Source organism: Streptomyces sp. NPDC006476, assembly GCF_040612015.1.
Lineage (GTDB): Bacteria > Actinomycetota > Actinomycetes > Streptomycetales > Streptomycetaceae > Streptomyces > Streptomyces griseorubiginosus_B.
This window is the reverse complement of sequence record NZ_JBEXPK010000016.1, coordinates 110,035-165,357: the sequence shown is the minus strand read 5'-3', so window position 1 is coordinate 165,357 and position 55,323 is coordinate 110,035. Positions and strand designations below refer to the sequence as shown.

The 55,323-nt window shown below is 72.3% G+C and carries 56 protein-coding genes, 1 tRNA gene, 2 pseudogenes and 1 riboswitch (1 of these 60 only partly in view); of the genes and pseudogenes, 38 read left to right on the top strand and 21 right to left on the bottom strand.

What is annotated here, in order from left to right; translation table 11 throughout:
* The first annotated feature begins 116 nt into the window (after nt 1-116).
* The 3 genes from ABZZ74_RS20140 (at nt 117) to ABZZ74_RS20130 (ending at nt 4,657) form a co-directional block, all read left to right on the top strand.
* On the top strand, nt 117-2,189 hold the full coding sequence (locus ABZZ74_RS20140; protein WP_356766674.1) for an alpha-galactosidase: 2,073 nt from the start codon (nt 117-119) through the stop codon (nt 2,187-2,189).
* A 305-nt stretch (nt 2,190-2,494) separates the two neighbouring features.
* Nucleotides 2,495-2,653, top strand: a riboswitch (cyclic di-AMP (ydaO/yuaA leader).
* 4 nt (nt 2,654-2,657) lie between these two features.
* Nucleotides 2,658-3,602 (top strand): LysM peptidoglycan-binding domain-containing M23 family metallopeptidase, encoded by a 945-nt coding sequence (locus tag ABZZ74_RS20135; protein ID WP_356766672.1) that lies wholly within the window; start codon nt 2,658-2,660, stop codon nt 3,600-3,602.
* Between the two features lie 269 nt (nt 3,603-3,871).
* On the top strand, nt 3,872-4,657 hold the full coding sequence (locus ABZZ74_RS20130; RefSeq protein ID WP_356766733.1) for an SGNH/GDSL hydrolase family protein: 786 nt from the start codon (nt 3,872-3,874) through the stop codon (nt 4,655-4,657).
* Between the two features lie 19 nt (nt 4,658-4,676).
* On the opposite strand, the gene ABZZ74_RS20125 is transcribed toward ABZZ74_RS20130, so the two are convergent.
* The 8 genes and pseudogenes from ABZZ74_RS20125 to ABZZ74_RS20090 all read right to left on the bottom strand — a co-directional run bounded on the left by ABZZ74_RS20125 (nt 4,677) and on the right by ABZZ74_RS20090 (nt 9,051).
* Nucleotides 4,677-5,297, bottom strand: coding sequence for a TetR family transcriptional regulator C-terminal domain-containing protein (locus ABZZ74_RS20125; protein ID WP_356766670.1), 621 nt, complete (start codon nt 5,295-5,297; stop codon nt 4,677-4,679).
* A 9-nt stretch (nt 5,298-5,306) separates the two neighbouring features.
* Nucleotides 5,307-5,633 (bottom strand): DUF1330 domain-containing protein, encoded by a 327-nt coding sequence (locus ABZZ74_RS20120; RefSeq protein ID WP_356766668.1) that lies wholly within the window; start codon nt 5,631-5,633, stop codon nt 5,307-5,309.
* Nucleotides 5,584-5,892 (bottom strand): annotated as a pseudogene (locus tag ABZZ74_RS20115) (acetate--CoA ligase family protein); the annotation flags it as partial. The gene ABZZ74_RS20120 and the pseudogene ABZZ74_RS20115, both read right to left, overlap by 50 nt.
* A complete protein-coding gene (locus tag ABZZ74_RS20110) occupies nt 5,820-6,011 on the bottom strand; it encodes a hypothetical protein (protein ID WP_356766731.1) in 192 nt (63 codons plus the stop codon). The pseudogene ABZZ74_RS20115 and the gene ABZZ74_RS20110, both read right to left, overlap by 73 nt.
* Nucleotides 5,981-6,364 (bottom strand): CoA-binding protein, encoded by a 384-nt coding sequence (locus tag ABZZ74_RS20105; RefSeq protein ID WP_356766666.1) that lies wholly within the window; start codon nt 6,362-6,364, stop codon nt 5,981-5,983. The genes ABZZ74_RS20110 and ABZZ74_RS20105 overlap by 31 nt, the downstream gene beginning before the upstream one ends.
* Nucleotides 6,295-6,591 carry a hypothetical protein gene (locus tag ABZZ74_RS20100; protein WP_356766664.1) on the bottom strand — a complete coding sequence of 99 codons (297 nt, stop codon included), beginning with the start codon at nt 6,589-6,591 and terminating at the stop codon, nt 6,295-6,297. The genes ABZZ74_RS20105 and ABZZ74_RS20100 overlap by 70 nt, the downstream gene beginning before the upstream one ends.
* Nucleotides 6,588-7,766, bottom strand: coding sequence for a Glu/Leu/Phe/Val dehydrogenase dimerization domain-containing protein (locus ABZZ74_RS20095; protein ID WP_356766662.1), 1,179 nt, complete (start codon nt 7,764-7,766; stop codon nt 6,588-6,590). The genes ABZZ74_RS20100 and ABZZ74_RS20095 overlap by 4 nt, the downstream gene beginning before the upstream one ends.
* Before the next feature lie 142 nt (nt 7,767-7,908).
* Nucleotides 7,909-9,051, bottom strand: coding sequence for an acyl-CoA dehydrogenase family protein (locus ABZZ74_RS20090; RefSeq protein WP_356766660.1), 1,143 nt, complete (start codon nt 9,049-9,051; stop codon nt 7,909-7,911).
* 222 nt (nt 9,052-9,273) lie between these two features.
* Here ABZZ74_RS20090 and ABZZ74_RS20085 point away from each other — a divergent pair, with 222 nt between their 5' ends.
* The 9 genes from ABZZ74_RS20085 to ABZZ74_RS20045 all read left to right on the top strand — a co-directional run bounded on the left by ABZZ74_RS20085 (nt 9,274) and on the right by ABZZ74_RS20045 (nt 17,091).
* The gene (locus ABZZ74_RS20085; RefSeq protein WP_356766658.1) at nt 9,274-10,521 is read left to right on the top strand and encodes an MBL fold metallo-hydrolase; all 1,248 of its coding nucleotides are present in this window, start codon (nt 9,274-9,276) and stop codon (nt 10,519-10,521) included.
* A gap of 138 nt (nt 10,522-10,659) precedes the next feature.
* Nucleotides 10,660-11,454: a DUF429 domain-containing protein gene (locus ABZZ74_RS20080; RefSeq protein ID WP_356766656.1), complete on the top strand. Its 795-nt coding sequence runs from the start codon at nt 10,660-10,662 to the stop codon at nt 11,452-11,454.
* Between the two features lie 7 nt (nt 11,455-11,461).
* Nucleotides 11,462-11,854 (top strand): AraC family transcriptional regulator, encoded by a 393-nt coding sequence (locus tag ABZZ74_RS20075; protein ID WP_356766654.1) that lies wholly within the window; start codon nt 11,462-11,464, stop codon nt 11,852-11,854.
* A gap of 92 nt (nt 11,855-11,946) precedes the next feature.
* Entirely contained in the window at nt 11,947-12,357 is a 411-nt protein-coding gene (locus tag ABZZ74_RS20070; protein WP_133042104.1) for a VOC family protein, read from the top strand.
* Between the two features lie 407 nt (nt 12,358-12,764).
* Nucleotides 12,765-15,038, top strand: a complete 2,274-nt coding sequence (locus tag ABZZ74_RS20065) for an ATP-binding protein (RefSeq protein ID WP_356766651.1) — start codon at nt 12,765-12,767, stop codon at nt 15,036-15,038.
* Between the two features lie 74 nt (nt 15,039-15,112).
* Nucleotides 15,113-15,547 carry a roadblock/LC7 domain-containing protein gene (locus ABZZ74_RS20060; RefSeq protein WP_356766649.1) on the top strand — a complete coding sequence of 145 codons (435 nt, stop codon included), beginning with the start codon at nt 15,113-15,115 and terminating at the stop codon, nt 15,545-15,547.
* A gap of 2 nt (nt 15,548-15,549) precedes the next feature.
* Nucleotides 15,550-15,921, top strand: a complete 372-nt coding sequence (locus ABZZ74_RS20055) for a DUF742 domain-containing protein (RefSeq protein ID WP_133042168.1) — start codon at nt 15,550-15,552, stop codon at nt 15,919-15,921.
* Nucleotides 15,899-16,513 carry an ATP/GTP-binding protein gene (locus tag ABZZ74_RS20050; protein ID WP_356766647.1) on the top strand — a complete coding sequence of 205 codons (615 nt, stop codon included), beginning with the start codon at nt 15,899-15,901 and terminating at the stop codon, nt 16,511-16,513. Before ABZZ74_RS20055 ends, ABZZ74_RS20050 begins: the two co-directional genes overlap by 23 nt.
* Nucleotides 16,510-17,091 (top strand): GAF domain-containing protein, encoded by a 582-nt coding sequence (locus tag ABZZ74_RS20045; RefSeq protein WP_356766645.1) that lies wholly within the window; start codon nt 16,510-16,512, stop codon nt 17,089-17,091. Before ABZZ74_RS20050 ends, ABZZ74_RS20045 begins: the two co-directional genes overlap by 4 nt.
* A gap of 129 nt (nt 17,092-17,220) precedes the next feature.
* On the opposite strand, the gene ABZZ74_RS20040 is transcribed toward ABZZ74_RS20045, so the two are convergent.
* Nucleotides 17,221-17,826, bottom strand: a complete 606-nt coding sequence (locus tag ABZZ74_RS20040; RefSeq protein WP_356766643.1) for a GPP34 family phosphoprotein — start codon at nt 17,824-17,826, stop codon at nt 17,221-17,223.
* Nucleotides 17,827-18,155: 329 nt separating this feature from the next.
* Here ABZZ74_RS20040 and tdh point away from each other — a divergent pair, with 329 nt between their 5' ends.
* The 8 genes from tdh to ABZZ74_RS20000 all read left to right on the top strand — a co-directional run bounded on the left by tdh (nt 18,156) and on the right by ABZZ74_RS20000 (nt 24,447).
* Entirely contained in the window at nt 18,156-19,184 is a 1,029-nt protein-coding gene (gene tdh, locus ABZZ74_RS20035; RefSeq protein WP_356766641.1) for an L-threonine 3-dehydrogenase, read from the top strand.
* Nucleotides 19,185-19,253: 69 nt separating this feature from the next.
* Nucleotides 19,254-20,447, top strand: a complete 1,194-nt coding sequence (locus tag ABZZ74_RS20030; RefSeq protein WP_356766729.1) for a glycine C-acetyltransferase — start codon at nt 19,254-19,256, stop codon at nt 20,445-20,447.
* 41 nt (nt 20,448-20,488) lie between these two features.
* Nucleotides 20,489-21,418, top strand: a complete 930-nt coding sequence (locus ABZZ74_RS20025; RefSeq protein WP_356766639.1) for a LysR family transcriptional regulator — start codon at nt 20,489-20,491, stop codon at nt 21,416-21,418.
* Between the two features lie 46 nt (nt 21,419-21,464).
* Nucleotides 21,465-22,046, top strand: coding sequence for an XRE family transcriptional regulator (locus ABZZ74_RS20020; protein WP_356766637.1), 582 nt, complete (start codon nt 21,465-21,467; stop codon nt 22,044-22,046).
* Nucleotides 22,043-22,579, top strand: a complete 537-nt coding sequence (locus ABZZ74_RS20015) for a GNAT family N-acetyltransferase (RefSeq protein WP_356766635.1) — start codon at nt 22,043-22,045, stop codon at nt 22,577-22,579. Before ABZZ74_RS20020 ends, ABZZ74_RS20015 begins: the two co-directional genes overlap by 4 nt.
* Before the next feature lie 46 nt (nt 22,580-22,625).
* The gene (locus tag ABZZ74_RS20010; RefSeq protein ID WP_356766633.1) at nt 22,626-22,985 is read left to right on the top strand and encodes an MmcQ/YjbR family DNA-binding protein; all 360 of its coding nucleotides are present in this window, start codon (nt 22,626-22,628) and stop codon (nt 22,983-22,985) included.
* A gap of 87 nt (nt 22,986-23,072) precedes the next feature.
* Nucleotides 23,073-23,146 (top strand) — tRNA-Pro (locus ABZZ74_RS20005).
* 149 nt (nt 23,147-23,295) lie between these two features.
* Nucleotides 23,296-24,447 carry an acyl-CoA dehydrogenase family protein gene (locus ABZZ74_RS20000; protein ID WP_356766631.1) on the top strand — a complete coding sequence of 384 codons (1,152 nt, stop codon included), beginning with the start codon at nt 23,296-23,298 and terminating at the stop codon, nt 24,445-24,447.
* Here the strand turns inward: ABZZ74_RS20000 and ABZZ74_RS19995 are convergent.
* Genes ABZZ74_RS19995 through ABZZ74_RS19980 form a run of 4 tightly spaced genes read right to left on the bottom strand, consistent with a single transcriptional unit; the run spans nt 24,441 to nt 29,472 of the window.
* The gene (locus tag ABZZ74_RS19995) at nt 24,441-24,956 is read right to left on the bottom strand and encodes a PaaI family thioesterase (protein WP_356766629.1); all 516 of its coding nucleotides are present in this window, start codon (nt 24,954-24,956) and stop codon (nt 24,441-24,443) included. The genes ABZZ74_RS20000 and ABZZ74_RS19995 overlap by 7 nt on opposite strands.
* A gap of 12 nt (nt 24,957-24,968) precedes the next feature.
* The gene (locus ABZZ74_RS19990) at nt 24,969-25,943 is read right to left on the bottom strand and encodes an LLM class flavin-dependent oxidoreductase (RefSeq protein ID WP_356766627.1); all 975 of its coding nucleotides are present in this window, start codon (nt 25,941-25,943) and stop codon (nt 24,969-24,971) included.
* Nucleotides 25,940-28,369 (bottom strand): GNAT family N-acetyltransferase, encoded by a 2,430-nt coding sequence (locus tag ABZZ74_RS19985; protein ID WP_356766625.1) that lies wholly within the window; start codon nt 28,367-28,369, stop codon nt 25,940-25,942. Before ABZZ74_RS19985 ends, ABZZ74_RS19990 begins: the two co-directional genes overlap by 4 nt.
* A gap of 23 nt (nt 28,370-28,392) precedes the next feature.
* The gene (locus ABZZ74_RS19980) at nt 28,393-29,472 is read right to left on the bottom strand and encodes an amidohydrolase family protein (protein WP_356766623.1); all 1,080 of its coding nucleotides are present in this window, start codon (nt 29,470-29,472) and stop codon (nt 28,393-28,395) included.
* Nucleotides 29,473-29,630: 158 nt separating this feature from the next.
* On the opposite strand from ABZZ74_RS19980, the gene ABZZ74_RS19975 reads away from it, so the two are divergent.
* From ABZZ74_RS19975 to ABZZ74_RS19940, 8 genes are all read left to right on the top strand, one after another.
* Nucleotides 29,631-30,953, top strand: coding sequence for a phenylacetate--CoA ligase family protein (locus ABZZ74_RS19975; RefSeq protein ID WP_356766621.1), 1,323 nt, complete (start codon nt 29,631-29,633; stop codon nt 30,951-30,953).
* Nucleotides 30,953-31,672 (top strand): hypothetical protein, encoded by a 720-nt coding sequence (locus ABZZ74_RS19970; protein ID WP_356766619.1) that lies wholly within the window; start codon nt 30,953-30,955, stop codon nt 31,670-31,672. Before ABZZ74_RS19975 ends, ABZZ74_RS19970 begins: the two co-directional genes overlap by 1 nt.
* Nucleotides 31,673-31,686: 14 nt before the next feature.
* The gene (locus ABZZ74_RS19965; RefSeq protein WP_356766617.1) at nt 31,687-32,598 is read left to right on the top strand and encodes an SDR family oxidoreductase; all 912 of its coding nucleotides are present in this window, start codon (nt 31,687-31,689) and stop codon (nt 32,596-32,598) included.
* 1 nt (nt 32,599) lies between these two features.
* A complete protein-coding gene (locus ABZZ74_RS19960; protein WP_356766615.1) occupies nt 32,600-33,043 on the top strand; it encodes an OB-fold domain-containing protein in 444 nt (147 codons plus the stop codon).
* Nucleotides 33,040-34,188, top strand: coding sequence for a thiolase family protein (locus tag ABZZ74_RS19955; protein ID WP_356766613.1), 1,149 nt, complete (start codon nt 33,040-33,042; stop codon nt 34,186-34,188). The genes ABZZ74_RS19960 and ABZZ74_RS19955 overlap by 4 nt, the downstream gene beginning before the upstream one ends.
* Before the next feature lie 16 nt (nt 34,189-34,204).
* Complete coding sequence (locus ABZZ74_RS19950) at nt 34,205-35,428, top strand: acyl-CoA dehydrogenase family protein (protein ID WP_356766611.1); 1,224 nt, start codon at nt 34,205-34,207, stop codon at nt 35,426-35,428.
* On the top strand, nt 35,425-36,540 hold the full coding sequence (locus ABZZ74_RS19945) for an acyl-CoA dehydrogenase family protein (protein ID WP_356766609.1): 1,116 nt from the start codon (nt 35,425-35,427) through the stop codon (nt 36,538-36,540). Before ABZZ74_RS19950 ends, ABZZ74_RS19945 begins: the two co-directional genes overlap by 4 nt.
* Before the next feature lie 102 nt (nt 36,541-36,642).
* A complete protein-coding gene (locus ABZZ74_RS19940; RefSeq protein ID WP_356766607.1) occupies nt 36,643-37,080 on the top strand; it encodes a glutaredoxin domain-containing protein in 438 nt (145 codons plus the stop codon).
* A gap of 608 nt (nt 37,081-37,688) precedes the next feature.
* Here ABZZ74_RS19940 and ABZZ74_RS19935 read toward each other — a convergent pair.
* From ABZZ74_RS19935 to ABZZ74_RS19910, 6 genes and pseudogenes are all read right to left on the bottom strand, one after another.
* On the bottom strand, nt 37,689-38,846 hold the full coding sequence (locus tag ABZZ74_RS19935) for an acyl-CoA dehydrogenase family protein (RefSeq protein WP_356766605.1): 1,158 nt from the start codon (nt 38,844-38,846) through the stop codon (nt 37,689-37,691).
* Between the two features lie 14 nt (nt 38,847-38,860).
* A pseudogene (locus ABZZ74_RS19930) lies at nt 38,861-39,346 on the bottom strand (DoxX family protein); the annotation flags it as partial.
* 29 nt (nt 39,347-39,375) lie between these two features.
* Nucleotides 39,376-40,287 (bottom strand): SDR family NAD(P)-dependent oxidoreductase, encoded by a 912-nt coding sequence (locus ABZZ74_RS19925; protein WP_356766603.1) that lies wholly within the window; start codon nt 40,285-40,287, stop codon nt 39,376-39,378.
* A gap of 34 nt (nt 40,288-40,321) precedes the next feature.
* Entirely contained in the window at nt 40,322-41,476 is a 1,155-nt protein-coding gene (locus ABZZ74_RS19920) for a CoA transferase (protein ID WP_356766601.1), read from the bottom strand.
* A 27-nt stretch (nt 41,477-41,503) separates the two neighbouring features.
* Nucleotides 41,504-42,283: an enoyl-CoA hydratase/isomerase family protein gene (locus ABZZ74_RS19915; RefSeq protein WP_356766599.1), complete on the bottom strand. Its 780-nt coding sequence runs from the start codon at nt 42,281-42,283 to the stop codon at nt 41,504-41,506.
* A 1-nt stretch (nt 42,284) separates the two neighbouring features.
* On the bottom strand, nt 42,285-43,040 hold the full coding sequence (locus ABZZ74_RS19910; protein WP_356766597.1) for a 3-oxoacyl-ACP reductase family protein: 756 nt from the start codon (nt 43,038-43,040) through the stop codon (nt 42,285-42,287).
* Between the two features lie 100 nt (nt 43,041-43,140).
* Here ABZZ74_RS19910 and ABZZ74_RS19905 point away from each other — a divergent pair, with 100 nt between their 5' ends.
* The 10 genes from ABZZ74_RS19905 (at nt 43,141) to ABZZ74_RS19860 (ending at nt 53,939) form a co-directional block, all read left to right on the top strand.
* Nucleotides 43,141-44,283 carry an acyl-CoA dehydrogenase family protein gene (locus ABZZ74_RS19905; protein ID WP_356766595.1) on the top strand — a complete coding sequence of 381 codons (1,143 nt, stop codon included), beginning with the start codon at nt 43,141-43,143 and terminating at the stop codon, nt 44,281-44,283.
* Nucleotides 44,284-44,358: 75 nt separating this feature from the next.
* Nucleotides 44,359-45,849, top strand: coding sequence for an aldehyde dehydrogenase family protein (locus ABZZ74_RS19900; protein ID WP_356766593.1), 1,491 nt, complete (start codon nt 44,359-44,361; stop codon nt 45,847-45,849).
* 25 nt (nt 45,850-45,874) lie between these two features.
* Complete coding sequence (locus tag ABZZ74_RS19895; RefSeq protein WP_356766591.1) at nt 45,875-47,449, top strand: AMP-binding protein; 1,575 nt, start codon at nt 45,875-45,877, stop codon at nt 47,447-47,449.
* Nucleotides 47,446-48,606, top strand: coding sequence for a thiolase family protein (locus tag ABZZ74_RS19890; RefSeq protein ID WP_356766589.1), 1,161 nt, complete (start codon nt 47,446-47,448; stop codon nt 48,604-48,606). The genes ABZZ74_RS19895 and ABZZ74_RS19890 overlap by 4 nt, the downstream gene beginning before the upstream one ends.
* Nucleotides 48,603-49,022 carry an OB-fold domain-containing protein gene (locus ABZZ74_RS19885; RefSeq protein ID WP_356766587.1) on the top strand — a complete coding sequence of 140 codons (420 nt, stop codon included), beginning with the start codon at nt 48,603-48,605 and terminating at the stop codon, nt 49,020-49,022. The genes ABZZ74_RS19890 and ABZZ74_RS19885 overlap by 4 nt, the downstream gene beginning before the upstream one ends.
* Nucleotides 49,023-49,156: 134 nt before the next feature.
* Entirely contained in the window at nt 49,157-51,679 is a 2,523-nt protein-coding gene (locus ABZZ74_RS19880) for a nitrate- and nitrite sensing domain-containing protein (RefSeq protein ID WP_356766585.1), read from the top strand.
* A gap of 2 nt (nt 51,680-51,681) precedes the next feature.
* Complete coding sequence (locus ABZZ74_RS19875) at nt 51,682-52,116, top strand: roadblock/LC7 domain-containing protein (protein ID WP_208778139.1); 435 nt, start codon at nt 51,682-51,684, stop codon at nt 52,114-52,116.
* A gap of 17 nt (nt 52,117-52,133) precedes the next feature.
* On the top strand, nt 52,134-52,502 hold the full coding sequence (locus tag ABZZ74_RS19870; protein WP_356766727.1) for a DUF742 domain-containing protein: 369 nt from the start codon (nt 52,134-52,136) through the stop codon (nt 52,500-52,502).
* Nucleotides 52,483-53,076, top strand: a complete 594-nt coding sequence (locus ABZZ74_RS19865) for an ATP/GTP-binding protein (RefSeq protein ID WP_356766583.1) — start codon at nt 52,483-52,485, stop codon at nt 53,074-53,076. Before ABZZ74_RS19870 ends, ABZZ74_RS19865 begins: the two co-directional genes overlap by 20 nt.
* Nucleotides 53,077-53,162: 86 nt before the next feature.
* A complete protein-coding gene (locus tag ABZZ74_RS19860; RefSeq protein ID WP_356766581.1) occupies nt 53,163-53,939 on the top strand; it encodes an FCD domain-containing protein in 777 nt (258 codons plus the stop codon).
* Nucleotides 53,940-53,942: 3 nt separating this feature from the next.
* Here the strand turns inward: ABZZ74_RS19860 and ABZZ74_RS19855 are convergent, their stop codons facing one another.
* Nucleotides 53,943-54,965 (bottom strand): LLM class F420-dependent oxidoreductase, encoded by a 1,023-nt coding sequence (locus tag ABZZ74_RS19855; protein ID WP_356766579.1) that lies wholly within the window; start codon nt 54,963-54,965, stop codon nt 53,943-53,945.
* A protein-coding gene (locus ABZZ74_RS19850) for an acyl-CoA dehydrogenase family protein (RefSeq protein WP_356766577.1) crosses the window boundary here: on the bottom strand, nt 54,962-55,323 show its 3' end. The gene runs 775 nt beyond the window's last position; the window shows 362 of its 1,137 coding nt (coding positions 776-1,137); the start codon falls outside the window, past its right edge; it ends in the stop codon at nt 54,962-54,964. The genes ABZZ74_RS19855 and ABZZ74_RS19850 overlap by 4 nt, the downstream gene beginning before the upstream one ends.

The window sequence follows — 55,323 nt, the reverse complement described above, 5'->3', positions numbered from 1 at the left end:
GACGATACGACATGGGTTACCCAGGCAATGAGTTGTCCACAGGCGTTGCCGCCGAGGCCCGCTGACGTTGATGATGTTGCCGCTTGATCGGACCTGTTCGAACGTGTGAGGGCTTGATGCTGGAGATCTCCGACAACGGCCGTACCTGGCTCCTGACCGGTCCGGCCAGCGGGTACGCCGTCCATCTGACCGAGGACGGCGAGCTGCTGCACCTGCACTGGGGCCCGCGGATCGCGCTCGCGGACGCCGAGGCGCTCGCAGTCCGCCCGCTGCCGGTCTACCGGCCCTTCGAGTCGCCGCTGGACGGCCGCGAGGAGTACCCGGTCGAGGGTGGTCCCCGGTTCGCGCGGCCCGCCCTGTCCGTGCGCACCGAGGAGCGGCGCGGCACCGAGTGGCGCTTCGAGGCGCACGAGGCGGAGGGCGACCATCTGCGGCTGCGCTTCCGTGACGGCGGGCTCGTCATCACGCTGCACTACCGCATGCGGCACGACGTCGTGGAACGCTGGGTGAGCCTCGACAACGAGGGACCGGCGCCCCTGGAGCTGCTGCGCGCCGACGCCGCCACCTGGACGCTGCCCGACCGCGAGGGCTGGCGGCTCTCCCAGCTGCACGGCCGCTGGGCCGCCGAGTCCCTGCTGACCGCCGCGCCGCTCACCCACGGCGAGAAGGTCATCGGCAGCCGCCGCGGCCACACCGGGCATCAGCACCTGCCCTGGGTCGCCCTCGACACCGACGCCACCGAGGAGCGCGGCGAGGTCTACGGCTGCGCGCTCGGCTGGTCCGGTTCCTGGCGGATCGCGGTGGCGCAGCTCCCGGACGCGCGGGTGCAGATCACCGGCGGCGCCGGGTACGACGACTCCGGGCTGCTGCTCCTGGGCGCGGGGGAGTCGTACACCACCCCCGTCTTCGCCGGGCTGTGGAGCGACGGCGGCTTCGGCGGCGCGAGCCGCGCCTGGCACGCCTACCAGCGCGCCTACGTCATCCCGGACGCGGACCGGGACCGGCCGGTGCTGTTCAACTCCTGGGAGGCCACGGAGTTCGACATCTCCGAGGAGCAGCAGGGGGCGCTCGCCCGCCGGGCCGCCGCCATCGGCGTCGAGCTGTTCGTCGTCGACGACGGCTGGTTCGGCAAGCGCACCAGCGACCGTGCCGGGCTCGGCGACTGGACGCCCAACCCCGACCGCTTCCCCAAGGGCCTGGCGCCGCTCGCCGACTACGTGCACACCCTCGGTATGCAGTTCGGCATCTGGGTCGAGCCCGAGATGGTGAACCCGGACAGCGACCTCTACCGCGCCCACCCCGACTGGGTGCAGTTCCAGCCGGGCCGCAGGCGCACGGAGTTCCGCAACCAGCTCGTACTGAACCTGGCCCGCGAGGACGTCCAGGAGTACCTCTGGCAGCAGCTCGACACGCTCCTGTCCAGCGCCCCCGTCGACTACGTCAAGTGGGACTTCAACCGCTGCTTCACCGACGCCGGCTGGCCCGGCGACCCCTACCCGCAGCGCCTGTGGGTCGACCACGTCCGCGCGCTGTACGCGCTGCTGGACCGGCTGCGGGCGGCCCACCCGGACGTCGTCTTCGAGTCGTGCTCGGGCGGTGGCGGCCGGATCGACCTCGGCATCATGAGCCGTACCGACCAGGTGTGGACCTCCGACAACACCGACCCGCTCGACCGGCTCGCCATCCAGCACGGCTTCAGCCAGATCCACCCCGCGCGTGTGATGGCCGCCTGGGTCACCGACAGTCCCAACACCCAGCTCAACGACCGGGTCAGCTCCCTGCGCTTCCGGTTCGTCAGCGCCATGGCGGGTGTGCTGGGCGTCGGCGGAGACCTCACCCAGTGGACCGAGGAGGAGCTCGCCGAAGCCGGTGACTGGGTGAGCCTCTACAAGGAGATCCGGCCCCTGGTGCAGCACGGCGACCTCCACCGGCTGCGGCCCCCGACGGGCGGGCTCAGCGCCGTGCAGTACGTGCGCGGCGACGAGTCGGTCGTCCTGGCCTGGCTCCAGGCACAGAGTTACGGCGAGCCCGTACCGGCACTGCGACTGCGCGGACTCGACCCGACAGCCTCCTACGAATGCCCTGAAACGGGCGAAATTCACCGTGGGGCCGTACTGCTGCATCACGGGCTGGACACCGCGCTGCGCGGCGACCTCGATGCGAAAGTCATCCGACTCCGTGGCATCTGAGTCTTCTGTCCGAATTGGTGTCTTCATTCCAACTCGCTCTGGAATGGGGAATGCTGGAGCACCGTCACGTGAGGAGCGTCATATCCGTGACGGTGCGTGGCGCGTCATGTTCACGTAATTCATAAGGGTTTCAAGGGGCTTTGGACAAAGGGGTGGAACTGTAATTCACGGAGGGTGACCGTGAATTCCCACAGTCGATCAGCAGAAACGCATGCACGGGGAACCGCCGCTTGTCCCTTTGCGTCCTGGTCGCTTACGTTCGCCACCAATCCGGACGGACGCCCAATCCTGCCGCCGCCCGGAGCCCGCACAACTCACCCGTGAACGGCAGGAGCGGGGGACCCACAGGTACGACGCCTGTTCCGGTCTCCGGAACGGCTAGGGGTAAAGCCGCGCCGAAAAGCGCGGCCGGGCATCTCCAGCCCGCACCCGACAGCTCACCTCGCAGGCGACGGAGAGGAATTCGCCATGCCCGCGAAGGGTAAGCACCGCCGCCCGAAGCCCAAGCGCTTCACCCGTTCCATCGCCGTCGCCGGAACCGGCGGCGCCGCTCTCGCCCTCCCGCTCATAGGGGCCACCGGAGCCCACGCGGCCACCGCGCAGTCGGCTTCCCAGTCGGTTTCCGAAAAGACCGTCCAGTCGCTTCCGGCCGCCGAGAAGAAGGCGACCGAGAAGAAGGCGAACGCCAACAACACGGGTGTGCGCACCTATTCGGTCCGGGCCGGCGACTACCTCGCGAAGATCGCCGACGAGCAGCACGTCCGGGGCGGCTGGCAGAAGCTGTACGCGGACAACCGCCAGGCCGTCGGCGACGACCCGTCGCTGATCCACCCGGGCCTCAAGCTCACCCTCGGCGGCAAGGCGACGACCGGCGCCACCAAGTCCTCCACCTCCGCTGCCTCCTCCTCCGCCTCGTCGAGCGCTTCCTCCGCGTCGAAGGCGTCGAAGGTGTCGAAGGCGACGAAGGCGACGAAGGCCACCCAGGCCGCCGAGTCGACCAGCACCGGCTTCACCCTCCCGGTGACCGGCGGCACCATCGGCACCGGCTACCACGTCGCCGGCAGCATGTGGTCCAGCGGCTACCACACCGGCGTCGACTTCGTCGTCCCGACCGGCACCCCGGTCAAGGCCGTGGGCGCGGGCACGGTCGTCACCGCCGGATGGGGCGGTGCGTACGGCAACCAGGTCGTCATCAAACTCGCCGACGGCCACTACGCGCAGTACGGCCACCTCTCCCAGATCTCCGTCTCGGTCGGCCAGAGCGTGAGCGCGGGCCAGCAGCTGGGTCTCTCCGGTGCGACCGGCAACGTGACGGGCCCGCACCTGCACTTCGAGATCCGCACCACGCCGGACTACGGCTCCGACGTGGACCCCGTCGCCTACCTCCGTTCCAAGGGCGTCGCCGTCGGCTGACCCCCCGCCGACCGCGCGCCCCACACGCCGCCGAAGGCCGGACCCCGATCCCCGGGTCCGGCCTTCGGTGTTGCAGAGATTTCGCCGTCCGGCGATCGACCGCTCAACATCGGCGATCCGAGAGTTATTCCTGCCTTGCCCAACCCTTTGGACGTGGCTTATCTCACCGACCGTCAACCCTTTCTTACGGTCGCGTAGGTCACATTAGAAGGTGAATCATGGCCGCCGTGGCAGACGATTCGAAAAGTGACAGCAGAGACAGCAGGACAGTGATCGGGTCGTACGTCGCGGTGGGGGACAGCTTCACCGAGGGCGTCGGCGATCCCGGCCCCGACGGAGCCATGGTCGGCTGGGCGGACCGGTTCGCCGTGCTGCTCGCGGACCGGCGGCCCGAAGGCGACTTCGCCTACGCCAACCTCGCCGTGCGCGGCAAGCTGCTCGACCAGATCGTGGCGGACCAGGTTCCGCAGGCCGAGGAACTCGCCCCGGACCTGGTCTCCTTCTGTGCCGGCGGCAACGACATCATCCGGCCCGGCACCGACCCGGACGAGGTCGCCGAGCGCTTCGAGCGTGCGGTCGCCCGGCTCACCGGGGCCGCCGGCACCGTCATGGTGACGACCGGCTTCGACACTCGTGGCGTGCCCGTGCTCAAGCATCTGCGCGGCAAGATCGCCACCTACAACGGACATGTCCGGGCCATCGCCGACCGGTACGGCTGTCCCGTGCTCGACCTGTGGTCCCTCAAGACCGTGCAGGACCGCAGGGCCTGGGACGACGACCGGCTGCACCTCTCGCCTGAGGGGCACACACGCGTGGCGCTGCGCGCCGGTCAGGTCCTCGGCCTGGAGGTCCCGGCCGACCCGGACCAGCCCTGGCCGCCGCTGCCGCCGCGCGGCACCCTCGAGGTGCGGCGGGACGACGTGCACTGGGCGCGCGAGTACCTGGTGCCGTGGATCGGGCGCCGGCTGCGCGGGGAGTCCTCGGGCGACCACGTGACGGCCAAGGGCGCGCTGTCGCCGGACGACATCAAGATGCGGATCGCCCCGGTGGCCTGAGAGCGACGCGTGCCGGAGCTCACCGCTCCGGCGCGGTCAACGCCTCCCGCTCCAGCCCCAGTTCGCGGGCCACCGCCTCGTCCACCCACTCCTGGGCGCGGGCCCGTGACACCGCGCCCGGGTAGGACGTCAGCTGTACGGCGAGCCCGTCCAGCAGCGCCGTCAGCCGCAGGGCCGTGCCCAACGGGTCGGGGCAGCGGAACTCGCCCGCGGCCACGCCCTCAGCGATGACCTCGGCCAGCGCCGCCTTCCACCGCCGGTCGAGGTCACGGGTGACCTCCTGCAGCACGGGTTCGCGCAGGGCGGCCGCCCAGCCCTCGATCCACAGCCGCCAGCCCTTGGCCTGCCCGGTCGGCGCGTACCAGCGCACGGCCGAGCGCAGCCGCCGCAGCGCCGTGGTGCGCCGGCCGAGCAGTTTGCGGAGATGGGCCAGGTCGTCCTCGGCCGCGTGGGTGAACGCGGCGGCCACCAGCTTCTCCTTGGTCGAGAAGTGATACAGCACCAGCGCGTTGCTCACGCCGAGCGCCGAGGCCACGTCGGCGATCCTGACCGCCGCCACGCCCCGCGCCTCGATCTGCTCGATGGCGGCCCGCAGCAACTCCTCGCGCCGCTCCGCCACGCTCAACCGCACTCTCGCCACGCGGTCACCTTATTCCGTCGCCGCTGATGGCGCGGGGTCGGGCGGCTGTCCGACCAGTTCAACCGGGTACAGCTCGGTCCGCGCGACCGCCGCGTCGCGCTCGCCGGCCAGGGCGGTGCGCCGCTCGTCCGCCATGAAGGCGTCGAAACCGGCCTGCGAGTCGAACTCGATCAGCTGGATCTCGTCCGGACGCCCCTCGGCGCCGTCGGCGCGGACCCGCTGCAGCACCCGCCCGCCGTGCTCGCCCAGCAGCGCCAGCACCTTGTCCTCGTACGCGCCCAGGGCCTCACCGGCACCTGGCCGGGCCCACAGCAGACAACACAGTCGAACCGTCACGCCGCACGACCCTATCCGGCGCCCAGCACGCCGTGCGCGTCGAGAGCGATCGCCCCACCGGGTGCACCAGCAGGGGATTGACCTCCAGTTCGGCCAGTTCCGGATGCTCCGCCCCCGCTCGCGCCACTGCGCACACGGCGGCCGCCGCCGCGTTCAGCTCGACGGGCGGGGCGCCGCGCCAGCCGGTCAGCAGGGGCGCGTGGCGCAGTTCCAGGAACAGGGCACGCGCGCGTGCACGGGTGAGCGGCGCGGGGGCGAGGGCCGTGTCGGCGTGCTGCCGGCGAGGCGGCGACCGTCCCGGAAGTCCTCGACGTGGGCGGCGATCACCCGGGTCGGTGCGTGGGCGATCAGCGCGTCCAGGGCGTCCGCCGCGTCGATGTCCCGCTGGTTGCCGAGGGAGACGAAGCGGGAGAAGCCCTGTCCGCGCGGGCGAGGAGGCGTCCGATCTCCAGGGCCAGGTTGCCGCTCTGCGAGACGAGTCCCACCGCGCCGACCGGGAAGTCGCCCCAGCTCAGCCGCAATTGGGTGGTGGTGTCGACCAGGCCCATGCAGTTGGGCCCGAGCAGCCGGGCGCCGCGGGCGCGGACGAGCTCGGCGAGCGCGCGCTCCTCGGCCGGATCGCCGCCCGAGGCGATCACCGTGAGGCAGCGGGCGCCGGCCTTCAGCCCCTGCGCCACGACCCGGCGCATGTGCGCGTGCGGGACGGCGACGACGACGTGCTCGCACGACACACCGTCGAGACCGGGGCGGAACGGCTCCCGTCGAGGCCCCCGCCCCGACGGTTCACCAGATGCACGGCGCGCCGCCCCCGCCCGGCGAGGGCGCCCTTCGCCAGCCAGTAGCCCCACTTCTCCGGGGTGTCGGAGGCGCCCACGACGGCCACGGAGGCGGGGTCGAACAGGGCGTCCGGCAGGGCGCTTGCGCCCGGTCCGTCACCGGCCGGGTCGGCCGGTGTCACCGATACCACCCGAACCGCTCCGCGATCACCGGCAGCCGGTCGGCGACGATGGCGTGGGCCGCCGCGCGCGGGGTGATCCCGTCCGCCTCCGCGCGGGCCAGCATCTGCTCCACCAGGGCCCGCATCGAGCGCCGGGTGTGGGCGAACGCCTCGTCCGCGTCGGCGCCGATGTCCCCGAACAGGGTCCACCACCACCAGGCGTTCGTCCCGGAGTTGACGACCACGTCCGGCAGCACGGTCACCCCGCGCGCGGCGAGCAGTTCCTCCGCCTCGGGCAGCACCGGCATGTTGGCCGCCTCGACGATCCAGCGGGCGGTGATCCGCTCCTGCTCGGCGGCGTCGATCGCGTACGACACCGCCGCCGGCACCAGCACCTCCGCGTCGGCGGACAGCCAGGCGTCGCCGGGCAGTTCACGGTCCTCGGGGCGCAGGGCGGCGCGGTCGACGGTGCCGTAGGCGTCCCGCGCGGCCAGCAGCGTCTCCACGTCCAGGCCCGCCGGGTTGACCATCGTGCCCTTGATGTCGGCGACGGCGACGACGGTCAGCCCCGCGCGCGTGAGGAAGCGGGCCGTCGCCCCGCCCATGGTGCCGAGGCCCTGCACCGCGACCCGCGTGCCCGCGTACGGCACACCGGCCCGGTCCAGGGCCGCCAGCGCCGACTCGGCGACTCCGCAGCCGCCGACCAGTTCGTCCAGCCCGATGCCGTCCACCTCGACCGCGAACGCGTCAGCGAGCCGCCGCCGGGCCGTCGCCTCGTCGTCCAGCAGCGGATACACGGCCTGGACGGAGGAGACCAGCCCCGCCTCGGCCGCCGCCCGGTCCACCAGGTCCTGGGTGAGACCGAGGTCCTCACCGGTGGTCCAGAAGTTCTCGATGTACGGCCTCATGGCGCGCAGATAGCGCACCAGCAGCCCGTACGCCCCCGGGTCCTGGGGGTCGCAGTCGATGCCGCCCTTCGCCCCGCCCAGCGGGATGTAGCGGCCCTCCGGGTTGTAGTGCAGCGCCTCCTTCATGGTCATCCCGCGCGCGAGCCCGGCGACCTCCTCAAGGGTGCAGCCCGCGCGCATGCGCAGCCCGCCGCTGGCGACGCCGCGCAGCAGCCGGTCGACGACGAGGAACCCCTGGCGGCCGGTGAGGTGGTCGGTCCAGGTGAGCGACATCAGGGGGGCGGTCATGCGGTCTCCTCGACGGGGGTGATCAGGGGTGGGGCGGACGGGGTCTCAGGGACGGGTGGCGCCCCCGCGCGCGTACGCGTGTGCGCCGCCGGGACGCTCGGCCGCGCTGCCGCCCCCTCCCGCGGCAGCGCGGCCCGCTCGGTCACAGGTCGCGCGCGATGACGAGCCGCATGATGTCGGACGTGCCCTCCTCGATCTCCTCCAGCCTGGCGTCGCGCATCCACTGCTCGACGGGGAACTCGCGCGAGTAGCCCCAGCCGCCCAGCGTCTGCACGGCCGCCCAGGTGCAGTAGGCGGCGGTCTCGGAGGCCGTCAGCTTCGCCATCGCCGCCTCGGCGGTCGCCCCGAGACCGGCGTCCAGCCGACGCGCCGCCCGCCAGGTCATCAGCCAGGCCTGCTCCACGCGCGTGCGCATGTCCGCGAGCCGGAAGGCGACGGCCTGGTGCTCGATGATCGGCCTGCCGAACTGCCGCCGCTCACGCGCGTAGTCGCGCGCGTACTCGTACGCGGCCCGCGCCACGCCCGTCGCGGCCGCCCCCAGCACCGTGCGCGAGACGTCGAAGGTCCGCATCAGTCCGTGGAAGTCCTCTCCCTCCGCGCCGAGCCGGTCCTCCTCGGGGACGAAGACGTCCCGGCACACGATCGCCCGCTGGCCCATCGTGCGCATCGGCTCGCCGAAGGAGACACCCTCGGTTTCCTTGCGCAGCAGGAACGCGGACACGCCACGGGAGCGCAGCGACGGGTCGGTCTTGGCGAACACCACATACAGCTCGGCCTCGCCCGCGTTGGAGATCCACGCCTTCTGGCCGTCGATCCGGTAACCGCCCTCGGTGCGGCGGGCCGTGGTGATGATCGAGGCTGCGTCGGAGCCCGCGCCCGGCTCGGTGGTCGCCAGGGCGGTCATCGGCGTGTCGGGGCGGGTGAGCGGGGTCAGCCAGGCGCGCTTCTGCTCCTCGGTGCCCAGCTCCAGGACCGGGTCGGCGAAGAAGCCGTTCGAGCAGAGCAGATTGCCGATGCCCAGGTCGCCGACGCACAGCTCCTTCTGGACCAGGACCTGCGTGAACACGTCGGTGAAGCCGCCCCCGCCGTACTCCTCGGGGAGCATGAACCCGGTGATCCCCACCTTGGCGGCCTTGCGCCACAGGTCCCACGGCGTCTCGACGTCCGCCTCGTCGACGGCACGCGCGCGGGGGCGTATCTCCTCGCGGGCGAACGCGCGGGTGAGGTCCACGATGTCGTACTGCTCCGGACTGAGCGGGACGAGCTCGGTGGGCAGGTTGGACACGGTGCCTCCAGCGGGCCGCCGGGCAATTACTGAATCGCGAGTCAGTATCGGGAGCGGTCGGGTTCCGTGTCAACGGGGCCGCCGCCCGGTCCGGGACCGCCGGGGAAGGGTTCGGTTCTTTGGGTTTTCTTTGGAAACCGTCCGGCAGCAACGGGACGATCCCGGTGTTGTCCGAGGGGGCGACCATAATGGAACGCCTCACCGACTCCACCTGGAGGTACCGTGTCCGGTTTCCGTTCCCTGAGCTCCGGGCTCCGCGCGCTGCAGCCCGCGGCCTTCGGCGCGGACCCGAGTGGTGAGCGCATGGCGCGCATCCGCAGATCGCCCCACTTCAAGGACGGCGTCTTCCAGAACCCCGGAGGCACCGCCCGGATCAGGCCCTCCGGCTCGACGATGGACTTCGCGAAGGTCTTCTTCGACAAGGAGGAGCGGCCCCGGCGCGCCCCCAAGGGGAACATCCCGGTGCACGCCACCACGCTGGCGGACATCGCCAGGCCGCCCGCCAGCGGGCTGCGGCTGACCTGGATGGGGCACTCCAGCGTGCTCGCGGAGATCGACGGACACCGGGTCCTGTTCGACCCCGTCTGGGGCGAGCGCTGCTCCCCCTTCTCCTTCGTCGGACCGAAGCGACTGCACCCCGTGCCGCTGCCCCTCGCCGCGCTCGGCCCGGTCGACGTCGTCGTCATCTCGCACGACCACTACGACCACCTGGACATGCCCAGCATCAAGACGCTGGCCGGCACGGACACCCTGTTCGCCGTTCCGCTGGGCGTCGGCGAGCACCTCGAGCTGTGGGGCGTCTCCGCCGACCGGATCCGCGAGTTGGACTGGCACGAGGAGACGAGGATCGGCGGCCTCACCCTCACCGCCACCCCGGCCCGACACTTCTGCGGACGCGGCATGCGCAACACCCAGCACACGCTCTGGGCCTCCTGGTCGGTCGCCGGGGGCGAGCACCGCGTCTACCACAGCGGCGACACCGGGTACTTCGAGGGCTTCAAGGACATCGGCGCCGCGCACGGTCCGTTCGACGCCACGATGATCCAGATCGGCGCGTACTCCGACTTCTGGCCGGACATCCACATGACGCCCGAGGAGGGCATGCGAGCCCACCTCGACCTCCAGGGCGGAGCGCCGCACGGCGTGATGATGCCCATCCACTGGGCCACCTTCAACCTGGCCACCCACCCCTGGGCCGAGCCCGGCGAGGGCACGGTCGCCGCTGCCCACGCCACCGGCTCCCGCATCGCGCTGCCCCGTCCCGGAGAGCCCTTCGAGCCCACCGCCGAGACCGTCCCCGGCGACCCCTGGTGGCGCGCGGTGGCCCAGGAGCCGGCGAGCGGCTGGCCGACGGCGGAGGCCGTCGCCGGGGCCGCGATCAAGACGGCGGCGGACTCGGCGGCGAAGGAACAGGCCGACGCGAGGGGCGCCGAGGGGAGCGGGGATCCGGAGACGGTGCCGGCCGGGTGAGGCGGGCTGCGGCGACCGCCAGGGACCACGGGGTGGTCGTCCGGGCCGTGATCCCGGGGGCGTGGTGGTGCTCGACGGAGGAACGCCGGGGCGTGAGTGTGCGGGGCGTCAGCTGAGCAGGGGTGGGAGGGGCCCGGAATGCCGCGTCGGCAGGTCGTGACCCTCGGGGTCGATCTCGCCGCCAGCGCTCGGCGTACCGCTGTGTGCCGGGTGGAGTGGGACCACGTGGGCGCGCCGACGGCGGAGTTCGTCGTGCCGGAGGGGGACGAGGAACTGCTGGCCCTGGTCCGCGGTGCCGACAAGACGGGGCTGGACTGTCCGCTCGGCTGGCCGACCGGCTTCGTGGACACGATCGCGGCCCACCATCAGGGGCTGCCGCTGCCGTCACCGGCCCGCTTCGGGGATCGTACGGACGGCAGGCCGGGACTGGACCCACTGCGCTTCCGGCTCACCGACGACCTCACCTGGAAGGCGACCGCGATGCGGCCGCCCCTGTCGGTCTCCACCGACCTCCTCGGCGTGGTCGCGCTCCGGGCGGCCCGCCTCCTGGACGCCCTCGGCACCGGATCCGTGCCACGGGACGGCTCCGGGCCGGTCGCCGAGGTGTACCCCGCGGCCGCGCTGCGGCTGTGGGGCATCCGTCCCGCCGGCAGTTACAAGAACGCCACACCCGACGCACGGGCGGTGCGGGAGTATGTGCTCGGGTCCCTCGAGGCGGGGCTGGGGCGGGCGCTGCCGGAAGAGGTGCGCACGCGGTGCGTCGCCAGCCACGACCACCTCGACGCACTGGTCTGCGCCCTGGTCGCCCGTGCCGTGCTGGTGGGCGACACCCGGTGGCCGTCCTCGGCGGAGGAGCGTGCCGCCGCCCTGCGGGAGGGCTGGATCCACCTGCCCGGCCCCAACCTCGCCGCCCTGAGCCACCCCGTGGTGTGATGGCGCCGTGAGCCGCGCCGCCGAAGAGACCAACCGCCGGATGCTGCGCGCCCGGGACGCGATGGACCGAGCCTACGCGCAGCCCCTGGACGTACCGGCCCTGGCGCGGATCGCCCATGTCTCCCCGGCCCACTTCGCCCGCACCTTCCGCGCCACCTTCGGCGAGACCCCGCACCGCTACCTCCAGCGCCGCCGCGTCGAACGCGCGATGTTCCAGCTGCGCGAGACCGACCGCAGCGTCACGGACATCTGTTTCGAGGTCGGCTTCGGCAGCCCCGGCACCTTCAGCCGCACCTTCCGCGACGTCGTCGGCCGCTCGCCGCGCGAGTACCGCAAGGAGGCCGTGGCCCTGGATGTGCCGACCTGCTTCACGATGGCATGGATGCGGCCGAGCGCCTGACGGCCGGCCCGCGGGCGCGGTCTGCCCGGCGTTCGGGCGACTGAGCAGTTTTGGATAAGTTTTCGCCGGGCGGGGCTCGTAGCGTGATGCCCATGTTCACAGGAATCACGCACTCGCAGATCTACGTACTCGACCAGGACGAGGCCCTCGACTTCTACGTCGGCAAGCTCGGCCTGGAGGTCAACACCGACGCCGACCTCGGCTTCATGCGCTGGCTCACCGTCAACGTCCCCGGCCAGCCCGACCGCGAGGTCCTGCTGGAGCGGCCCGGCCCGCCGCGCCTGTCCGAGGAGACCGCCGAGCAGGTCCGCGAACTGCTCACCAAGGGGGCGACGGGCGGCTTCCTCATCTTCGGCACGGAGGACTGCCGCAAGACCTACGAGACGCTGCGGGCCAAGGGTGTCGAGTTCACCGAGGAGCCCACCGAGCGCCCGTACGGCATCGACTGCGGCCTGCGGGACCCCTTCGGCAACAGCATCCGCTTCACTCAGCCGAAGGCGTGAGTGCGCGTCGACCGTTGACACGGACAGTGACGTTCAGGGGGTGACTCGCCGGGGTTCGGGGAGCGTCCGAAACGGTCCGGTCCGGTCGGCGGGCGGGCGGAGGGCGGCAACCGGCGGCAATCCGAGAGGGCCGGGGAGCGAGGGCTCCCCGGCCCTCGATCATTCCTGCCGACCACTTCTGACCAGCACTGATCGATCCTTTCTCGAGCCAGATCGACTGTCCGCTGTGTTTATCGGTCTGTCGTACGACGCCTCATACCAGAGCGGGACGCTTCGCGTGGGACTTTGTCAACTGCCCACCGCACATGATGCCTTGGCGACTACTGTGAGTGTCCATCGGGCAACCCCTGCCCGAACCGCGCAGCCCGCGCCCCGGGCACCGACGGACCCGTACGACGAGGACACCGATGTCTCACCTCCGCGCACCGGCCGCACGCGCAGACCGCCGTGAGGGCGGACGGCACGGACGGCCCGTCGCCCGCACCGCTGCCTCGCTGCCCGAGACCCACATACGGCCCCAGTTGCTCCGGCTCGCCGTGCTGCCGCCCATCGCGGTCGCCCTGAGCGCCAGCGCGGCCGTGCTGTTCACGGTCCGCTCCGCCGGGGTCCGGCCCGGGCTCACGCTGTGGGGAGTGCTCGGCGGCGCGGTCTCGGTGGCGCTGGCCGCCATCGCCACCGCGGCCGTGGCTGCCGACCGGGCCGCCCGGACCGTGAGCGACCGCGTCGCCGCGCTGCGCCGCAGCGCCGCGCGCGGCGAGGCCGATCTGCGCGCGCTCGTCGAGGCGCTGCGCCGCGGCGAGGCCCCGCCCCAGCGCACACCGCGCGGCGCGCCCGCCGACGACGCGGACGACTTCGAACTGCTCGCCGCCGACCTGAGCCGGGCGCACGACGGCGCCGTCACCGCCGTCGTGCAGGCCGCGCAGCTGTCCAGCCAGGCGGGCAGCGAACAGAAGCTCGAGGTGTTCGTCAACCTCGCCCGGCGGTTGCAGTCGCTGGTGCACCGGGAGATCTCGATCCTCGACGAGCTGGAGAACGAGATGGAGGACCCCGACCTCCTCAAGGGCCTCTTCCACGTCGACCATCTCGCCACCCGGATCCGCCGGCACGCGGAGAACCTCGCCGTCCTCGGCGGTGCCGTCTCCCGTCGGCAGTGGAGCCATCCGGTGTCCATGACGGAGGTGCTGCGCTCCGCCATCGCCGAGGTCGAGCAGTACTCCCGGGTGAAGCTGGTGCCGCCGATCGACGGCACCCTGCGCGGGCACGCCGTGGCCGACGTCATCCATCTGCTGGCCGAACTGGTCGAGAACGCCACGGTGTTCTCCGCCCCGCACACCCAGGTCCTGCTGCGGGCCAACCTCGTCACCTCGGGGCTCGCCGTGGAGGTCGAGGACCGGGGTCTGGGCATGCCGGTCGCCGAGCAGAAGAAGATGAACGCGCTGCTCGCCGACCCCGACCAGGTCAACGTCGCGAGCCTGCTCGCGGACGGCCGCATCGGGCTGTTCGTCGTCTCGCAGCTGGCGCGGCGGCACGGCATCCACGTCCGGCTGCAGACCAACATCTACGGCGGCGTCCAGGCCGTACTCGTCGTACCGCAGGGCCTGTTGGGCCCGGCGCAGGGCGCCCCCGGGGCCGTACCCCATCCGCACGGCGCCACGGCGACGCCGGCGCAGTCGTCCGGCCCGGGTCCCGCGACCGGCGGCCACCGCCTCGTGCCCCCACCGCCGGCGCCGCGACATGTAGAGCCGTGGGAGAGCACGGGTACCGCCGCCGTCACGCCGAACGGCAGCACGTCGGCGAGCCCCGTCGGGGGCGGAGCCGGGGCGGGCGGCGGTATGCGGGCCGGCGCCGCTGCGAACGGCACCTCGGTGAACGGTTCCATGACGAGCGACCGCACCACCGGCAGCGCCGGGGCGGACCTCTCCGTCGCGGGGGGCGGTACGGCCGGCGCGGGTGGTGGCCACGCCACGGGGCAGGGGAGCGGGCCCGCGCCGCTGCCCGTGCGGGGTGCCCAGGGGGAGCGGCCCAATCCCGCGGAGGCCGTGCCCGGGATCCGGCCCGACGACCGGCGGGTCGTCGCGGAGAACGTGGCCGCGTCGGCCACGCCCCGCACCGGGACGGTTCGCGGCACCATGGGCAAGCCCCAACTCCCGCGCCGCCGCGCCCAGGAGCACATCGCCCCGCAGCTGCGCGACGGTCCCGCGCCCCGCCAGGACGCCGACGCCCCCGCCGGCCACGACCCGGGCCTGATGGCCGCCTTCCAACGGGGCATCGGCCTGGCGGAGGCCCAGCAGCACCTGGAGGCCGACCACATGGGCTCGGACCCCATGGCGGCGCCGCCCATGGAGCGCTCCCATCTGGATGCCCTGGACGACATGGGGGGCGCCTACATGTCCGCCCCGCACACCTCCGCATCGGGTCACCCGGACGTCTCACACACGGCGGTCCGCCACACGGCCGGTCCCCCCACGGACGCCTCCGCCACCACTCCGCCGCACGGCATGGACGTACCGCGCAGGGACGTACCGCGCACGGACGTACCGCGCACGGACGTACCGCGCACGGACGTACCGCGTAGGGACGTTCCGCGCATGGACCCCGCGCACATAGCGGAGGCGCGCCCGGCAGCGGCTCGCGGCCATGACCGTCCCACCCGGCACGACGGGAGCGCACCAGCCGGATGACGAGCCCAGCCCGCACCCCCGTACTCACCCCCGCCGCTCCCGCAGACCTTCGTACCCCAAGGAGTCGATCCACCATGGCGAGCGATGCGCCGACCGGTCATGTATCCGATCTCGACTGGCTGATGAGCGGCCTCGTGCAGCGCGTACCGCACACCACCAGTGCGGTTCTTCTGTCCTGCGACGGGCTCGTGAAGTCGGTCCACGGCCTCGACGCGGACAGCGCCGACCACATGGCCGCGCTGGCCTCGGGCCTGTACTCCCTCGGCCGCAGCGCCGGGGTGCGCTTCGGCGACGGCGGCGAGGTCCGCCAGGTCGTCGTGGAGCTCGACGCGACCCTGCTGTTCGTCACCACCGCCGGCTCCGGCACCTGTCTCGCCGTGCTGGCCGGCCGCGAGGCCGACGCGGCGGTCCTCGGCTACGAGATGGCGATGCTGGTCAAGAGCGTCCGCCCGTACCTGGTCTCCGCACCCCGGCAGCATGCCGTCGAACCCCCGGCGATGAGGCCTTGAGCGTGGTGACGGCCGGCGACGGGCCCTGGCTCGACGACGCGGCCGGACGGCTGGTGCGCCCCTTCACGGTCAGCAACGGCCGCACCCGGCCGAGCATCGCCCTCGACCTGCTGTCGCACGTGATGGCCACCGGGGCCACGCCCCTCGGCTATCTCGGCCCCGAGCACCAGCAGGCGCTCGACCTGTGCCGCGCGCCCGTGTCGGTCGCCGAGGTCGCCGCCCATCTCAAGCTGCCGGCGGTGGTCACCAAGGTGCTGCTGTCGGACCTCGTCGACTGCGGGGCGCTGACCACCAAGCCCCCCGAGTTCCACCACAACCCGACTGACCGGGCCCTTCTGGAGGCAGTGCTCGATGGACTACGACGACAGCTCTGACCCCTTCCCGACCGCACTGAAGATCCTGGTCGCGGGCGGTTTCGGGGTCGGCAAGACGACCTTCGTGGGCGCGGTCAGCGAGATCGCGCCGCTGAGCACGGAGGAGCTGCTCACCACGGTCAGCGCCGCGACCGACCGTCTCGACGGGATCGAGAACAAGGTCGAGACGACGGTGGCCATGGACTTCGGCCGCATCACCCTCGATCCGGAACACGTGCTCTACCTGTTCGGCACGCCGGGACAGGAGCGGTTCTGGTTCATGTGGGACGAACTCTCCGAGGGCGCGCTCGGCGCGGTGATCCTCGCCGACACCCGGCGCCTCGAGGAGTGCTTCGCCGCGGTGGACTTCTTCGAGCAGCGCGGCCTGGGCTTCATCGTCGCCATCAACGAGTTCGACGGCTCCTACCGCTACGACCCCGAGGAGGTCCGTGCCGCCATCGACCTGCCGCCGGAGATCCCGGTGGTGCGGTGCGACGCCCGTATCTCCAGTTCGGGGGTGCAGACGTTGCTGACGCTCGTACGCCATCTGATCGCGCACGCCCCGGCCCCTGCGCCGAGCCACGGCGCCCACGTCCCCAGTGACCGCCCATGAGGTACGACCCCGCGCGTCCGGCCGGCCGTCTGCTGCTCACCCCGGAGGACAAGGAGGCCCCCGCCCGCACCCTGCGCCTCGGCCAACTCGGCCTGGGTGAACGCCCGGACCCCGATCTCGACGCCTATGCCGGCCGGCTCGCCGGGCTCACCGGGGCGCCGTACGCCATGGTCAACTTCATCGACCAGCACCGCCAGTTCTTCGCGGGCCTGCATCTGCCGGACGTGGCGCCGCCGTTCGTGAGGACCGACGGGACGACACCCGTGCTGGGCCGTGAACTCGCCCGCGATCACGGCTTCTGCCCCCATGTGGTGGTCCGGCGCAAGGCGCTGGTGCTGGAGGACGTCTGCGACTACCCCCGGTTCGCGGGCAATCCGATGGTCGACGAGTTCGGCATCCGCTCCTATCTCGGTGCCCCGCTCATCGACAGCACAGGGATGACGCTCGGCACGCTGTGTGTGGCCGACGTCGCGCCACGGCCCTGGGGCAAACCCGGTCTGGAGACCATCAAGTCCTCGGCGGCGGAGCTCGTGGCCCGGCTGGAACGGCGCGAGGCAGACGGGCTGCCGCTGCTCTGAGGCGCGCCGCGACTACCAGCCGACCGGTCTGGTATCGGCTGTTCGAGGAGACGGAGGCCGGCCGGCGCAGCATCCGGCCGGCGTCGCAGCCCGTCGCGCCCTTCTCGACCGGGTTTCCGCGGGCGCGCTCTAGTAGCCCCGCCACACGTTGTCGAACGCGGCGTCCTCGATCGCCTTGCGCTGGCGTACGGCCTCCAGTTCCATCACCGCGTCGCCGACGGCGGCCAGCACCGTCGTGACCGTCTCGCCGGCGAGGGCCTCCGCGTCCTCGGCGGGTTCGTCCCGGATGCCGGCCGCGGCCGCCAGTGCGGCGAGGATCGGTTCGCCCGCCGCCCAGCGGTCCTCGGCCTCGCGCCGGGCCGCCGAGTCGACCAGCTCCGTCCGGGAGGTGCGCAGCGGAATCCGCTGGCCGCGCGGGCGAGCGGTCAGTCCGACCCGTTCGAAGTCCTCGACGTAGGCGGAGGAGAGCCCGCGGCCCCGGCGCCACAGCCAGTCCTCGACCGACTCGTACGGCTCCTGTCGTACGAGCGTCCCGGCGGCCTCGTCCAGCAGCCGGTCACCGGTGGGCGCCTGGGCGCTCGGCAGGATCCGGTCACCGTCCAGGACGAGCGCCTTGGCCTCGATGAGGTCGAACACCTCGGCTCCCGCGAGCGCGAGCGAGAGGTCGCCCTGCTCGACGGGCCGGTCCGGTGCCGCCTCCAGGGCGACGATCGCGAGGTCCCGTGCGGTGGTCATGAGCGACTCCACGTGAGTTGGCCGAGTGCGGGGCGAGAGCGTCCGCGTCCTTGCTCGATTCTCGCCGCCCCGAGGCTGTTGTGTGTCCTTCTACGACCATGTGGTGCGGGAAGCCGATCCGCAGCCCGGCGCCGGCCACGGCCGCGGCGAGGACCACGAGGGCGCCTCGACGAGGAGGCGTGAAGCCAGGCTGCGGCGCGGCTTAAGAAAACCTCGATGGACCGGGGGTGGTCCGGTGCGGCAGATTGCAGGTGATTCCACCCCCCTCCCCGGACGCGGGCCCGCTTCGGCGTGCCCGCGTCCGGGTCCCCGAGCACAGGAGCCATGGCGTGAAGGCGCTGGTCAAGCAGAAGGCGGAGCCCGGTCTGTGGCTCGCGGACGTCCCGGAGCCCGCCGTCGGACCCGGTGACGTCCTCATCAAGGTGCTCCGCACCGGCATCTGCGGCACCGACCTGCACATCCGGTCCTGGGACGGTTGGGCGCAACAGGCGATCCGCACCCCCCTGATCGTCGGCCACGAGTTCGTCGGCGAGGTCGTGGAGACCGGGCGCGACGTCGCGGACATCAAGCCCGGTGACCGGGTCAGCGGCGAGGGCCACCTGGTCTGCGGCAAGTGCCGCAACTGCCTCGCCGGGCGGCGCCATCTGTGCCGGGCCACGGTCGGGCTCGGCGTCGGCCGCGACGGGGCCTTCGCGGAGTACGTCGCCCTCCCGGCCGCCAACGTGTGGGTCCACCGGGTGCCCGTGGATCTCGATGTCGCGGCGATCTTCGACCCGTTCGGCAACGCCGTGCACACCGCGCTGTCCTTCCCGCTCGTCGGCGAGGACGTGCTGATCACCGGCGCCGGACCGATCGGCCTCATGGCCGCCGCCGTCGCCCGGCACGCGGGCGCCCGCAACGTCGTCGTCACCGACGTCAGCGAGGAGCGGCTGGAACTGGCCCGCAAGATCGGCGTGAGCCTGGCGCTGAACGTGTCGCGGGCCGCCATCGCCGACGGACAGCGCGAGCTCGGCCTGCGCGAAGGCTTCGACATCGGTCTGGAGATGTCCGGACGGCCCGAGGCGCTGCGGGACATGATCGCCAACATGACGCACGGCGGCCGTATCGCCATGCTCGGCCTGCCCGCCGAGGAGTTCCCCGTCGACTGGGCCCGGATCGTCACCTCGATGATCACCCTCAAGGGCATCTACGGCCGCGAGATGTTCGAGACCTGGTACGCGATGTCGGTGCTGCTGGAGGGCGGACTCGACCTCGCCCCCGTGATCACCGGCCGGTACGGCCACCGCGACTTCGAGGCGGCCTTCGCCGACGCGGCGAGCGGCCGCGGCGGCAAGGTCATCCTGGACTGGACCCTCTGACCCTCCTCCGACCGCCCCCCCGACCGCCCACCGACGTCCTCAGGGACTGAACCTCTTTAGGGACTGATGATGTTCGACTCCGTGCGCGACGACCTGCGCGCCACCCTCGACGAGATCCGCGCCGCCGGTCTGCACAAGCCCGAGCGGGTGATCGGCACACCGCAGTCCGCGACCGTGAACGTGTCCGCGGGCGGCCGGCCCGGCGAGGTCCTCAACTTCTGCGCCAACAACTACCTGGGCCTCGCCGACCACCCCGAGGTGATCGCTGCCGCCCACGAGGCCCTGGACCGCTGGGGCTACGGCATGGCCTCGGTCCGCTTCATCTGCGGCACGCAGGAGGTCCACAAGGAGCTGGAGGCGCGGCTGTCGGCGTTCCTCGGCCAGGAGGACACGATCCTGTACTCCTCCTGCTTCGACGCCAACGGCGGCGTCTTCGAGACCCTGCTGGACGCCGAGGACGCGGTGATCTCCGACGCCCTCAACCACGCCTCGATCATCGACGGCATCCGCCTGTCCAAGGCCCGCCGCTTCCGCTACGCCAACCGCGATCTGGCCGATCTGGAACGGCAGTTGAAGGAGGCGGCCGGTGCGCGGCGCAAGCTGATCGTCACCGACGGCGTCTTCTCCATGGACGGCTACGTGGCACCCCTGCGCGAGATCTGCGACCTCGCCGACCGCTACGACGCCATGGTCATGGTCGACGACTCGCACGCCGTCGGCTTCGTCGGCCCCGGCGGCCGCGGCACCCCTGAGCTGCACGGGGTCATGGACCGCGTCGACATCGTCACCGGCACCCTCGGCAAGGCCCTCGGCGGCGCCTCCGGCGGCTACGTGGCCGCCCGCGCCGAGATCGTCGCCCTGCTGCGCCAGCGCTCCCGGCCGTACCTCTTCTCGAACACGCTGGCCCCGGTGATCGCCGCCGCGTCCCTGAAGGTGCTCGACCTGCTGGAGGCGGCGGACGACCTGCGCGTCCATCTCACCGAGAACACCGCGCTCTTCCGCCGCCGTATGACCGAGGAGGGCTTCGAGATCCTCCCCGGTGACCACCCGATCGCGCCCGTGATGATCGGTGACGCGGCGAAGGCGGCCCGGCTGGCGGAGCTGCTGCTGGAGCGAGGCGTCTACGTGATCGGCTTCTCCTACCCGGTGGTGCCGCAGGGCAAGGCCCGCATCCGCGTCCAGCTGTCCGCCGCGCACTCGACGGACGACGTGAACCGCGCCGTGGACGCCTTCGTGGCGGCCCGGGCCGAGCTGGAGGGCTGACCCGGCCCGACCGTCCGGGACATATTGCGATAATCGATCCCATGATCGAAGCGCGGCGGCTCCACATCCTCCGTGCGGTGGCCGACCACCGCACGGTGACGGCGGCTGCCGCCGCGCTGTATCTGACCCCCTCCGCGGTCTCCCAGCAGCTCACCGCCCTGGAGCAGGAGACCGGCCACCGCCTGGTCGAGCGCGGCGCCAAGGGCGTACGGCTCACCCCGGCCGGCGAGATCCTGCTCAGCCACACCAACGCCGTGCTCGCCCAACTGGAGCGTGCGGAGGCCGAGCTCGCCGCGTACGGCTCGGGCGCCGCCGGCACGGTCACCGTCGCCTCCTTCGCGACCGGCATCGCCCAGGTCGTGGCCCCGGCGGTGGCCCGCCTCGCCGTCACCGCGCCCGGCATCCGCCTGCGCGTCCAGGACGCCGAGGGGGACGCCAGCCTGCCGATGGTCCTCGACCGGCAGGTGGACGTCGCCGTCGCCGTCGAGTACCGCGGGGCCCCGCCGGCCGACGACCCGCGCCTCGCGCACGTCCCGCTGTACGCGGAGCCCTTCGACGCGGTGGTGCCGGTCAGCCACCGCCTGGCCGAAGCCGCCGAGATCCCGCTGGCCGACCTGGCCAAGGACCCCTGGATCGGCCCCTACCCCGGCAACCCCTGCCACGACGTGGTCGTCCTGGCCTGCGAGACGGCCGGCTTCCAGCCCCGCCTGGAGCACTCCTCGGACGACTTCCGCGCCGTCGTCGCCCTCGCCGCGGCCGACGCCGGGGTGGCGCTCGTACCGAGGTCGGCGCTGCAGGGCATGGACCTGGCCGGAGTGATCGTCCGCGCCGTCGACGGGGTCGCGCCGACCCGGCGGGTCTTCGCGGCCGTGCGCCGGGGCGCCGAGGAGCATCCGCTGATCCGGCCGGTGCTGGACGCGCTGGGGGAGGCGGCGGGGCCGGACGCCCCGGGAGAGACGGCGGTGCTGTGAGGCTTCCGTAACCCGCGTGTCTCATATCCGGGATAGCGTCCCGGATATGAGAAGCCTCGAGGAGGTCGCCCCGGACCCGGTGGACGCCCGGCTCGCCGCGCGGCTCGCCGAGCTGCGGGCCGAACGGGGCTGGTCGCTGGGGGAGTTGGCGGAGCGGAGCGGGATCAGCAGGTCGACGCTGTCGCGGGCCGAGCGGGCGGAGATCAGCCCGACCGCCGCGCTCCTGAACCGCCTGTGTCATGTCTACGGCCGGACCATGTCCCGGCTGCTCAGCGAGGTCGAGGCGGAGCCCGCGCTGCTGGTGCCGGCCGCCGAGCAGCCGGTGTGGGAGGACCGGGCCTCCGGTTTCGTGCGGCGCTCGGTGTCACCGCCGCACGCCGGACTGCGCGGCGAGCTGGTCGAGGGGCGGCTCGCGGCGGGCGCCGACATCGGCTACGACCGGCCGCCGGTACCCGGTCTCGAACAGCACATCTGGGTCCTGGAGGGGGCGCTGGACGTGACGGCACAGGACGTGGAGCACCGGCTCGGCACCGGGGACTGTCTGCGGTTGCGGGTGTGGGGTCCGACGCGGTTCAGGTGCGCCGGTTCCGAGGAGGTCCGGTACGCGCTGGCGGTGGTGCTGCCGTGAGGGCGGAGCGACTGGACGTGACCGAACTGCACGCGCGGGTGGAGGAGTTGGCCGACCTGCTGGTCGACACCGTCGACGGCGGAGCCTCGGTCGGCTTCCTCGCGCCGCTGGACCGCGGGCAGGCACTCGCCTGGTGGAAGGAGCGCGTGGCCGCTGTGGCGGCCGGGCGGCTCGCGGTGTGGGCGGCGCGGGACGCCGGGCGCACGCTCGGCACCGTCAGCCTGGCCTTCCCGGACAAGCCCAACAGCCGGCACCGCGCCGAACTGGTCAAGCTGATGGTGCACCGGGACGCCCGCGGACGAGGCCTCGGCCGCACGCTCCTGACCACCGCCGAGTCCGCGGCGGCCGGGGCGGGCATCACCCTGCTGCACCTCGACACCGAGACCGACAGCCTCGCCGAGCGGCTCTACGACACGGCCGGGTGGACCCGCGTCGGCGCGATACCGGACTACGCGGCCAGTCCCGACGGGGTGCTGCGGCCGACGTCGATCTACTACAAGCGGCTCGCCGGTCCCGGAGAAACCGACGATTGACGTCCTCACCAGGTGGTTGTCAGTGGCAGCCGCTACCGTGCGGGGCATGCAGGATGCCGAAGACGTACGCCGTATCGCCCTTGCCCTGCCCGACACGGCGGAGAAGGTCGCCTGGAGCATGCCCACGTTCCGGGTCGCGGGGAAGATGTTCGCCACGCTGCCCGAGGACGAGACGTCCATCGCCGTGCGCTGCCCCAAGGCGGAGCGCGACGAGCTGGTGCTGGCGGAGCCGGAGAAGTTCTGGATCGCCGGCCACGAGGCGCAGTTCGCCTGGGTGCGAGTCCGCCTCGCCGCGCTGGAGGACGAGGGGGAGCTGCGGGACATCCTCGCCGACTCCTGGCGCCAGGCGGCCCCCACCCGGCTGCTGGAGGCCTACCCCGAGCTGGGGCTGCCGGCCGACGGCTGAGACAAAAGCCGTGCGCGATCAACGGCCGGAGTGCGGTATGGTTTGCTAACGCGTCCGGCCAGGGGAAACCCCAGGTCAGACAGACACCGGGACGTGGCGCAGCTTGGTAGCGCACTTGACTGGGGGTCAAGGGGTCGCAGGTTCAAATCCTGTCGTCCCGACGGTGTTCACCAGCGGGTTTGCCGATTACGGCAGACCCGCTGGTTGCGTTTTCCCTAAAAGACTCCTCGGACCGGCTCACCCGCCCCCCTATCCGCTAACATAGAATAATTAGATAGATAAATGAGCGACTGGGTGGCGAGGAGTGGCCGTGGACTTCGGGCTGACCGACGAGCAGGACCTGTTGCGCGCGACGGCACGGCAGTTCGTCGCCGACGTGTGCCCGGCCGAGCGGGCCAAGCGGTGGGACGAGGAGGGAGCCGTACCGCCCGAGCTGTTCCGCGGGATGGCCGACATGGGGTGGTTCGCCCTTCCGTTCAGCGAGGAGGAGGGCGGCGACGGCGGCGGGCCGCTGGAGCTCGTGCTGATCGCCGAGGAACTGGGACGGGCCAGCTTCGACGTGGCCATGTGCTACATCGGCGTACTCATCCCCGGGATCACGGTCTTCCGATGGGGCAGCGAGGCGCAGCGCGAGTTCATCCGCGAGCAGGTCATGACCGGCCGCCACCGGCTCGCCGTCGGCCTCAGCGAGCCCGACAGCGGCTCCGACGCGGCCGCGCTGCGCACCACCGCCGAGGACCTGGGTGAGCACTTCCTGGTGCGCGGGCAGAAGGCGTGGTGCACGGGCGCCGGACTGCCCGACACCACCATCGCCACCTACGTGCGCACCGGTCCCCGCGAGCCGAAGCACGGCGGCATCAGCCTGCTGCTCGTCGACCCGGCGACCGAGGGCGTCGAGATCCGCCGCACCCCCACGCTCGCCCGGCACATCCTCGGCACCAACGAGGTCTTCTTCAACGACGTCCGCGTCCCGAAGGAGAACCTCGTCGGCCCGCGTGACGACGGCTGGAAGGTGATGCTCTCCAACATCGAACTGGAGAAGGTGATCATCACCGGCGGCTATCTGGGGGCCGCCCAGTCCACCCTGGACGAGATGCTGGAGTACGCCCGCACCCGCCACGCCTTCGGCCGCCCGATCGGCAACTTCCAGTCACTCGCCCACGCCATGGCCGACCTGCAGACCGAGATCGACTCCGCCCGGCTGCTCGCCTACCGGGCCGCCTGGCTGCTCGCCCAGGGCAAGCCGTGCACCCGCGAGGGCTCGATGGCGAAGCTGAAGGGTTCGGAGACCTATGTGGCGGCCGCCCGGCTCGGCATGCAGGTCTGCGCGGGGCACGGCTTCTCCACCGAGAGCGTGATGAGCTTCCGCTACCGCGAGTCGATCGTCGCCACGATCTCCGGGGGGACCAGCCAGATCCAGCGCAACGGGATCGCCCGCAGCATGGGGCTGCGGTCCTACTGACCGCCCCCGGCCGCGTCCTGCCCGGCCAGCCACTGCTCGTGCCGGGCGAAATGGCCCCGGTCCCGCGTCACCCAGATCCCGGAGGCCCGGGCCAGCACGGCCCGGGCCGGCAGCAGGACCATCTCGCCCCTGATGTACCAGCGTGAGCCCTCGCGCCGCTCCACCCAGGCCCTGACCTCCAGCGGCCGCTCCACCGGCACGGGCTTGACGAAGCTCACGCTCAGTTCCGCCGTCACGCTCAACACCCGGTGCAGCAGCGGGAGATGACCGAGGCAGTCGTCCAGCACGGCCGCCGTCCAGCCGCCGTGCGCCACATCGGGGCCGCCCTCCTGGTCGCGCGGACAGGCCAGTTCGAACCACGCCACACCGTCGTCGTCGAGACGTTCGCGCCGCACGCCCAGCCGGCAGGAACCGGAACCGCGGCACGCTCCGCACAGCGCCACCCCGCCGGGGCTGCGGGGCGGCTCCTGGAAGTCCGCGCCCGCCCAGGTCCCCGTCGTGTTCCCCATCCGTTCCTCCTGTCACACATCCGCGAGCAGCGGACGCAGCTTCCCGGCGATGAGCTGGACCTGGCGGGCCACCATCTCCTCGGGCATCCCGGCCAGCGAGGCCCACAGGAACACCCCTTCCACCGGCAACCCTGCAACGTACGCCCTGACGGCCTCGGCGGTCTCCTGCGGGGTGCCGTACAGGAACTGTCCGACGCCGCTCGCACTCAGCCCGGTCTCGCGCCACTTCTCCGGGTCGATGGGGCGCGGGACCGGCTGGTCCGTCCCCTCCACCATGTACCGGCGGTAGCTGTCCCACTGGTACGCCAGGTGTCTGCGCACCACCGGCCAGTCCCCTTCGGGGTCCTCGGTGACGAACGTCGTGAACGAGCCCTGCATCCGGGCCACCGAGGCGTCGTACCCGCTCTCGGCGAGGCCCTCCCGGTACGGCTCCAGCAGGGCGGGGTTCAGGGACAGCAGCCCCGTGCCGAGCCGGCCGGCCCGCCGGGCGCCCTGCGGGCCCTGGTAGCCGAGCCAGATCGGCAGCGGGTCCTGGACGGGACCGGGGGTGACCAGGGACTCGGCCCACAGGCCGCGGATCTCCCGCACCCGCTGGTCGGTCGTGGTGTAGCGCCTGGCGAGGTCGGCGCCGAACAGCCGGTACTCGGGCACCCGGTAGCCGGTGCCCAGGCCGAGGTCCAGGCGGCCGTCGCTGATGATGTCCACGACCGCCGCCTGCTCGGCGAGCTCGGGGGCCGCGTGCAGGGGCGCCGGGACGACCGCGGTGCCCAGCCGCACCCGGCGGGTACGGGCCGCGGCGGCCGCCGCCATGGTGAGCGGCTGGGGGAGATACCCGTCCTCGAAGCCGTGGTGCTCGGAGAACCACACCGAGTCCAGGCCCAGCCGGTCCGCCTCCTCGCACATCTCCAGGGCGAACCCGTAGACCCGGGACCAGCTCTGCCGCCAGGGCGGGGGGTTGCGCAGGTCGAAGTAGATGCCCACCTTCACGCCGGACCGCCTCCTGTGGTGTGTTCCGTGAGTCGGATCGCCGCGTGCGTGACGGCGACCCCGTGCCCGGGCGGCAGCAGCCGTACCGGACGCAGTTGCAGGGCCTCGATGCGGGGGAGGTCGTCGACCATCGCCGAGAACCGCAGGACGGTCTCCTCCAGGGCCGCGAGGTCCACCCCGGGCCCGCCGGCCCGGCCGTCCAGCAGCGGGGCCGCGCGCAGCGAGCGGACCATCTCCCGGGCGTCGCGGTCGCTGAGCGGGGTGACGCGGTGCGCCACGTCCGCCATGAGGTCGGCGTAGTCCCCGGTGAGCCCGAAGGAGACCACCGGCCCGAAGACCGGGTCCGCGCCGACGGAGAGGAACGCGTCCGGACCCGGGCCCGGTGGTACGTCGCGTACGGCGATTCCGTACGCGGCCAGCAACTCGACGGCGACCGCTGCCGGAACCGGGCCGGCGGCGCAGGAGGCGACGAGTGACCGGGCGCGCTCGGCGTCAACTCCCGCGAGGTCCGGCACGACGCCCGCGGGGGTGCTGCGCCAGGCCTGGTAGGCCGCCGCGTGCCCGAGCGAGGCGGCCGCCGCCTCGGGGAACGTGTAGGTGGGGACGACGAGTCCGTCCCGGTGGAGCAGGTCGGCGACCCCTGCCCCGCCCAGGAAGCTCGTCACCACCGGCTTGTCCGGGGCGGTCGCGGCCGCGTCGAGAATGGCGGCCGCCACCTCGTCGGGCTTGTCCGCGAGCGGCGGCATGAACAGGACGACCGCCGCGTCGACGCCGTCGTCCGCCAGGGCCGCCTCCAGTGCCCGCCGGTAGTGCGCGGCGGTGGCCATGGGGGTCAGGTCGATCGGGTTGGCGACCTCGGCGTGGGGCGCGAGGGACGAGCGGAGCGTGTGCCGGGTGCGCTCGCTGAGCGCGGGCACGCGCAGCCCGTTCGCCGTGCACGCCCCGACCGTCAGGGCCGCGGGGCCGCCCGCGTTGGTGATCACGGCGACCCGGTCGCCGGGCGGGGGAGGCTGGTGGGCGAGCAGCAGGGCGACGTCGAACAGCTCCTGGAGACTGCTGGTGCGGATCACCCCGGACTGGGCGAACAGTGAACTCGCCACCGAGTCCGCGGGGCCCGGGTGGACGGCGACGATCGGCTTGCGCGGGGCGACCCGGCGGGCGACGCGGGCGAACCGGCGCGGATCGCCGAACGTCTCCACGTGCAGCAGGATCACCGAGGTCGCCGGGTCCTCCTCCCACCACTGGAGCAGTTCGTCGGTGGAGACGTCCACGGCGTGGCCCACCGACACGAAGCCGGAGAAGCCGAGCCGCAGCCGCCGGGCGTGGTCGAGGACCGCGAGCCCCAGCGGCCCGGACTGGCTGGACATCGCCACCCGGCCGGGCGCCGGCAGGGCGGGCGAGAAGGTCGCGGCCAGCCGCGCGGCGGGCGCCGTGTTGAGCACGCCCATGCAGTTGGGGCCCACCAGGCGCATCCCGGAGGCGCGGGCGAAGCGGGCCAGCTCCAGCTCGGCGGAGCGTCCCTCGGTTCCGGTCTCCCCGAAGCCGGTCGAGACGACGACCACCGCCCTGACCCCGGCCTCGGCGCATTCCCGTACGACCTCGGGCACGGCCTGGGCGCGCACGGCCACCAGCGCCAGATCCGGCGGCTCGGGCAGGTCCCGCACGCCGGCGTAGGCCCGCACCCCGGCGATCCGCTCCGCCCGCGGGTTGACCGGGAAGACGCCGCCGTCGAAGCCGCCCCGCAGCAGGTTGGCCACGATCTCGTGGCCGATCGTCAGGGGGCGGCGGTTGGCGCCGATCACGGCGACCGAGCGTGGTTCGAGCAGGGGCCGCAGGGAGCGTCGTACGGCCGTGTGTTCGCGGCGTTCGGCGCGTGCGACGGCCTGGGCCTGCGGGTCGACGGCGATCTCGAAGTGGATGATCTGGCCGGGCGGTCCGGCCTCCACCCGGTAGCCGGAGCCGAGGAAGACGTTGATCATCCGGGTGTTGTCGGCGAGGACGTCGGCCTCCAGCACCCGGATGCCGCGAGCGCGCGCGGCGGCCGCGATGTGCTCCAGGAGCAGCCGGCCGAACCCCTCGCTCTGGTGGTCGTCCCGGATGGTGAACGTGACCTCGGCGTGCTCCGGTTCGGCGGGGTCGCGGACATAGCGGACCAGGCCGGCGATCTCGTCGCCGGCCAGGGCGACGAGGGCCAGCTCGTTGAGGTAGTCCACCTGGGCGCCGCGCCGGATGACGTCGTCGCGGGCGCGGACCACCGGGCCCAGGGAGCGGTAGGCCAGGGTCGCCCGGGAGAGGCTGCCCACGAAGGCGACCAGACGGTCGGAGTCCTCGGGCCGGATGGGCCGGACGAAGGTCGACCGCCCGGTCCTGACCAGCCCGGGCCGCTCCAGGTCGTCCGGGTACGAGGGGTACGGGGAAGTGCTCACCGGTGTCCCGTCGCCGGCGCCGGTCAGACGGCCGCCTCCTGGGGGGTCGGGTCCGGCAGGCCGAAGAGTTCGTTGAAGGTGCCGCGCGTGACACGGTCGCGGACGTCGTCCGGCACACCGTCGAACAGGTCGTGCAGCGTGGCCTGGGTGTGGCCGTAGGTGCCCTCCAGGTGGGGGTAGTCGTCGCCCCACATCACATTGCGGTAGCCGGTCGACTCGACGATCTCCACCGAGCTCTTGTCGTGCTGGAAGGACGCGTACACCTGCTGCCGGATGATCTCGCTGGGCAGCCGGCTCAGCTTCGGCCGGACGAACATGCCGTGCTGGCGGTAGGCCTCGTCCATGCGGTCGCCGATGGCCGGCACCCAGCCCGCGCCGCCCTCCGCGATGAGGATCTTCAGGTCCGGGTGGCGGTCGAGGGCGCCGCCCGCGACCAGGTGGGACACCACCCGCATGCCCGGGTAGGTCGTCTCCATGTAGTTGACGACCGCGCCGCCGGGCCCGCGGAAGACGACGTTCTGGCCGCCGGTGCCGATGTGGAAGCCGAGCACGATGCCGGCCCGCTCGGCCGCGGTCCACAGCGGTTCCCAGCGGTCGAGGGCGTACTCCTCGCCCTCCCGGGTCGAGCAGGGCAGGAAGACGGCCTTGAAGCCCATCTCGGCCGCCCGCTCCAGCTCGGTGACCGCGTCGCCGATGTCCGCCGTCGAGACGCAGGCGGTGGTGATCACGCGCTTGTTCTTGCTGAGGATCTCGTCGTACGCCCAGTCGTTCCAGGCGCGCACGGTCTCCCGGGCCAGCTCCCGGTCGGTGATCGACACGAGCCAGAACCCCATGGAGGGGAAGGCCAGTTGGGACCAGACGCCCTCCTGGTCGAGGTCCTTCAGCCGGACCTTCAGGTCCCAGGCGCCCGGCGGGCGCATGGCGTCCATGAAGTCGCCGAGCTGGCGGTCGATGCGCTCGCCGTCGATGTAGAGCATCTCGTACTTCTCCCCGCGCTCGCTGCGCGGGGCCCGGGCGCCGAGCCGCGCGGGCAGCCGCTCGGTCCACACGTCGGCGGGTTCCATCACATGGGAGTCCCCGGAGTTGACCCAGATCTTCGTCATGACACTCCTCGGCACAATGGATGTAATCAGTTAGCGATTTTAAGTGTATGGGGCGCGGAAGGGAAGGTGGCGCCGGCGTTCCGGTTGAATCCGTCGAAATAGTTGACTGATTGCGCTAATAGCTGCAAGATCTGGGCACTGAGCCGCGAGGAGGCGCCATGGCCGGTGACAGGGACACCGCTGACAGGTACTTCGAGCCCCAGGTGGAGACCATGCCCCGCGAGGAACTGCGGGCACGGCAGGAGGAACGGGTCCTGGAGCTCGTCGAGTACGCCTACGCGGGCTCGGCCTTCTACCGCGAGCTGTGGGACGAGCACGGGGTCCACCCGCGGGACGTCCGGTCCCTGGAGGACTTCCGGGCACGCGTCCCGTTCATCACCAAGGACATGGTGCGCGCCTACCGGGCCCGCACCGGCGACCCCTTCGGCGGTCTGCTGTGCGTGCCGTCCGAGGAGCTGACCTCGGTGTCCTCCAGCTCGGGCACCACCGGCGACCCGGAGTTCTTCGCCGAGATCTGGCAGGACGCCCCGCCGCTGGTCACCGCCCAGGTGCGGGACCTGTGGGAACTCGGCCTCCGCCCCGGCGACCGGGTGCTGAGTCCGCCCGGCACCTTCCGCAACCTCATGGACCCCGGTTACCAGGCGCTCGGCGCCGTGGTGATCGAGGTGGACACCTGGATGGGGAAGATGCACGAGGTCGTCGAGGCGCTACGCACCTACCGGCCCGCCTATCTGCAGATGATGTACCCGCAGATGGTGGAGCTGGAGCACCTGGCGGAGAAGACGGACCTGAAGGAGGCCTTCTCCTCCCTCAAGGGCGCCTCCTGCGCCGGGCAGCCGCTGAGCCGGCGCATGCGCGAGCGCATCCGCAACGACTGGGGCATCGACGTCTACGAGTACACCAGCGCCGCCGACACCGGCACCGCCTGGGAGTGCCGCGAGCACGACGGCTTCCACCTCTGGGAGGACACCGTCTTCGCGGAGTGCGTCGAGGTGACCGAGGACGGCTGGCGTGACGTCCCCGAGGGCGAGCTCGGCGAACTGGTCGCCACCGACCTGGACAACCGGGCCGCCCCGCTGATCCGTTACCGCAGCGAGGACCTGGTCCGGCTGTCCGGCGACACCTGCGGCTGCGGCCGTACCCACGCCCGGATGTGGGTCGCCGGACGACGCGGCGACGAGACGCTGGTGCGGGGACGGTCCGTGGTGCTGCGGGACGTCTGGCAGGCGGTCGAGGACCAGCCGGAGACCGTCGCCGGGGTCTTCCAGATCGTCCGCGAGAGCCGCGAGGTCGACGAACTGCGGCTGCGCGTCGGCTACGACCCCTCGCTCACCGGCGACGTCGACGCCCTGTCCGGCCGGCTGACCGAGGCCGTGCGCGAACGCACCGGGGTCAAACCGGTGCTCGACCTGCGCCCCGAGGAGGACCTGTTGAAGACCATGACCAGCGTCGCCAAGTTCCCCCGGGTGGTGAAGAGCTGATGGCCCGCGCCGACACCCTGGCCCGGGCGAGGGAGCTCGACCGGCCCGAACTCGCCTACCTGGTGCGCTTCTTTGCCGCCGGGGGCACCCGGGAGACCGAGCTGACCCGGGCCGAACTCGCCCGGGACACCGACTGGGCCACCGCCCGCCTGCGCGAGCACGGCCTCGCCCCCGGACAGCGGGCCCTGCTGACCGCGTCCGGATTCGAGGGCTTCTGGGGCCACGCCGTGATCGGCGCCCTGCGGGCGCTGAAGGTGACCTACGGCATCGCCGAGGCGATGGGCTGGGACCACCGCCGTACCTCCGTCTTCCACCGCGAGCTGCGCCCGCACGCCGTGATCGGACTGTCCGCCGAGACCCTGGAGGGCCTCGCCGGGGGCGCCGACATCGGCGAGATGTTCCGGGCGACACCGGTAGTGCTGGCCCGGCCGGCCGCCGTGCCGGTGCTGCGGGCGGTGGGCGTGTCCGCCTGTCTGCTCTCGCCCGTCGGACCCGCCCTCGCGCTGGAGTGCCCCGAGCGCGGTGGCGCGCATGTCAACGGCGCCGAATGGCGGGTGGGCGACCGCGACGGGGAACTGTTCGTGGCCGCGGGGGAGCAGCGCACATCGCCCCTGCCCGAGACCCCGCTCGGCATCGCGGGCAGGGTCGTCTCCGGCCGGTGCGGCTGCGGCAGCGAGGACCCGCGCGTGCTGCTCGCCGAGACCGACCGGCCTTCCTGATCGAGGAGTTGAGGATGTCCGAAGAAGTGGTCGACGGCCGAGTCGTGGTCGTCACCGGAGCCGGAAACGGCATCGGCCGGGCCCATGCCCTGGCCTTCGCCGCGCACGGAGCCAGGGTCGTGGTCAACGACCTCGGCGGCGGGCGCGACGGCGCGGGAGCCTCGGCCGGCCCCGCGCAGGCCGTGGTGGACGAGATCGTCGCAGCGGGCGGCGAGGCCGTCGCCAACACCGACGACATCTCCACCTGGGACGGCGCCGGCCATCTGGTCCGGCACGCCGTGGACACCTACGGCGGCCTGGACGTCCTGGTCAACAACGCCGGCATCCTGCGCGACCGGATGATCGTGTCGATGACCGAGCAGGACTGGGACAGCGTGCTCGCCGTCCATCTCAAGGGCAGCTTCGCCACCCTGCACCACGCGGCCGCGTACTGGCGCGAGCGTGCCAAGGCCGGTCACGCCAACGACGCCCGGGTGATCAACACGACCTCCCCGTCCGGCATCTTCGGCAACCCCGGACAGTCCAACTACGGCTCGGCCAAGGCCGGCATCGCGAGCCTCACGATCATCGCCGCCGCCGAACTCGCCCGCTACGGCGTCACGGTGAACGCCATCGCGCCGACCGCGCTCACCCGGCTGACCGAGGACATCGAGATGATGCGGCAGGCCGCCGAGAGCCAGGACCTCACCCCGGAGGCCATCTCACCGCTCGTGGTGTGGCTGGGCTCGGCGGCCTCGCGCGAGGTCACCGGCCGGGTCTTCGGCGTCGTCGGCAACCGCATCACCGTGCTGGAGGGCTGGGTCAACGGCCCCGGCGTGAGCGCCGAGACCCGCTGGACACCCGAGGAGCTGTCCTCGGTCGTCCCGAACCTGGTCGCCAAGGCCGCGCCCAACGCCGACGCGCTCGGTCACCGGAACGGGGCGTGAGATGACGACGACGCAAACCCCGGTCGCCGAGGACCTGTTCACCTGGCCTGGCGGCCCCGACGACCCGCCCCGGCTCATCGGCTCGGAGTGCGCGGACTGCGGCCTGGTCAGCTTCCCGGCCGCCCCGGACTGTGTGCGGTGCGCGAGCACGCAGTCGAAGCGCCGGCTGCTCGCCGACCGCGGCACGCTGTGGACGTACACCACCCAGAACTTCCGCCCGCCGTCCCCGCCGTACGACGGCCCCGAGAGCTTCGAGCCCTACGCGGTCGGTTACGTCGAACTCCCCGGCGAGCTGCTGGTGGAGGCACGCCTCACCGAACCCGACCCCGGCAAGCTGCGCATCGGGCAGCCCATGCGGCTCACGCTCGTGCCGTACACCGTCCAGGACGACGGTACCGAGGTCGTCACCTTCGCGTTCGCACCGGCCGAGGAGGAGACACCGTGACCGAGGCCGTCATCATCGGAGTCGGGCTCCACCCCTTCGGCCGCTTCCCCGGCAAGCCGGCACTCGACATGGGCGCGGACGCGGTACGGCTCGCGCTCGCCGACGCCGGCGTGAACTGGCCGCAGATCCAGGGCGGTTACATCGGCAGCTACGAGGTTGCCAACCCGGACGCCATCGTGGGCCGCCTCGGCCTGACCGGCGTCCCGCTGCGCGGGGTGTTCAACGGGTGTGCCACGGCCGGTACGGCCCTCGCGCTGGCCGCCCGTGCCATCGAGACCGGCGAGCACGACCTGACCGTCGCGATCGGCCTGGACAAGCACCCGCGCGGCGCCTTCGCCGCCGATCCGTCCGTGGCGGGCATCCCCTCCTGGTACGGGCAGACCGGGCTCTTCCTCACCACGCACTTCTTCGGCATGAAGATCAACCGCTATATGCACGAGCACGGCATCTCCCACGAGACGCTGGCCCGCGTGGCCTCGAAGAACTTCCGCAACGCGGCCGCGAACGAGAAAGCCTGGCGCCGGACTCCCCTCACCCCGGAGGAAGTTCTCGCCTCACCGGTCCTCAACTACCCCCTGCGCCAGTTCATGTACTGCGGTCCCAACGAGGGTGCCGCGGCGCTCGTGCTGTGCCGCGCCGACCAGGCCCACAAGTACACCGGGAAGCCGGTACGGGTCCGTTCCACCGCCCTGCGCAGCCGCCGGCTCGGTGCCTTCGAGGTGCAGAGCCCGTCGTTCCCGGTCGGTGAGCCGGTCGACAGCCCGAGCGTGGACGCCTCCCGGGCGGCCTACGAGCTGGCGGGCATCGGCCCGGAGGACGTCGACGTCGCTCAACTGCAGGACACCGACGCCGGGTCGGAGATCATCCACATGGCCGAGAACGGTTTGTGCAAGGACGGCGAACAGGAACGTCTCGTCGCCGAGGGCGCGACCGAGATCGGCGGCCGGATCCCGGTCAACACCGACGGCGGACTGCTCGGCAACGGGGAACCGATCGGCGCGTCCGGACTGCGCCAGATCCACGAGATCGTCCTCCAACTGCGCGGCACCGCCGGGACCCGGCAGATCCCCGGCACCCCCCGCGTCGGCTACACCCACCTGTACGGCGCGCCGGGCGCGTCGGCGGTGACGATCCTGTCGACCTGACAGCGGAGCGAACGCGATGACATCCGACGACCCGCAGGACTTCGCCGCCGAGGCGCGCCGCTTCCTCGACGCGCACGCGGCGAAGGCCCCCGACCGCGCCACCGTCGCCTGGGGCGAGGGCGACGACTCGATGGCCTACTTCAGCAGCCTCCCGCCCGAGGAGGAGGCGGAGCAGGTGCGGCGGGCCCGCGCCTGGCAGCGCGTCCGCCACGAGAACGGCTTCGGCTGGATCACCGGGCCGCCCGAGTACGGCGGCCGGGGCCTCACTCCCGTCCACGAACTGCTCTACGCCTCCGTCGAGTCCGAGTACGACGTCCCGGACACCGGCGTGCTCGGCGTGGTCGGACTCGGCATGATCGGACCGACGATCCTCGCCCACGCCCAGCCCCACATCAAGGAACGCTGGCTGCCCGCGATGTACCGCGGGGACGCCATCGCCTGCCAGCTGTTCAGCGAGCCCGGCGCAGGGTCCGACCTGGCGAGCGTGGCGACCCGGGCCGTCCGCGAGGGCGGGGAGTGGGTGCTGAACGGGCAGAAGGTGTGGACCTCGGTCGCCCACCACAGCCAGATCGGCCTCGCGCTGACCCGGACCAACCCCGACGCTCCCAAGCACCGCGGCATCACGGCCTTCCTCGTCCCCATGGACGCCCCGGGCGTCGAGGTACGCCCGCTGCGGCAGATGACCGGCGGCGCCGACTTCAACGAGGTCTTCCTCACCGACGTCCGCATCCCCGACGACCACCGTCTCGGCGAGGTCGACGGCGGCTGGACGGTCGCCCTGACCACCCTGATGAACGAGCGCGACACCGTCGGCAGCGAGGGCGCAGGCCCGGTGGCCGCCGCCCTGTCCCCGGACCACCTCTCGGCGCTCATGCGCGCCACCTGGACCTGGGACGACCGCGCCCTGCGCGCACGCCTCGCCGAACTCCTCGTCGACGCCATGGCCACCCGCTACCTCAACACCCGCGCCCAGCGCACCCTGCGAGCGGGCACCGCCCCCGGCCCCGAGAGGTCCGTCGCCAAGCTGATGTACGGTCAGAACCTCACCCGCGCCGCCCACTTCGTGTCCGAGTGCCTCGGCCCGCGCATCATCGCCGACACCGGCCGCTGGGGAACGTACTCCTGGGCCGAACTCCTGCTGGCCACCCCGGCGTTGCGCATCCTCGGCGGCACCGAGGAGATCATGAAGAACATCCTCGCGGAACGTGTCCTCGGCCTGCCGAAGGAGGCACGCGCATGATCGCCGACGACAGCGAGCTGAAGGAACTCCGGTCCTCCGTGAGGGAGTTCATGGAGGCCAAGTCACCGGAAGAGGCCGTGCGCAAGCTCATGGACAGCGAGCCGCGCTTCGACGCCGAGGTGTGGGCCCAGGCGTCCGACCAGCTACGGCTGCCGGGGCTGGCCATCCCCGAGGAGTACGGCGGCGACGGCTTCGGCCTCGTCGAACTCGGCGTGGTCCTGGAGGAGATGGGCCGCGCACTGTTCTGCGCGCCCTTCTTCTCCACCGTCCTGCTGGCCGCCCAGGCGCTGCTGGCCTCCGGCGACCAGGACGCCTGCGCCCGCCATCTGCCGGGCATCGCCGCCGGCCGCACCACGGCCACCCTCGCCGTCGCCGAGGACGACGGCTCCTGGGACCCCGCTCTGATCACCGTGCGCGCCCGGCCCGACGGGGACGGCGGCTGGCGGCTGACCGGCCGCAAGTGCTTCGTGATCGACGGCACCACGGCGGACCTGGTCCTGGTCGTCGCCCGCACGGTCGCCGGTCCGTCCCTGTTCGCGGTCGACCGGTCGGCGACGGGTCTGTCCGCGGAGCCGCTCACCACCCTGGACGCCACCAGGGCCATGGCCCGGCTGACCTTCGATGCCGTGCCCGCGGTGCTCGTGGGCGCGGACGGGGCGGGTGGGCGTGTCATGGCCCGGGTCCTGGACGTGGCGTCGGTGGGGCTGGCCGCCGAGCAGGCGGGCGGGGCGCGCCGGTGCCTGGAGATGAGCGCGGAGTACGCCTGCACCCGGCACCAGTTCGGCCGGCCGATCGGCTCCTTCCAGGCGGTCAAGCACAAGTGCGCGGACATGCTGGTCCAGGTCGAACTGGCCGAGGCCGCGTCACGGGAGGCCGCGCTGCTGGCCGACGAGGGCTCCGCCGACTTCCCCGTGGCCTCGGCGGTCGCCCACGCGAGCTGCTCCAAGGCGTACATGGTCGCCGCCATGGAGAACATCCAGGTTCACGGCGGCATCGGCTTCACCTGGGAACACCCGGCGCATCTGTACTTCCGGCGGGCGAAGTCCTCCCAACTGCTCTTCGGCGGACCGGCGATCTACCACGAACGCCTCCTGGACCGGCTCGGCATCTGACGACCGAGCCGTCGAGAGGGCCCCGGGGCTTCGGACGTCCCCGGGGCCTTCTCGACGACCCCGTCCGTGGCACGTCTTGCTCCTCGCATAGCCTTCATTCTCATGACCCGCGTCTGGCTCCCGCCGATCCTGTTCCTGCTCTGCGGCACGGGCCTCGCGGTCGGGCTGCTCCTCGACCAGGACCCCGGAACCGCCGTCGTACTTCTCCTGGTGTTCGTCCTGCTCGCGGGGGTGAACTCCCCCCTCGTCTTCCCCAGGTCGATCGAGGCCGGGGAGGCGCTGCGCCGGAGCGCGGTCGACGGTCGGCCGGTCGTCTACTGGCGGCCGGGCTGCGCCTACTGCCTACGGCTGCGCATGCGCCTGGGCCGCCGGGCCCGCCGGGCGCACTGGGTCGACATCTGGCGCGACCCCGAGGGCGCGGCGGCGGTGCGGGCGGTCAACGACGGCAACGAGACCGTGCCGACCGTCGTCGTGGCCGGCCGGTCCCACGTCAATCCCGCCCCCGCGTGGCTGCGCGAACAGCTCTGCCGCCCCGCGTGACGACGAGGCCGCGTGGCTGCATGCCTGCAAGGCCGCAAGTCCAGTTCAGCCCCGTGGCCGGGTGACCGCGAGGCCGCAGGTCCGGTTCAGCCGGGTGGCCGCGTGCCGCGTGACCGGGTGTCCGCGAGGCCGCAGGTCCGGTTCAGCCCCGTGGCCGGGTACCCACGTGACCGCGTGACCGCGTGACCGCGTGACCGCGTGCCGCCTGCCGGGTGGCCAGGTGGCCGGGTGCCCGCGTCCCGCCTGCCGGGTGACCGAGTGTCCGCGAGGCCGCATGTCCGCGAGGCCGCAAGTCCGTTTCAGCCAGGTGGCCAGGTGGCCAGGTGGCCGGGTGCGCGCGTCCCGCCTGCCGGGTGACCGAGTGTCCGCGAGGCCGCGTGTCCGCGAGGCCGCAGGTCCGGTTCAGCCGGGTGGCCGCGTGTCCGCGAAGCCGCAGGTCTGTTCAGCCGCGTGCCCGCGTGTCCGCGTGTCCGCGAGGCCGCGTGACCGCGTGTCCGCGAGGCCGCGTGCCTGCGTGCCCGCGAGGTCGCCTGTCCGCGGGGGCGCACGTCCGGTGCAGCCGTCTGTCGGGTGACCGCGTGGCCGGGTGGCCGCGTGGTCGGCGCCGGTCAGCCGCGGGCCGCCTTGCCCAGCAGGGCCTTTGCGATGATGATCTGCTGGATCTGGCTGGTGCCCTCGTAGATGCGGAACAGGCGGGCGTCGCGGTAGAAGCGTTCCACGGCGACACCGCGCATGTAGCCCGCGCCGCCGTGGATCTGCACCGCGCGGTCGGCGACCCGCCAGACCATCTCGCTTGCGAAGTACTTCGCGCAGGACGGGCCGATCTTGGTGTCGGTCCCGGCGTCGAAGGCGCTCGCCGCCTCCAGGACCGTGGCCCGGCCGGCGTAGTAGTCGGTCTGCGAGTCGGCGATGAGGCCCTGGACGAGCTGGAAGGAGCCGATGAGCTGTCCGGACTGCCTGCGGGTGCTCGCGTACGCGACCGACTCGTCGACCAGCCGCTCCGCCATGCCGACCATCAGCGCCGAGATGTGGACGCGGCCGTGCGCGATGCAGCCCATGGCCGTGGAGAAGCCCCGGTTGAGCCCGGCCTCACCGCCGACCAGCGCGGAGGCCGGGACGCGTACGTCGTCGAAGTACACGTCCGCGGTCCAGGCCCCGAACTGGCCCATCTTGTGGTCCCGGGCGGCCACCGTCAGACCCGGTGTGCCGGCGGGGACGAGGAAGGTGGAGATGCCCCGGGTGCGCGGGGCGTCGGGGTCGGTGCGGGCGAAGACCATGAAGACGTCGGCGAGCGGGGCGTTGGTGATGTACCGCTTGGCGCCGTTGATCACCCAGGTGTCTCCGTCGAGATGGGCGCGGGTGGTCAGCGTCGACGGGTCGGACCCGGCCTCGGGTTCGGTGAGCGCGAACGACGCCAGGACGTCGCCGGAGGCGATCCGCGGCAGCCACTCGGCCTTCTGTTCCTCCGTGCCGCCGACCATCAGGACGTGCCCGGCGATACCGTTGTTCGTCCCGAACATGGAGCGCAACGACGGTGTGGTGTAGCCCAGTTCGAACATCAGCCGGGCCTCTTCGTGCATCGACAGACCGAGCCCGCCGTACTCCTCGGGCAGCGCGAAGCCGAACAGCCCCATCTTCTTCGCCGCCTCGCGGATGTCCGCGGGCATCTCGTCCTTCTCGTCGATCTCCGCCTCGAGCGGCACGACACGTTCCCGGACGAAACGCCGGACCTCGGACAGCACCGCGCTGAAGTCAGCCGCGTCCATGTCGACTCCCTTACCTAGTGATCCGTTTGTGTCTCGTCCGGCTTCCGCCGCGGCCGGTAGCAGGCCGCCAGCAGGGCCGCCGCGCTCGCCGTGCCGAGTCCGGCGGCGAGCAATGCCGGTCCCGCGCCCGCCCGTTCGCGGTGCAGCAGCCCGTCGAGGGAGTACCGGCCGTGGCCGAGTGCCGCCAGGGCGACGGCCGCGCCGCCCACCACGCCGACGTACTCCCAGCCACCCTTGAAGACGAAGAAGCCCTTGCCGCGGTGGTCGGTCCGGGCCGCCACGGTCATCAGTCCGACGGCCGCCGCCGCGGGCAGAGGACCCGCCGCGCCGAGGGCGATGCCCACGCCCGCCGCCATCTCGGTCCCGGCCGCCATCCGGGCGTGCACGCCGGCCGGCCGGAGGCCGAGCGCCTCGAACCAGCCCGTCGTGCCCTCCAGCCCGCCCGACCCGGCGACCTTGTTCCAGCCGTGGGCGAAGAGCATGGGCCCGAGGGTGGCCCTGAGGACGAGCGCGGCGGCGTCGGTCCCTTTTACTGGCCTGCCCCGGTGGCCCGGCCCGCGGGTGCGACACCATACAACTGCGGTACGGCGTCCACGAGTTCGTCGTACGTGAGGGCCTGTCCCGACCGGCTGGGGTGGACCGCGGCGACGGTCCACCCCGTCAGCCGGTTCAGCCGGTTGCCCTCGATGCGCAGGACCTGGCCGGTCAGCCAGGCCGCGCTGTCTGAGGCGAGGTAGACGACGACCCCGGAGGCGTTGGCGGGATCGCGCGGGTCGAAGCCGTCGGTGGCCGCGAGGGACGCGCCGACCTCGAGCCCGTCCGTCATCCGGGTGGCCGCGATGGGCGAGATGGCGTTCGCGGTGACGCCGTACTTGCGCATCTCCAGGGCCGTGAGCACGGTCAGCCCGGCTATCCCGGCCTTCGCGGCACCGTAGTTGGACTGCCCCTGGTTGCCGAACAGGCCCGTTCCGGACGTGGTGTTGATGACCCGGCCGGTGACGCGCTCACCCCGCTTGGACGCCTCGCGCCAGTACGCGCACGCGTGCCGGGTGAGGGCGAAGGTGCCCTTCAGATGCACCGCGATCACCGAGTCGAACTCGGCCTCGGTCATCGAGAACAGCATCCGGTCGCGCACGATGCCCGCGTTGTTGACGACGACGTCCAGCCGGCCGAACTCCGCGACCGTGTCCGCCACCATCGCCTCCGTGGCCGCCCAGTCCGTGACCGAGGCGTGGTTGGCGACCGCCCGGCCGCCCAGCTTGGTGATCTCCGCCACCACGTCGTCGGCGGGGGAGTCCCCGGTCCGCTCGCCGTGCACGCCCGAGCCGAGGTCGTTGACCACCACGGTCGCCCCGGCCTCGGCGAGCGCCAGACAGTGCGCCCGGCCCAGCCCCCGGCCACCGCCGGTCACGATCGCGACCTTGTCGTCGAGGATGCCCACGCCGTACCTCCAGAAGAAGAGCTGATGTGTCGGGTCAGTCGAGTTCGCGCAGTACGTCCTCGGTGTGCTCGCCGAGCGTCGGCGCGCCGGTGCGCGGCTTCTCGTCCACGCCCCAGAAGCGCACCGGGGTCGCCACCGTGCGCAGGGGCGGCGCGTCGCCCATGCCGGGCTGCTCGACGAACGCCCCCACGGCCTCCGCCTGCGGGTCGGCGGACACCTCGGCGAGGGTCTGCACGGGCGCCCACCACACGCCCTCGGCGTCGAACCGCGCCGCCCACTCCTCCAGCGGCCGCTTGGCGAACTCCTCGTCGAACACGGCGATCAGCTCCCGGACGTGGCCCCGCCGGGCCTTGCCGGTGGCGAACCGTTCGTCCTCCGACAGGTCCTCCCGGCCGAGCGCCTTGACCACGCCGGGCCAGTGCCGGCCGCCCTCCAGACCGACCAGCCAGAACCAGCGGCCGTCGGCGGCCTGGTAGCAGTTGTAGAGGGGGGACTCGTGCTCGGTGCGGGGGCGGGTGCGCCCGCGCCTGCCGAAGAAGTTCTGCAGGGCGAGGTCGTTGCCGTTCGCGTACGTTCCGGACCGCAGCAGCGACACGTCCACCACGCCGCCCTCGCCGGTGCGTTCGCGGCGCAGCAGCGCGGCCAGCACACCGGCGACCAGGTTGGCGGCGGCCGTACGGTCGCCGAGGCCGGGGCGGATGCCGGGCGGCGGCTCGCCGGCCGGGTTGAGCATGGCGGCGATGCCCGGCCGGGCCCAGAAGGCGGAGACGTCGTAACCGGCCCGGTCGCGCTCGGCGCCCGCCCAGCCGTAGCCCGTCAGCGTGCCGACGACCAGTCGGGGATGGCGCTCCCGCAACTCCTCCGGGTCCAGCCCCAGTCGCTCCAGGGCGCCGGGCCGGAGGTTGGTGACGAAGACGTCGGCGCGTTCCAGCAGCCGCTCCAGGACCTCTCTGCCGTCCTCGGAGCGCAGATCGAGGACGATGCCGCGCTTGCCGCGGTTGTCGGTCTCGAACGGGGGCGCGCTGTCGATGTCCTGGCCGACGTGCCGCAGCGTGTAGCGGTTGGGGTCGCCGGTGGGGGCCTCCACCTTGATCACGTCGGCGCCCCAGTCGGCCAGCATGGTGGCGGCGGCCGGTGCGGCCACCCACATGCCGAGCTCGACGACGGAAATGCCTTCCAATGGCCGCACGGCCCACCTCCAGGTGTGTCGGTAGGCCTACACGCCGCGGAACGCGCCGGGCCGGCGCTCGCGGAAGGCCTTGAGTCCCTCGATGCGGTCCTCGGTGCAGAACAGCACCGAGACGGTCTCCCGCTCGTAGGCGATCGCCGTCTCGAGGCTCATGGCGAGCCCCTGGTCGATCAGCCGCTTGCCCGCGGCGAGCGCGAGCGGTGCCCCGGCCGTCAGACCACCGGCCAGCTTCTCGGCGGCGGCGAGCGCTCCGCCGGGTTCGGCCAGCTCGTTGACCAGGCCCAGCTGCCAGGCGCGCTCCGCGTCGATCGGTTCCCCGGTGAGGATCATCTGCTTGGCGACCGCCGTCGGCAGCAGACGCGGGAGCCGTTGCGTGCCGCCCGCGCCCGGCAGCACGCCCAGCTTCATCTCGGGCAGCCCCAGACGGGTCCCGCGCTCGGCCACCCGCAGGTCGCAGGCGAGCGCCAGCTCCAGTCCGCCGCCGAAGGCGAACCCGTGGACGGCCGCGACCGACGGCTTGGGGAAGTCCTCCAACAGCGCGAACGCCTCCGTCAGCCGCCCCACGAAGGCCCGGAACTGCCCGGGGGAGGTGAAGGACTCGATCTCGCCGAGGTCGGCACCGGCCGAGAAGGCGCGGCCGGCTCCGGTCACGACGAGGGCGCGCACGTCGTCGTTGTCGCGTATTGCCTCGAGTGCGCGGGTGAGCCGGTCCACCGTCTCCGAGCCGACGGCGTTGAGCCGTTCCGGCCGGTTCAGCGTCAACACGGCGATGCGGTCCCGTAGTTCGACACGCAGCACGGCGGTCACCTCAGACCATCGTCAGGCCGCCGCTGACCGAGAGCGTCTGCCCGGTCATGTAGGCGGCGTCGTCGGACGCGAGGAAGGCCACCACGCCGGCGATCTCGGCGGGCTGGGCGACGCGGCGCAGCGGGATGGCCCGCACGGTCGCGTCGTACATCTTCTGGCTGTAGTCGGCGACCTGCCCGAGCAGCGCGGTGTCGGTCGGCCCGGGGCAGACGCTGTTGACGGTGATGCCGTGCCGGGCGACCTCGCGGGCCAGGGCCTTGCCGAAGGCGATGACACCGCCCTTCGTCGCGGAGTACACGACCTCCCCGGAGGAGCCGACCCGGCCGGCGTCCGAGGCGATGTGCACGATCCGGCCGCCGCCGCGCTCGATCATCGAATCGAGCACCGCCCGGGTCATGGTGATCGTCCCGCGCAGGTTGACCGCGATGATCCGGTCCCAGGTCTCCTCGTCGCTGTCCACGAACCGCCCGATGACGTCCACGGCCGCGTTGTTCACCAGAACGTCCACCGGGCCGAGTTCGGCCGCCACCCGCTCCACGGCCGTGTGCACGGCCGAGCGGTCGGAGATGTCCGCGCCGACGCCGGCCGCGCGCACCCCGTACCGCTCCGCGAGTCGCGCCGCCACCTTGCCAGCGGCCTCGGGGTCCAGGTCGCAGACGGCGACCGCGGCTCCCAGGTCGGCGAGCCGGTCGGCGATCGCCTCGCCGATGCCGCGTCCCGCTCCGGTGACGAGCGCCACCTTGTCCCGTACGCTCACGCGCCCTCCCTGTCCCGGCTCCAAAAACAGCGCTATCGTATAACTACTTCAGCTAAATAAGCGAGATGTAGAGTATGTGAGACGCAGGAGTGGAGTCGAGATGCGCCGTACGATCTTCGCCGAGGAGCACGACCTGTTCCGCGAGACCGCCCGCTCCTACTACCTGCGGGAATGCGTCCCGTACAGCGCGGAGTGGGAGCGCGAGGGGCAGGTCGGCCGGGCCGCGTGGGCGGCGGCGGGCAAGGCCGGACTGATCGGCTGGGAGTTCCCGGAGGAGTACGGCGGGCAGGGCGTCCGCGACTTCCGCTACAACGCCATCATGGCGGAGGAGATGGCCGCCACCGGCGCCGTCGGCATCGGGCTCGGCCTGCAGAACGACGTCGTACCGCCCTACCTCATGAACCTCACCACCGAGGAGCAGAAGGCCCGCTGGCTGCCCGGGGTGATCGCCGGCGAGACCATCTGCGCGCTCGCCCTGTCCGAGCCGGCCGCCGGATCGGACCTCAAGGGCATCCGCACCACCGCCCGCCGGGACGGCGACGAGTGGGTGATCGACGGCTCCAAGACCTTCATCACCAACGGCATCCTCGCCGACCTCGTCATCGTCGCCTGCAAGACCGACCCCGCGGCCGGGCACAAGGGCATCAGTCTGATCGTCGTCGAGCGCGGCGCCGAGGGCTTCGAGCGCGGCCGCAAGCTCGACAAGGTCGGGATGAAGGCCCAGGACACCGCCGAACTCTTCTTCCACGAAGTGCGCGTCCCCGCCGAGAACCTGATCGGCCAGGAGGGTCGCGGTTTCTACCACATGATGGGCAACCTCCCCACCGAGCGGCTCGCCATCGCCGTCGCCGCGCTCGCCTCCGCGCAGCGGGCCTTCGACGTGACGCTGGAGTACGCCAGGACGCGCACCGCCTTCGGCCGGCCGATCGGCGAGTTCCAGGCCAACCGGTTCGCCCTCGCGGACATCAAGGCGAAGCTCGCCGCCGCCCGGGTCTATGTCGACGGCTGCATCATGGCCCTGGTCCAGGGCGAGTTGACGGCCGAGGAGGCCGCCGCGGCCAAGTACTGGACCACGGAGACCGGCTGGGCGGTCATCGACCGCTGTATGCAGCTCTTCGGCGGCTACGGCTACGTCAACGAGTACGAGATCGCCCGCATCTGGCGCGACAGCCGGGTGCAGCGGGTGTTCGGCGGCACCTCGGAGATCATGCAGGAGATCGTCGGCCGCTCGCTGGGTCTGTGACACCGGCACCGTCATTGACTGATACCCGATAAATAGGTTAGCTATTTAAGCGAAGTGTACGGACAGGAGGCAAGTGTGGTCACCGTCGACGTAGCACTGCACCGACAGCGGGCCGAGCAGGTTCTGCCGCGCCCCCGTCTCGTCATCGGCGGGAAGGAGCTGTCCGACACCAGCGGCGGACTCTTCGAGCACGTCAACCCGGCGACCGGTCTCGTCCAGGCCGAGATCCCGCTCGCGGGCCCCGGCGAGGTGGACCAGGCCGTCGCCGCGGCCCGGACCGCGTTCGAGGTCTGGGGCGCCATGCGACCGGCCGAGCGGCGCCGTCTGCTCACCCGCTTCGCCCAGCTGATCCGCGACCACATCCCCGACTTCGCGGCGATCAGCCCGCTGGAGAACGGTGTGTGCGTCGGAGGCTGGGCCGAGAACGTCGGAACGCACATCGCCGAGTGGACCGAGTACTACGCGGGCTGGGCCGACAAGATCGAGGGCATGGTCGGCGCGGCCTACAGCCCCCACGAGAACGTCGAGTACACCCTGGCCGAGCCGTACGGCGTGATCGGCCACATCATCACCTGGAACTCTCCCGCGCTGTCCCTGGCGATGAAGATCCCGCCCTCGCTCGCCGCCGGCAACACCGTGGTGATCAAACCCGCCGAGTCCACCCCGTTCTCCGCGCTGCTCTTCGCCGACCTGGCCCGCGAGGCGGGCATCCCCGACGGTGTGATCAACGTCGTCACCGGCCTCGGTGACGCCGGATCGGCCCTGGTCACGCACCCCGGCGTGGACAAGATCTCCTTCACCGGCGGCCCGGCGACCGCGCGCCGCATCATGGCCGACGCGGCGCTCAGTCTCAAGCCCGTCCTGTTCGAACTCGGCGGCAAGTCCGCCAACCTGCTCTTCGCCGACACCGACCTCGACACCGTCGTGCCGTACTGCGCGGCCTTCGCCATGAGCAACACCGGCCAGGGCTGCGCACTGCCCACCCGCCTCCTGGTCGAGCGGCCGATCTACGACGAGGTGGTCGCCCGGGTCACCGGGGTCGTCGCCCACCTCCCCGTGGGCGACCCGCTCGACCCGACGACCTACATCGGGCCCCTGATCAACGCGGCCGCCCGCGACCGCGTCCAGGGCGTGGTCGACAAGGCGGTGGAGGACGGCGCGGGACGGCTGGTGTACGGCGGTGAACGCATCGACGCCGACGGCTGGTTCGTCTCCCCGACCGTCTTCGCCGACGTCGACAACAGGAGCGACCTCGCCCAGCGGGAGATCTTCGGCCCGGTCCTCGCCCTCACCCCGTTCGACACCGAGGACGAGGCGGTCGCCCTCGCCAACGACACCGAGTACGGCCTGTCCGCCTACGTCCAGTCCCGCGACATCGCCCGCGTGAACCGCCTGGTGCCGCGCCTGAAGGCCGGCACGGTGTACGTCAACCCCGGCCCGAACCCGATCACCTCGCCGGCCACGCCCTTCGGGGGCGTCGGCCTCAGCGGGTTCGGACGGGAGGGCGGCAGGGCCGGACTGGAGGAGTTCATCCACGTCAAGGGCGTCGGCGTCGGCCGCGTCTGACGAGATCCCACAGGAGCGAAACACCGTGAATCCCGCCCGCCGCCTGACGTTCGGCGACCTCATCCGCGAGCACCGCAGGTCCTACCCCGACGGCGTAGCCCTCGTCGACGGCGACATCCGGCTGACCTGGCCGCAGCTCGACGAGCGCACCAACCGCCTCGCCAACGCCCTCACCGAGGCGGGCGTCGGCCCCGGCGACCGCATCCTGTGGCTGGGCCAGAACTCCTTCCGCATCTGGGAGCTGCTCGGTGCCGCCGCGAAGACCGGTGCCATGGTCTGCCCCGGCTACTGGCGCTGGGCGGCCCCCGAAATGGCCTTCGCCGTCGAGGACTTCGACCCCCGGGTCGTCGTCTGGCAGGACGAGGAGATCGGCGACACCGTCGGCAAGGCGCGCGCCGAACTCGGCAGCGACCACCGGGCGTTGTGGCTGCGGCACGACACCGAGGGGCCCGACTCGTACGAGTCCTTCCTGGCCGCAGGTTCGCCCGAGGACCCGGATGTCGACGTCGACCCCGACACGGCGCTGCTCGTCATCTACACGGCGGCGATCTCCGGACGCCAGTCCGGCTCGATGCTCTCGCACCGCAACCTCCTCGCCATGGGCGCGGGCGCCGCCTGGATGGGGGACATCGGCACGGAGACCGCCTTCCTCGGCGCCGGGCCCATGTTCCACATCGGCAACTACCAGTTCTGGGGCGTCCCGGCCTTCGTCCACGGCGGCAAGAACGTCATCGTGCGCCGGGTCGTCGCCGAGGAGCTGCTGCCGCTGCTGGCCGCCGAGAAGTGCACCCACGCCTACCTGATGCCGCCGACCATCGCGCAGCTCGTCGCGCTGAACCGCGAGGCCGGGCACGACCTCTCGCATCTGCGGGCGAGCGTCGCCGCACCCCTGTGGCAGGGCACCGTGCCCACCGACACCAGCCGCTTCACCCGCAACGGCGGTGGCGAGGGCCGCGGTTACGGACAGACCGAGGTGACCGGCTTCGCCGTGACGGGCGCCTACGGCGGCACGGGCACCGGCAACGCCGGACGCCCCGGCCCCGGCACCGCCGTGCGCGTCCTCGACAGCGCCGGCGCGGAGTGCGCGACCGGGGTGGCCGGTGAGATCTGCGTCCGCGGGGACCTCGTGCACCTCGGCTACTGGAACCGGCCCGAGATCAACGAGGAGCGCTTCCGCTTCGGCTGGTGGCACACCACCGACCTCGGCCGCCGCGAGGCCGACGGCACGATCAGCTTCCTCGGCACGACCACCCGCATGCTCAAGTCCGCCGCGGAGAACATCTTCCCCGCCGAGGTGGAGAACTGCATCGAGTCCCATCCGGCGGTGAAGGAGGCCGCCGTGATCGGCGTGCCCAACGAGCGCTGGGCGCAGGACGTCAAGGCCGTCGTGGTGCTGCACGCCGACGCCGGACCGGTCACCGCCGAGGACGTGGTCGAGCACTGCCGGGCGCGGATCGCCTCGTACAAGAAGCCCAAGACGGTGGAGTTCGTCGACGTGCTGCCCCGCACGAAGGACTTCGCGAAGGACTACGAGGCGCTCGACGAGCGCTTCGGCGGCGGTGGTTACCCGGGCGGCGACACGCTCGGCGCGGGACGATGAACCCCGCGGACCGCCGCCTGCCGGTCGTCGTCGGCGTGTACGCCACCGAACAGGCACTGTCCCTCCCGGACCGGGACGCCATGGACCTCGCGCTCGAAGCGGTGAGCGGCGCGCTCGCGGACGCCGGGCTGGCGCCGTCGGACGTCGACGGCGCCCAGGTCGACTGGCCCGGCCCCGGCGGCGTACCCGGCGAGGGCAGCTCCTGGGCGCGCATGCTGGGCCGGGACCTGCGCTGGGCCAGCGACTCCATGCTCGACAACGCGGGCTCGCGCGGCCTGCTGAAGGCGGCGGCGGCCGTGCGGGCGGGGTTCGCCGACACCGTCGTGGTCGGCGGCTGCAAGCTGGTCTCGCGGGGGACGGGCCCCGTCGGGGCCGGGGTGGCGCTGGAGTTCGCGGACGTGTGGGGCAGCTATGTCGTCGCACAGTTCGCCCTGGTGGCCGCCCGGCACATGCACGAGTACGGCACGACCTCCCGCCAGCTCGCGGAGGTCGCCGCCACCATCCGCAACAACGGCACCACCAACCCGGAGGCGATGATGTACGGGCGCGGCCCGTACACCGCCGACGACGTGCTCGCCTCCCGCATGGTGGCCACCCCCTTCCATCTGCTGGACTGCTGCATCGTCGGCGAGGGCGGCGCGGCGCTCGTCGTGACCACCGCCGAGCGGGCCCGGGACCTGCCGCACCCGCCCGTCGCCGTCCTCGGCGGCGGCATGCAGTACCACCAGGCCGCGTACGCCAACCCGGCGCTGTACCGGGAGGTCGGCGGGCTCGGGCGGGAGGCCGCCGAGCGCGCCTACGCGATGGCCGGCATCGGCCCGCACGACGTGGACGTGTTCTCCCTCTACGACCCCAACTCCTTCGAGGTCATCCGCCAGTTGGAGATCCTCGGCCTGTGCGGCGAGGGCGAGGGCGGCCCGCTGGCCGCGAGCGGCGCCATCGCCGTCGGCGGCAAGCACCCGGTCAACCCGGACGGCGGCTGCCTGGCGTACGCCTGGAACGGCACCCAGCAGATGACCCTCAAAGTCGTCGAAGCCGTACGGCAGTTGCGCGGCACGGCCGTGCACCAGGTGGAGGGCGCGGAGCTGGCGGTCGTCGGCAACGCCGGTTCAGGAGCGCAGCATTACGAGATGAGCGTGCTGGGGAGGACGCGATGAGCCGGCCCGTACCCGTCCCGACGCAGCTGTCCCGGCCGTTCTGGGAGGCGGCTCGGCGCGGCGAGCTGGTCGTCCCGCACTGCCCGACCTGCGGTCTGCGCTTCTTCGTCCCCGAACCCGCCTGCCCCGGCTGCATGGCGCGCGACTGGCGGTACGCGCCCAGCGCGGGCCGGGGAACCGTCTACTCGGTGACCGTCGTCCACCGGGCCCCCGGCCCCGGCTTCGACACCCCCTTCGCACTGGCCGTGATCGACCTCGACGACGGGGCCGCCCTGCTGGCGCACGTGGACGCGGGCGACCCCGGGGACGTCGTCATCGGGCTGCGCGTCCGAGTGGACTTCCGCGCCCTCACCGACGAGATCACATTGCCGTACTTCGTACCGGACGACCGACCGTCCCCGTCGATCACGGAATGACTGCCGCCTCATCATAATTTAAACACTGATTGCTCTCAGTATATTTAGTTAACGGTTTTCGGGGATACCATCACCCGCATCGCGCGGGCACCGCTGGGGTGACCCGCCTCTGTGAGCATCGCTGAGGACCTGAAGTGGCAGTGCATGCGCGAGCGTCGAAGAGACAGGGCGGCAGGCGGGAACCCGGAGCCGAACGGCAGCCGGCGCTGCGTACGGTCCTGCTCGTCCTGGCCCTGGTGCCCATCGTGACCCTGGTGGCGCTGTGGGCGGTCGACTCCGCGCAGCTCTACACCGACTGGCGGCGCCAGCAGGACCGCAACGACGTGTCCACCCAGGCGGCCCGGCCGGTCCTGGGCGCCTTCTTCTCCCTGCAGGAGGAACGCCGGCTCAGCGAGGCGGCCCTGGCCGACCCCGCCGCGTTCCAGCAGCAGCTGCGCACACAGCGGGCCCGCACCGACGCGGCCGTCAAGGCCGTCGAGGCGCTGCCCGGCAGGGGGTGGAACGCGCCGGCCGACATCCGCGGCGACGTCGTCGACCTGAGCAGAGCCCTGCGGAACCTGGCCGACTACCGCGCGGGCGTGGACGGGCGGACCTCCTCGCCGCAGCAGACGTTCGACCGCTACACGGGTCTGATCTCCCTGCACCTGAAGGTGTTCAACACGCTCAGCACCGTCGGCCTGCCCGGCATCGACCACCTCGTCCGCCCGGTCATCGACGAGGACTGGGGCATGGAGATGATCTCGCGACAGGACGCGCTGCTCACCCGCGCCTCGGTCACCGGCAGGCTCTCCGGGACCGACCGGGGACAGCTCGCCGCCTGGATCGGCGCCCAGCAGTTCATCTTCGACGACAAGGTCGTGCCGCTGCTCTCGGACGACGAGGCGCGGCAGTTCCGCGAGCTCATGGCGGGCAGCGCGTGGAAGAAGAAGACCGCCGTCGAACAGGCCGTGCTCGCGGACTCCGCCTCCGGAAAGGACCCGGACCCGTTCTCCAAGGGGCTCGGCCGGACCTGGCGCGACAGCGTCCAGCAGGTCACCGCGGGGCTTGAGCAGCGCAACGCCGCCTACGCCAAGACCCTCACGGCCGCCACGGACAAGCAGTTGCGGGCGATGGAGACCCGGCTGATCGTCACCAGCGTCAGCAACGCCGTCGCCGTGTTCGTGGTCGCCCTGATCACCGTCCTCTTCACCCGGGTGCTGCGCCGCCGGATCTCCGCCCTGCGCACAGCGGCCCTGGACCTGCAGAGCCGGCTGCCGGACGTGGTGGACCGCATGCGCCGGGGCGAGGTCGTCGACCCGGACGCCGAACTCCCGGCGATCCGGCACAGCGGCGACGAGCTCGGGCAGCTGGGCCAGGCCCTCAACCTCGCCCGTCACACCGCCCTCGACACCACGGTGGCCCAGGTGGGCCAGCTCCACGGATTCGAGAAGCTGCTGCAGCGCATCGCCCGCCGTACCCAGCTGCTCATCGGCCTGCAGATGAAGAAGCTCAGCGAACTGGAACGCAAGCACGAGGACCCCGAGGTGCTGGAGGACCTCTTCGACCTCGACCACCTCACCGCGAGGCTGCGCCGCTACGAGGAGAACCTGGTCATCCTCGGCGGCGGCCAGCCCCAACGGCGCTGGCGCAAGCCGGTGCTGGTGCTGGACGTGCTGCGCTCCGCCCAGAGCGAGGTGCAGGACTACCGGCGGATCCAGATCGAGGTGCAGGGCCGGGTCTGGCTGTCCGAGCGTGCCGTCGGTCTCGTCATCCACGTCCTGGCCGAGCTCATGGAGAACGCGGTGGGCTTCTCCCGGCCGCCGACCCCGGTGGAGGTGTACGCCGCCCAGGTCGGGCGCGGTCTCGCGGTGGAGATCGAGGACCGCGGGGTGGGCATGGACGACGCGCAGTACGAGGCGGTCAACCTGATGATGGCCGACCCGCCCCGCATGGACGTGATGTCGCGGGCCGACGACGTCAGGCTCGGGCTGTACGTCGTCGCCCGGCTGGCGCAGGGCCTCGGTATCCAGGTGGAGCTGCGGCCCTCGGCGTTCGGCGGGACCCGGGTGGTCGTCCTCATCCCCGACGAACTGGTCGTCGTCGACGCCTCGGGGCCCGCGGAGGAGGTCGTCGCGTCCTGGCCGCCGGTCCCCGACCTGGTCACGTCGGCCGCGGAGGCAGGACCGGGGGAGGCGCACGGTCCGGACCTGAACGCGCACCGGCCGGCCACGAACGGCGTACCGACCGGCCAGGCCGTCCCGCGGGACAGACCGCGGACCGGCCCACCGCCATCCGCCGCACCGGGCCCGAGCGAGGGATCGGAGGTGGTCCGCCCACCGCGCCGCCGTCTCCCGTCCCAGCCGTTCGGCCCACCGCCGACCCACACGGCACCGGACACGGTCGGCGCGGCGCCATGGACCGCGGCCCACGCAACGGTGCAACCGCTGCCCAAACGCGTGCGCCAGGCCAGCCTCGTCGACGAGTTGCGCGACCCGGGCGCGGCCGCGCGGGAGCGACCCGACGAGCGGGGGGCCGGCCCCCGGCCCACGCCGGCCCGTTCCGGCGCCACCGTCGGCGCCTTCCAGCGCCAGTCCCGTATGGCCAGGAGTACGAGTCCCACAGCCCACGACGCCGCAGACACCTTGCCGACCCGCAGAAGTTTCCCGACGGAAGACTGACCATGACACTGCGCACGACCGCCACTCATCAGGATCTCGACTGGCTGCTGGACGGCCTCGTCGAACAGGTCCCGGGCACCCGGCACGCCATCGTGCTGTCCGACGACGGTCTGGTGGTGAGCCAGTCCAGCACCATCGCCCGTGGCGACGCGGAGCGACTCGCCGCCGTGGCGACCGGCCAGCAGAGCCTGGCCCGCGGGGTCGGGACACTCTTCGACGGCGGCCCGGTGCACCAGGTGATCGTCGAGCTGGCCGACCTGTGGCTGTTCGTCTCCGCCGCGGGCCGGGGTACGCACCTGGCCGTCGTCGCCTCGCAGGAGGTGGACGCCGAGCTGATGGCCGTGGCCATGCACACCCTCATGCAGCAGGTGGGCCGGCGCCTCGGCGCGGAGGCACGCGTCGTCATGCCCGGCGTCGAGGGCGGTGTACGTGAGTGAGCCACTGGACGGACGGCATGGAGGCGGACGACGCGGACACCCAGTCCGTCCGGCCCTACACGATCACCCAGGGCCGCACCGCCCCCGCCCGTGACGACCTGACCCTGATCACCCTCGTGACCACCGTCGAGCCGGAGGTTCCCGGCCGGTCCTCGCGCGGTCTGCAACCCGAGCACCGCGCCATCCTGCGGCAGTGCCGTACGCCGGCGGCGGTGGCCGAGATCGCCTCCGCGCTGGATCTGCCGATCTCGGTGGCGAAGATTCTGATCGACGACCTGGTGGCCCTCGGCAGGGTGGCCGCCCGTCCGCCGCTCGCAGTCGCGGCAGGAAGCACCATGGACATGAACCTACTTCGGGCGGTGAGGGATGGCCTCCGCAGACTTTGACCTCGCGCCGCACACCCTGGGCGCGGCTCCAGCCGCCGTCAAGATCCTCGTGGCCGGCGGTTTCGGCGTCGGCAAGACGACCCTGGTCGGCGCGGTGAGTGAGGTGGCGCCGCTGCGCACCGAGGAGTACCTCACCGTGGCCAGTGTCGGCGTCGACGACGTCGAGGGCGTCGAGCGCAAGTCGACGACCACCGTCGCCATGGACTTCGGCCGCATCATGGTCAGTCCCCGGCTGGTGGTCTACCTCTTCGGCACGCCCGGCCAGGAGCGCTTCTGGTTCATGTGGAACGACCTGGTGCACGGCGCCCTGGGCGCGGTCGTCCTGGCCGACACCCGCAGACTGGAGACCAGCTTCGCCTCCATCGACTTCTTCGAGAGCCGCCGCATCCCCTTCGTGGTCGGCGTTAACTGTTTCCACGGGCGTCGGGACCGCGGTGAGCGGGAGGTACGCGAGGCGCTCGACCTCGATCCCGAAGTCCCGCTGATGATGGGTGACATGCGCGAACGGTCGGTCGGCCGCGATCTGTTGGTGACGCTGGCCGATCACCTCATTCGGACTAACTCGATTACCTAGCTTAAATAGTTATCTAGTTCTAGAATGGGGTCCACCAGGTTGAGGCGCGCCGCGCGCCTGCCGGCCGGACGGAGGTGGTCCCCGCGATGAGTGAGACCGGGAGACGCGGCGGGATCGGCGGCGCCCAGGTCCGGGTCCCCAAGATGGCGGAACTGGTCGCGGCACGGCTGCGCCGCATGATCGTGCGCGGTGAGCTCGTGGAGGGGGACGCGCTGCCGTCCGAGACGGCACTGATGGAGGAGTTCGCCGTCTCCCGGCCCACCCTGCGCGAGGCGTTCCGGGTGCTGGAGTCGGAGTCGCTGATCGACGTGCGCCGGGGCGCCCGGGGCGGGGCGCGGGTCCAGGTCCCGGAGGGCACGGTGGCCGCCCGCTACGCCGGTCTGGTGCTGGAGTACCGGGGCACGACGCTGAAGGACGTGTACGACGCCCGTACGGTGATCGAGGCGCCGTGCGCGGGTCTGCTGGCCGAGCGGCGCACCGACGAGGACCTGCGCAGACTGCGGGCCGCCGTCGCCGAGGCCGAGCGGCTCATGGACGACCCCTCGGCCTTCATCCGCGCCCACATGGAGTTCCACGCCCTGGTCGTGGAACTCGCGGGCAACGAGACGCTCGGCGTCCTCAACGGCATGGTCCGCCACATCATCGACCAGGCGAACTGGTCCCACGTCGACCTCGACGCCGGCAGCCCGGAGAACATCCGGGCCAACCGCCGGGGCTTCCGGGCGCACGGCGCGCTCGTGGACCTGGTGGCCGCGCGCCGCGCCGAGGCCGCCGAGGAGCTGTGGCACCTGCATCTGCAGGAGGCGGAGGACTATCTGCTGCAGAGCAGGTCCATGACCACCGTCCTGGACCTGCTCGGCTGACGGTCAGCTCTCGCGCAGTTCCGCCACGATCGGCTCCCACACCTCGGCACGGGTCTCGTAGGCGGTGTAGAAGGACACGCGGTCGACCAGCGCCCCGTACCGGCGCCGGATCTCGCCCGCCACCCGATCCGGCTCCGCCACCACCGCGAAGGTGCCCAGGACCTCGTCGTCGACGAGCCGGGTCATCGCCTCCCACTTGTCCTCGCGCCGGGACGTCGACAACGCGTGCAGTTCGTCACCGAGTTCGCCCCAGCCGTGCAGCTCCAGGACCCCGCGGTAGGCGGGCGTGCTGCCGTAGAAGGCGACCTGGGCGCGGGTGCCGTCGATCGCGCGGGCCATCTCCTCCTCCGTCCCGCCGGTCGCGGTCAGCAGCAGATGGGAGACGGAGAAGTCGGCGCGGGTGCGGCCCGAGGACGCAAGTCCCGCCTCGACGGTCGGCAGGGTGACCTCGCGCAGATACCGCTCGGTGGTGAAGCCGTGGGCGAGCAGACCGTCGGCCACCTCGCCCGCGACCCGCGTCATCGCCTCCCCGACGGCGGCCACGAACACCTTGGGCGCGCCGCCGGTGGCGGGCGGCGGGGAGAAGAACGGGGACATCAGCGTGTGCGAGTAGAAGTCGCCGCGGAAGTCCAGCCGTTCGCCCTCGTTCCAGGCGGCCCAGATGGCGCGCAGCGCGCTGACGTACTCCCGCATGCGGGCGGCGGGCCGGCTCCACGGCATCGCGAAGCGCCGCTCGATGTGCGGCTTGATCTGGCTGCCCAGGCCGAGCGAGAAGCGCCCACCGGAGTACGTCTGCAAGTCGTGTGCGGTGTACGCCAGTTGCATGGGGGAGCGGGCGAAGGCCACCGCGATGGCGGTGCCGACCTCCAGCCGGTCGGTGTGCTCGGCGGCCAGCAGCAGGGGCAGGAACGGGTCGTGTTTGGACTCCGAGGCCCACAGCCCGTCGTATCCCGCCTTCTCGTGATGGCGGGCCTCCTCCACGACCTCCGCCGTGCTCCACACGTTGAGCTTGCCGTCGACCTTCATGCCGCTCCTTCGCCCGCTTCCATGCCGATGCGCTGTGCGAGCAGTTCGCGATGGTACGCGGGATCGCCGAACAGCAGCTGTGACGTCTTGGCCCGCTTCAGATAGAGGTGGGCCGGGTGTTCCCAGGTGAAGCCGATACCGCCGTGGACCTGGATGTTGTCCGCCGTCGCCCGCACACACGCGTCGGAGCAGAACGCCTTGGCCAGGCTCGCCACGGCGGGCAGGTCCGGGGCGTCGTTCTCGGCGGCGAGCAGGGCGTAGTGCGCGGCGGCGCGCGCCGACTCGACCTCCAGCAGGACGTCGGCCAGCAGATGCTTGACGGCCTGGAAGGAGCCGATCGCCCGCCCGAACTGATGGC

What these genes read in the sequence shown, in the direction of transcription:
- ABZZ74_RS20140 (WP_356766674.1), top strand. Translation starts at nt 117, where the DNA reads ATGCTGGAGATCTCCGACAACGGCCGTACCTGGCTCCTGACCGGTCCG.
- ABZZ74_RS20135 (WP_356766672.1), top strand. Translation starts at nt 2,658, where the DNA reads ATGCCCGCGAAGGGTAAGCACCGCCGCCCGAAGCCCAAGCGCTTCACC.
- ABZZ74_RS20095 (WP_356766662.1), bottom strand. Translation starts at nt 7,766, where the DNA reads ATGACCGCCCCCCTGATGTCGCTCACCTGGACCGACCACCTCACCGGC.
- ABZZ74_RS20080 (WP_356766656.1), top strand. Translation starts at nt 10,660, where the DNA reads ATGCCGCGTCGGCAGGTCGTGACCCTCGGGGTCGATCTCGCCGCCAGC.
- ABZZ74_RS20070 (WP_133042104.1), top strand. Translation starts at nt 11,947, where the DNA reads ATGTTCACAGGAATCACGCACTCGCAGATCTACGTACTCGACCAGGAC.
- ABZZ74_RS20065 (WP_356766651.1), top strand. Translation starts at nt 12,765, where the DNA reads ATGTCTCACCTCCGCGCACCGGCCGCACGCGCAGACCGCCGTGAGGGC.
- ABZZ74_RS20060 (WP_356766649.1), top strand. Translation starts at nt 15,113, where the DNA reads ATGGCGAGCGATGCGCCGACCGGTCATGTATCCGATCTCGACTGGCTG.
- ABZZ74_RS20050 (WP_356766647.1), top strand. Translation starts at nt 15,899, where the DNA reads ATGGACTACGACGACAGCTCTGACCCCTTCCCGACCGCACTGAAGATC.
- ABZZ74_RS20045 (WP_356766645.1), top strand. Translation starts at nt 16,510, where the DNA reads ATGAGGTACGACCCCGCGCGTCCGGCCGGCCGTCTGCTGCTCACCCCG.
- ABZZ74_RS20040 (WP_356766643.1), bottom strand. Translation starts at nt 17,826, where the DNA reads ATGACCACCGCACGGGACCTCGCGATCGTCGCCCTGGAGGCGGCACCG.
- ABZZ74_RS20030 (WP_356766729.1), top strand. Translation starts at nt 19,254, where the DNA reads ATGTTCGACTCCGTGCGCGACGACCTGCGCGCCACCCTCGACGAGATC.
- ABZZ74_RS20025 (WP_356766639.1), top strand. Translation starts at nt 20,489, where the DNA reads ATGATCGAAGCGCGGCGGCTCCACATCCTCCGTGCGGTGGCCGACCAC.
- ABZZ74_RS20020 (WP_356766637.1), top strand. Translation starts at nt 21,465, where the DNA reads ATGAGAAGCCTCGAGGAGGTCGCCCCGGACCCGGTGGACGCCCGGCTC.
- ABZZ74_RS20010 (WP_356766633.1), top strand. Translation starts at nt 22,626, where the DNA reads ATGCAGGATGCCGAAGACGTACGCCGTATCGCCCTTGCCCTGCCCGAC.
- ABZZ74_RS19995 (WP_356766629.1), bottom strand. Translation starts at nt 24,956, where the DNA reads ATGGGGAACACGACGGGGACCTGGGCGGGCGCGGACTTCCAGGAGCCG.
- ABZZ74_RS19980 (WP_356766623.1), bottom strand. Translation starts at nt 29,472, where the DNA reads ATGACGAAGATCTGGGTCAACTCCGGGGACTCCCATGTGATGGAACCC.
- ABZZ74_RS19975 (WP_356766621.1), top strand. Translation starts at nt 29,631, where the DNA reads ATGGCCGGTGACAGGGACACCGCTGACAGGTACTTCGAGCCCCAGGTG.
- ABZZ74_RS19970 (WP_356766619.1), top strand. Translation starts at nt 30,953, where the DNA reads ATGGCCCGCGCCGACACCCTGGCCCGGGCGAGGGAGCTCGACCGGCCC.
- ABZZ74_RS19965 (WP_356766617.1), top strand. Translation starts at nt 31,687, where the DNA reads ATGTCCGAAGAAGTGGTCGACGGCCGAGTCGTGGTCGTCACCGGAGCC.
- ABZZ74_RS19960 (WP_356766615.1), top strand. Translation starts at nt 32,600, where the DNA reads ATGACGACGACGCAAACCCCGGTCGCCGAGGACCTGTTCACCTGGCCT.
- ABZZ74_RS19950 (WP_356766611.1), top strand. Translation starts at nt 34,205, where the DNA reads ATGACATCCGACGACCCGCAGGACTTCGCCGCCGAGGCGCGCCGCTTC.
- ABZZ74_RS19945 (WP_356766609.1), top strand. Translation starts at nt 35,425, where the DNA reads ATGATCGCCGACGACAGCGAGCTGAAGGAACTCCGGTCCTCCGTGAGG.
- ABZZ74_RS19940 (WP_356766607.1), top strand. Translation starts at nt 36,643, where the DNA reads ATGACCCGCGTCTGGCTCCCGCCGATCCTGTTCCTGCTCTGCGGCACG.
- ABZZ74_RS19935 (WP_356766605.1), bottom strand. Translation starts at nt 38,846, where the DNA reads ATGGACGCGGCTGACTTCAGCGCGGTGCTGTCCGAGGTCCGGCGTTTC.
- ABZZ74_RS19905 (WP_356766595.1), top strand. Translation starts at nt 43,141, where the DNA reads ATGCGCCGTACGATCTTCGCCGAGGAGCACGACCTGTTCCGCGAGACC.
- ABZZ74_RS19890 (WP_356766589.1), top strand. Translation starts at nt 47,446, where the DNA reads ATGAACCCCGCGGACCGCCGCCTGCCGGTCGTCGTCGGCGTGTACGCC.
- ABZZ74_RS19885 (WP_356766587.1), top strand. Translation starts at nt 48,603, where the DNA reads ATGAGCCGGCCCGTACCCGTCCCGACGCAGCTGTCCCGGCCGTTCTGG.
- ABZZ74_RS19875 (WP_208778139.1), top strand. Translation starts at nt 51,682, where the DNA reads ATGACACTGCGCACGACCGCCACTCATCAGGATCTCGACTGGCTGCTG.
- ABZZ74_RS19870 (WP_356766727.1), top strand. Translation starts at nt 52,134, where the DNA reads ATGGAGGCGGACGACGCGGACACCCAGTCCGTCCGGCCCTACACGATC.
- ABZZ74_RS19865 (WP_356766583.1), top strand. Translation starts at nt 52,483, where the DNA reads ATGGCCTCCGCAGACTTTGACCTCGCGCCGCACACCCTGGGCGCGGCT.
- ABZZ74_RS19860 (WP_356766581.1), top strand. Translation starts at nt 53,163, where the DNA reads ATGAGTGAGACCGGGAGACGCGGCGGGATCGGCGGCGCCCAGGTCCGG.
- ABZZ74_RS19855 (WP_356766579.1), bottom strand. Translation starts at nt 54,965, where the DNA reads ATGAAGGTCGACGGCAAGCTCAACGTGTGGAGCACGGCGGAGGTCGTG.